Raw genomic sequence first — 54,109 nt, forward strand, 5'->3', positions numbered from 1 at the left:
CGCTGCCGAAATAGCCGGACAGATCGGTGTTCGTGTAATCCTGGTGCCCGTGCTTCAGCCCCATCGTGTGGCCGATCTCGTGCAACATGGTGGCGAACCCCCATGTCCCCTTGAAGGCGAGATCATAATAGGGCTGGTTGTTGCGGCCGAACCAGATGTCGCCGGCGAGGCCCTTCGTATCGGACGGGAAATTGCCGTAGGCGGATGCGTCGTCCTGGTCGGCAGTCTGCGAGATGCGGATGTTGGCGTGGACGGTATCCGTGTCGGTGATTTCGGTGAACGTCAGTCCAGTCGCCGCCGAGAGTTGGGCGAAGGCCGCACGCGCTGCCGCCTGCTGCTGCGCGCCAAGGTCGACATGGTAGAGGCTGACGCCGTTGGTGTCATAGCCGCTGCCGCTATAGTTCGAGCCCGATGTCGGAAAACTATAGGTGAGGTTCGTGGTGCTCCACTTCGAGCCGATCAGGGCCGCATCGATGTTGCGGATGCCCGTGAAGAAGTGGCTTCCATCCGGATTGGTGCCGAGCGTCAGCAATTCCCCGTTGATCGGAGAATTCGCACCGGCGCTGGGGAGGGTGGTCTTCGTGTCGGCGCCGCCTTTAGTGGCGCCCTCGCCCACTTCCAGTTCACCGACCACGGTGGGGATGTCCAACGGCTGATCCATGCCTGAACCAATACCGTTGTTGGATATGTCGGAGCCGAAATCCGAATTGAGCATAATGTTCCCCTCGATTGCGCCCACGAAAGACTCACGCCATGCACATTTGTGTCTATGTCGGGAAAAGTCCGTGATTCTCTTTGATGTCATATGTATTTACGGTGTGTTCATCATGGTCAAGGGCAAAGCGTGTTCGGTCGGCCCCGAGGTTTCCAGGATCGGGAAACGGCGCTGGAACGCTGCCGGATAGCGCCGTGACGCAGGCTGCTGGAGAGGCTGGACCGGCCCGGGCAGGAGCCGCTGCAGACCCGGGTGGAGACCCTGCGGAGTATGATCGGCTCGACCAGGCTCACCCGGCCAACTCGTGACACGAGATCGCGGTTCGCGTATCACGGGCTGTGCTCATGATCCCTCGGAGGGCGCGATGCTCCGCATTCTGCTATCGATCTCTTCGGTGCCGATCTCGTCGATGCTTATCGCCTGCACGCCCTCGCCCCAGAAAGCCGCCATGCCCAGTCCTGACCATTTTTCAGGGGCCACCGTCCCAGGTTCGAGCGGCCGAGGCATCGGGAACCCGGAGCCAGCCATTATGGAGCCGACCGCGGAGCCGGAGGCCATAGCAAAGAAATCCGCTCCCGGTCCGCTGGCGGACTCGCCCGCGGAGGCCCGGGGGCGTCAGATTCTTTCCACGGCCTTTGTCCGGGTGGGCCCGGACGGGCATCTGACGCTGGAGTTGCGCAATGGGAAGGCGCTGGTTCTGCGCAACGTGGTCATGCGGCCCAGCGACTATTGCGGCGTGCAAGTCGCCGGCGACCCGGCGCGCGCCAAATATTGCGGCGGATACGCCGAGGTCGCGGCAGCTCGGCCCGGCGGCGCGCAGGCGGTCTCGGACACCGTGGAGCCGGCTCCTGGGCTCCCGGAGGCGAAGTAGCGCGGGGGCGAGTTCTGCGGGAGAGACGAGTGCATCGCGGCCGGTGTCACGCACCCAGAAAAACCACACGACACAGCATGATGCAGCGCCGCATTCGGCCGCCAGTCTACGACGGGGCGCAAAGCGATAACTTTTAAACGGCTAGCTTTTCGCGTCTTTTCCAAGGAATTTCCGTAGCTGGTCGGCACTCGGGGCTAAGCGTTCAAAATGCATTGCTCGCGACAACCCTTCATCGCTCAGCGTGTAGACCGCGGTGTGAACGGTCCGACCGCCAAACCCCTGAGAGAAGGTTCTACCGCCATAGACACTCTTCTCGCCGGCGATGACCCAAAGTGCGAAGTTTGTGCCCGATGTTGTATATTTTTGAGAGCTATTTACCGTCGTAGTGAGAATGCTGCTGCACAAGTCAGGCCTAGGTACAGTCAGGATGTCCACTTCGCCTTCGATCGCCGCCCTGCGTGTTCGCGGCCGACGCCGTCGCCGTCGCATGCAAGAAAGTAGGAGAATACGATGACTCGGCGTGGTCTGGGGATTTGGCTGGCTCTAATTCTAATTTACATAATTTGTCTCATTTTGTTGGGGCTAAAGCTTAGCAATTGGGGAAAGACAGCGGACCTGAGCCAGTACAGGGTCTTCAAGGACCTCGTTCCGTTGCTCTTGGCCGTTCCCGCTGCTTGGCTTGGCGCACTTTTCCAGAAGCGGACGAGCTTTCTGACCGGCGCTCGAACTCTCTACGAGAGCGCCATTAAAACCATTCATGAAGTAATAGAGTACACGTATCTCAACCCTCCTCAATTATCTGACTACGTAGCCATCACAAAAAAGATAGATATTACGATGGATTTACTTCGAGGTACTTTCAAAGACGTTCATGAAGGTACGCGGTACTATTACCCGTTCGACACCCTAGGCGAAATTCGACACAGCTTGGGTGAGCTCGGGTACGGCGCGAAATTCGAAGGTGAAGAGTCTGCTGCAACTGCCCGAACCTGGTATCGTGAGCAATGGACCAATAAATTGAGACCGGTCATTTTGAATGAACTTGATATACACTTACCCTCCTTACAGGATTCATCGTTATTGGAGGGACGACGACAAACTGTCATAGTCGCCGCGCGGTCAATTAAATCATTCGAAAGGCACAGATTTTTCTCCCCCGAGGTTGAGAGGATTATTGAAGAGAATTCAAATCTGCTCTCCAAACAGCGAGCGTTGCTGTATCTTAGGCGGCTCAGGCGGAAAATCGGGCGGAATCGTTGGCAAGAGCTTCCCCCGCCTGATCGGTCGGGACCAGAGCGGCCTATCAGCTAAGTCGTCTGCTTCTGTACAACAATGGGCTACCGACCCCGTACCCAGCGCGCTACTTCCCGGATAAGCGTCCGCTTTTCAACAGGCGTCGACCTTAGCACATGCCGAAGCGGCTTAGTGCATCTCCTTGTCGAGCCATGTGTGGCTCCGCGCTCACGCGCCCGAGCCTCTACTCTCCGCCTTTGGTGATGATCGCTAACGCTGGCTAAAGGGCCAGCCCCTGGCGCGCTTCGAGACTTCCGCCCAGCTTCATCTGCTTGGTAAAATGGTCGGGGAGACAGGATTCGAACCTGCGACATCCTGCTCCCAAAGCAGGCGCGCTACCGGACTGCGCCACTCCCCGACGCGCGCCTCCCCTAGGGGCTGGTTCTCGCGGGCGCAAGTTCTGTGAGTCTTGCCCTGTGTCGAGGCCGTCGCGGCAGGTGCGGCAAGCCATGGGACAAGGGTGGCCCAACCCGGAAGGCGAATCAGGGGGTTAGCGAACGCGCAGGCGCCATGCTATCCGTAGCGCATGATCATCGCCGCGATTCTCCTCGTCGTTTCATCGCCATTTCCAGCGCAGGAAAGCTCTGATTATCAAACGGCTTATAAAACGGCTTACGAAAAGGCTTTTCGGGAGAGTTTCCGAACCAACGCGATTCAGTCCTGTATATCCACGGCAAAGGGTGCGGCCGCCGCGGGTTTTGACGTTACGCCCGTTTGCACCTGTGCTGCGGACCAGCTTCTCGCGACCAAATCCGTTCAGCAATTGAGCGGAAAGCTTCCCGACGAGGAATTGCGATCGGTCACTATGGCGTGCGTCAAGACCAACCCGCCGCTGCAACTGAAGTAAAAGCGCCGAGCGCGATCACCGCCGCTCGAACACTGTCCTCACGCTATAAGGGATGGGCGCGAACGGGTGTTCGATGCGGATCTGGGCCGACTTCGTCTTGCCGTCATAGGACAGAATCGTGAAGCGCGCGCCGAAACTCTCGATAGTCCGCGGCATCTCGCTGCCTCTGAACAGCGTCTGGCCGTTGCTGAACTTCAGCGGCTTGCCCTCCTCGACGATCTGGAAGCTGGTGCTGATATTGCCCATGATGCCGCCGGGCCCGTCAAAGACCATGCGGGCCTCGCTTTCGCCGGGCATCCGCGCGATCCCCAATTTGCGGAAAGGCGTCGGCGTGATGGCGACTGAGGTGATCTCGTTCCGGTTGGAGGTGTCGGCAACGAACGCCCTGTCCATCGTGCCGTCGGCATGCGAATCGATCAGGCAGGACTGGACCTGAACGTGCCTGAGTTTGGCAATCGCCTCGAAATCCATGCCGATCTCGCTGAGCTCAGACAAGCCGACGACGCGCTTCTTGCCGGTCAGTCTGGGGGCGGTGCAATAGAGCGCATCATGCTCACCGATCAGCGCCGTCGCTGCGCCGGACACTTTGGACTCGATGAGCTGATCGTCCTTGCCAACCGTGACCGGCTGCCCGAGGAACGTGAAGGAGACATCCGCGTCGAGCGACGCTGCATGCGAGCGGCCGAGCGGCTGGCGATAAAACACCTCGCCTTTCCTGGCGGTCACCACCGTGCCCGGCGCCACGGAGCCGCCATCGGCCATGATCACGTTGGTGGATTGGTCGACCAGGATGTTGAGATTGGCCATCAGCGGCAACATCAGGGGAATGAGGAGAAGTGCGCGCAGGCGCCTGTTCCGGTTGCTGGCCATCACCCGTCTCCCCCGATTAATCCCGCCATGTCGGATTGATAGCCGACCTCTGGTCAATTGCCAGTCGCGATACGCCCCGGCCTCGGCTTTCGCGCGCCGGGCTTGGCTGACTTCAACCGCTTCTCCTCCCTGCTATGGTCCGGGCGGATCCGCTGCCGCGCGCACGGATCCTGCTCTTTCCCATTGTCGAGACATTCGAAAGACGCTGCCGACAGCCGGTCGCGGGGGCGGCCGCGCGCCCCCGCCGGCCTGTCGGAATCGGCCGGTGAAGAGGGCTTGCCTATATCTTTTACGATTCTCAAAACTCTATACTTGATATTATTAGTGCAGATATGACATGCTTCGGAGCAGAACAAACCTTTCACGATGAGTTGATGGACCACGCGCTCGATATATTCGGTCTCTATTTTGCGACGAAGGGCGAGCTTGGAATTTTCAACGCACGTCGGTTCGCATAAATGCCATGCCGCTTATGCCATTACCCAGGCGGGGTTGCCGACGAGGGGTTATTAGCCTCGAAAGATTCATCGGCCCGAATGAATATTACAAGAATATTGTAACGCCTGCATCGGGTTAATGCGACCTGCAAAGGCCATGGGGAGGCCGATGCACCCCGCTACCCGATCAGGAACCACGCCGCCCCAAGCGCCAGTCCGAACGCAACCAGGGTCGCAGCAAGGATCACAAGAAGCGGCCGCGGCCCCGCCTCGAGCAGTTGCGAGAGCGGCGAGCGGATCGCCGTGGCCGTCACCGCGGCGGCGAGCAGGCCGGATGCCAGCTTCTCGGCTCCGCCTGCCACCCCCGCCGGGATCACCCCGAAGCTGTTGATCCCGGCCAGCACGAAAAAGCCCACCACGAACCAGGGCACGCCCGGCCCCTTGGCCTGAGCCCCCTCCCCGCGCAGGAACATCGCCACCACCGCGAGCACCGGCGCGAGCAGGGCGACGCGGGTTAGCTTGACGATCGCGGCGATCTGGCCGGCGCCCTCCGAATAGGAATAGCCCGCACCCAGCGCCTGGGCGACGTCGTGGATCGCGGCGCCCATCAGGAAGCCGGCCTTGAGGTCGCTCAGATGGAGGGCATGGGCGATGAGTGGATAGACCATCATCGCCATCGCGCTCATCGCGGAGATGCCGACCAACACCAAAGTGAGCTGCGCCTGGCTCGCGCGCTTCTCGCCAAGCGTGGTGGCGAGCGCCATCGCCGCGGAGGCGCCGCAGATCGCCACCGCCCCGCCCGCCAATACTCCGAACGCGGTGTCGAAGCCGAGCCGGCGCGCGGCGAGAATACCGGCGCCGATCGCCACCGCGACGATCGCCAGCACGCAGAAAAAGGCCATCGGCCCGAGTGCGACAATCTGGCCGACGGTGATCCGCACTCCGACCAGCACGATCCCCCAGCGCAGCAGCGAGCGTGAGGCGAAGGCGAGGCCCGGCGTCAGCCGCACATCGGCGCTGAGGAAGTTGAGCGCGAGGCCGATCAGCAGCGCCATCAGGGTTAGCGGCACACCGTAATGATCCGACAGGAAGCCGGCGGCGAGCGTGCCCGCTGCGACGATCGCCAGGCCCGGCCAATAGCCGCGCCAGCTCGCCTTGGGGGAGGGCTCGATATCGCCATAGAGGTCGGCGGCCATCGGCAGCGGGAGTTTGGTGGGTCGGGTCGCCATGCCCGCCTTTTATCCGGTTGCGACGAAAGGGCCAGAGACGCAGCCTCCGGGGGTGTTGCGGCCCGCGCGACATTGCGCGAAAACGCGGCATGGCTGATGGACCGACTCTGATCGAACGCCGCCGCGCACTCTCGCTGATCGCGGCGGGCGGCGCCGGGCTGGTGACATCGCCGCTCTGGGCCCAATCTCTGGTCGACCTGCATCTGCCCGGCGGCCCGGGCACCCGGCCGATGACCACCGCCTTTCCGGGCAAGGGGCCGATGATCCTGCAGCGCAGCCGCGCGCCTTTGCTCGAAACGCCGATGGCGGCGATGGACGGCCATGTCTTTACGCCGAACGACCGCTTCTTCGTGCGCTGGCACTATGCCGACATCCCGCTCGAGGTGGACGTGCAAAGCTTCCGCCTCAACATTCTGGGCGCGGTGAAGCAGCCCTTGGCCTTGTCGCTCGCCGAACTGCTCAAGATGCCGCGCTTCGAGATAGCCGCGATCAACCAGTGTTCGGGCAATTCGCGAGGGCTTTTCGAACCGCGTGTGCCAGGCGCGCAATGGGGCAATGGCGCGATCGGCAATGCGAAATGGACGGGCGTTCGGCTGAAGGACGTGCTCGACCGCGCCGGGGTTGCGGCAAACGCGGTGCAGGTGCGGTTCTCCGGGCTCGATACACCGCCGCCGGATGCGCCGCTCTTCGCCAAGTCGCTCGATCTCGCCCATGCGATGGACGGCGAAGTGATGATCGCCTTCCAGATGAACGGCGCGCAACTGCCGATGCTCCACGGCTTTCCGCTCAGGCTGGTCGTGCCCGGCTGGTACTCGACCTATTGGGTGAAGGCGCTCGACCGGATCGAGCTGCTCGACAAGCCCGATACCGGCTATTGGATGGAAAAGGCCTATCGCATACCGGACACGCCCCGGGCGAACGTGGCGCCCGATGCGAAGGGCTATCCGACGGTGCCGATCAACCGGATGGGCCCACGCTCCTTCATCACCAACATCGCCGATGGCGCGCGGGTGGCGGCGAATGCGCCGCTGAAGCTGCGCGGGCTGGCGATGGGCGGGGCATCAGGCGTCGCCCGTGTCGATCTGTCGCGGGATGGCGGCCAGACCTGGCTGGCGGCGGCGACTGGGCCCGATCAGGGCAAGTACGGCTTCCGATCCTGGGACGCGGTGATCCCTGCCCTGCCGCCCGGCGATTACAAGCTCGCGGTGCGCTGCACCAGCGACAGCGGTGAGGTGCAGGTCTTCGAGCCCATCTGGAACCCCGGAGGCTTTATGCGCAACAGCATCGAGACGATCACGGTGCGGGCGGCATGAAGGGCTTCCACCACGCTCCGGCGATGCTTGCGGTCGCTGCCTTTGCGCTGGGCGCCGCCGCGATCGCTGCGAAACGCGGGCCTGCCCCCAAATCGGTTTCAGGAGGCGGCGTCACCCTCACCTCCTCGACGCTCAGCCTGCCCGAGGAAAAGGCGGCGTTCCCTGAAGGCCCGGCGGGCGAGCTGATCACCAATAATTGCAGCGCCTGCCATTCGGCCGAGATGATCCTCAACCAGCCATTGCTAGGCCCGGACAAATGGAAGGCCGCAATCGACAAGATGCGCGGCACCTACCATGCGCAAATCGCGCCCGAGGATGATGCCGCACTGGTGGCCGCTCTGACCGGGCTCCAAGCGCCCCGCCGCTGAGCAGCGAGGCTCAGGACAATTCGCTGACCATATAATTCCGCCTGGTATCGCGCGGTACGACGCCGGCGCCGGTAAGTGCGATCAAGGCCTGATCGAGACGCAGTCCGACCTCGGCGAGCTCCAGCTCGTCCGCCATTGCAAGCGCCTTGCCCACCAGCTCAGCGAGGTCGTTTCTCGAAACATTGGCCATCGGCGTCCCTTCTCTAATCCTCCGTATAACGCCGCAACGCATGAACGCGGCATTAGTCCTTCCAAAATGGCTCAATCTTCTCGATACTCGCCGCGGATATGGATGCGGATCTCCACAAGCGGCTCTCGACGCGACACCGGGAATGCCTGCGGCTCTATCACCAGCGCTATCGTCTAAAGCCGATGGCGCGCATGTTGGGTATCTCGGAAAACACCGTAGGCGGCTATCTTACAGAGGCAGTTCACCTGCTCAACGCCGCCGGTCGCATCGATGCGGCCGAGATGCTGGCCCAGTATGAGACGACCCACCCGGAATCGAGGGGTCGGTTTTCGGTGGGCGACGATCAGTCCATTTCCGCTCCAATCCCGGAGGTGCACCGGGGGGAGCATGCAGTCTCAGCCGCACCAGGCTGGACGACATTCTTCCCGACGCGATCCAATCGGGGAGGGCCCAATGATTTATCTTGGCGGCAGCGGCTGACAGCCATTTTTTCGGGGCTGCTGCTCCTGATCCTGGCGATCTGGATCAGCGTCGCCCTTTATTCTTTCAGCGCCGAGCAGATGGGCAAACTCATCAAATAGCTCCTCCACCAGGCGCCGATTCCTTCCGACCATCATTTCCAGCAGGACCGCCCGGCGATTGCGTCAGGCGGAAAGGAGTTCCCATGTCCAAGACAGATTTCACTGCCGCGATCGAGGCGCGGCTCCCGCTTCGTGCGATGGAAGACGAAATCGACGCCGCCATCGCCGGCAGCGCGAAACTGACCATCGCGATGATCGAGGCGCGCAAGGCGGCGGGCTTGCCGATCCGCGACGGACACGCCCTGATCTACAAGAATATGGAGATCGGCATGGCACTTGCGGATGCCCGTGCCCAGGCGGTCAAGCTCCATGCCGGATGCGCTGCGTTCGGGCGGCGGCTCGACTTGCCGATGCTGTTCGGCGACCAATGGGATTGCGGTATGCTCGCCACGGCGAAGCCCGGCCCCAATCTTTCACTGGTGGGCGAACGACGGTCGGTTTCGGGCGGGGCTTGACGCGGGGCCGCGGTCGGTGATCCGGTCGCGGCATGCCGCTTCACATCATGCTCTTCTATGCCCTGCTTCTCGCCAATTGCGGCTACGCGCTCGTGTCCGGGGGAAAGCCCGAACGGCTGGCGGCGGCGATGCTTCTCGCCGCCACCATTCTTTCGAAGCTCCTCGCGCTCGAAGTGCTCGGCCATTTCCGCGGCTTCGAATTCGACGTTTTCTGGGTCGATGTCGCGCTGCTGCTCGGGCTCACCGCCCTGGCGCTCAACACGGACAGGTATTGGCCGATATGGATGACGGCACTTCATGCCTACACGGTGGTGGCTCATCTGGGCGAGCTGGCAAATCCCGGGACCGTGTTCCCGGTCTACATGATCAACAGCGCGCTGGTGAGCTATCCGATCGTGACAATGCTGGGGATCGCGACCTGGCGCCACCGCGCCCGGCTGCGGCTTGGCATCATCGAAAGCTGACGCCAGTCATCGAGCGGCTGTCACGCGAGATCGGCAATCTCGCCGCGCTGATCACCGGCCCGGGCGCTTATGCCGACCAGGCGGCACATATCTCTCGTGCCCGCGCACTGCGTGCCCGGGCCTTCGGAGCGGCAGCGGAGCTGTTCGGCGATCCGGCCTGGGACATATTGCTCGACCTCTACACGGCGCATGTACGGGGCCAGCTGATCTCGATCAGCAGCGCGACCATTGCCGCGGCCGTGCCGCCCACCACGGCCTTGCGCTATATCGAGGCGCTGCAGCGCCACGGCCTGGTGGAGCGGCGACCCGACCCGGACGACCGGCGGCGCTGGTATCTGATCCCGACCGAGGCAGCGATCACCGCAATGGAAGCATGGTTCGCCGATATCTGATCAGAAGATGCCGAGGACCTTCGGCCGCGCCTTTTTCACTGCAGCCATATCGCGCGCCTCGCACCGGCCGATGATCGCCAGCGCGTCGAGCGTTCGTCCATTGGCCTTGTCGAGCTGGCCGGTCTGGGCATCGCCGAAAGCGATCCAGTCGGCGACGGTGTTGCCGCCCGGCAGATCGGTGCCGGCGACTGGCGCTCGCCAGCTATCGGGGATTAGTGTGCTGCAGGCATTTGGGGTCGTGACGATAGGCGGCGCGCCGACACAAGCCGTGCAAAGCAGCATCGCGCAGAGCGGGATCGACAGGCGCATCCGCGCCCGGAGCAGTCCGTATCGCATGGTCGTTTTCCCTGGTCACGGTGTCAGTGGCGGCATCCGCTTCCATGCGGTTGCCGATGGTGTTGGCGGCATCCCGGCCGCTGGCGAGCGCGGCGCCGGCCTGGCCGGTCGCGAGCCTTGTTTCGACTTTGGCCGTTCGCACCGCTTGCCATTCATGCCAGCCGAACAGTGCGAGCAGGATCAACGCCGCTGCCGCGACAAGGCTCAGCTTTGCGAGGTTCTTTTCAATCCACCCCATATCCCGCCTCCCGTTCCATACAGAGGATCAGGGCGAACGCGGCCAGGACCAGCCAGACGGTGTCGATCACGACCTGTTTCAGCCTGATCATGGCGCCGGCTCCTGCGGTGCCGCAGCCCGGGCGACCGCGGTGTCCTTCATCGCTATGGCCCCGCCACCGCCAGCCATCAGCAGGCCCATGCCCGTGCCGAACTCGATGATGCTGAAGGCGTGATCGATGACGAGATGCGCGCCGGCAAAGCCGATGCCGGATACAACGGACAAAGCCCATAGCATCCGCGACAGCTCGAGATGCTGGTTCGTCGGGCCTTTCAGGAAATTGAGAGTCATGGCCGCCCCCGATACAGAGTGGCTTCAGCCGCGCGGCGACGGGTAAGGCCGACCATTGGTTTGCCCCCTGCCCGGTTCCACCTCGCGAATTCGATGGCTGCACCCGCCTTGTCGCCGGCCTTGTGGGACGACAACAGGGTGGACTTGCCGAGATTGCCAAGCCCGAGGTTGAACGCGAACGAAACAAGCGCATCGAACTCGTTCTGCGCGGTCGGCGCGGTGCCAATCAGCGCGGACACGCCTTCATCGAAACGCTTAAGATCCGCATCGAGCGCTGCGTCGATCCGGGCATCGTCCCATGCCAGGCCCTTGTGCACTTCGGGCCCGGTATGGCCGATACCGATCGTCCAGGGCGCGCCGCCCGTCGCCGGATCAGGATAGGCCTGATGACGGCGGCCTTCGAAGGTGGATATCAGATCGCGTGCTGCGTCACTATGGATCATGGGTGAACCTTTCCGGTCAGCACGGCCCAAGCCGACACGGAGACGCCGACGAGCCAGCCAAGCACCGGACTTTTGAGCAGCGCTTGCAGGACGTTGCTGGCGCCCTGGCGGCGGTTGTGCTCGGCCTCGAGCGCAGAGACGCGCGTGGCCAGGGCATCGATCTTGATGCCTGTGGTGTTGGTCGAGTGAATGAGCTCACGCATCTGCCCGCGGATTTCACCAAGGAGCAGCACGATGCCGGTGTCGATATTCTCGATCGCAGGCGGTTCGGATTTGCGCTGAGGCATCAGGATTCACCTGCGTAAATGTAGCTCCGCTCGACGCCCGCCGCGCCCCCGATCAGCAAGGGAGTCAGCAATGGGGTCACGAAGCTCGTGGCCTTGTTGTAGCTATATTTGTCGACAACCAGGATATTGCCCGCCGTGCCGGTGCCGGGGAAAATATAGAGGTCGTTGCGCGCCAGCGGAATTGCACCGACCGTCAGCGTTGCCGACACATAGTCGAGCACTCCGCGATAGATCGATCGCATCGGCGTCGCGAAGTTATCGCGCGAGGCGTAGAGCTGGATGAGAATATTCGGAGGTGCGAGAATCCAGTCTTCACCATCCCAAACCGCGCAGTTCTGCAGACTGCCGGTGACGCCGGCCTGCCGATTGTCGGTCCAGTTGATGCCGTCTGTCGATTTGAGGGCCCGGCCGCCCAATCCGAACACCACGAACAGTCCGTTGCCATAAGCGGGGTAGTAGAGCGAATTCGGGGAACCGGCGCTCGCCGGGACCGAGCCGTTCGACCAGGTCACCCCATCGTCGTTCGAGTAGATCGGCGTCAGATTGTCGATGGCGACAAGCACCGTGCCGCTCCAGGCGATCCGGCTGACATTGAAGGCTTTGCCGGTCGCGCGCGCGGTCCACGTCCCCGTAACCGTCGCGGCCGTGGCTATCGTGCCGCCATATTGGATGAGATAGTGCGTCGACGCCTTCATGATGAAGTTGATCGTGGTGCCGCCGCTCGGACTCGCCTGCGAGGCCCAGGTCACGCCATCTGTCGAGGTATACAAAATGCCCGCCGCACCGACCGCGACCCATTGCGCGCCATCCCAGATGCCATGGTTGAAATTACCCGCCTGGCGCAGCGTCCATGTCGCCTTCGGATCAGTCGCCGAATAAATGCCCGTTGTAGCAAAGGCCATATAAAGCGCATTGCCGAACTCGATTGCGTTGACCGTTCCAGTGCCGGCCGTGGCGATCGTCGACGATCCGATATTGGGCTGGGCGCCGATCGCACCGAACAGGGCGGGATAGCTGGCCTGGGGATATGTGCCGCCGTCACACGGCAGCCAGCGCCCACTCGGTTTGCTTGCGAACATCTGCACCGCGCCGGTCCGCGCGTCGGGCGTCGTGTGTCCGAACAGCATGGCCTGATATTGCGGCGAATTGTAAACCCGCCGGGCGATCAGGTCGCCGCCCATCCGATTGAGATGGATGTTGTCGCTGGGCATGCGCAGCCCGGGCGGAATCTTGTTCGCGGCGATATAGGTCAGATCCGTGGCATCGGGCGACCAGCCATAGGTCGCGAGCAGATAAGCCAGTTCAGGCGCGGTCGGCGCGAAATTGGGATCATAGACCCGGCCCGGCCACATTGCCTGCATCTGGGCGGAATAGGGGTTCACGGCCCCTGCGCTGAGCGCCTGCAGCGCCGGCATGATGAGGCAATTCTGCATGCCTACGCGGGCGACGATTGGAGCCATCCCGCTGATGGTCTGGGCCGACGAGTTGAACCACCCCCAGATGATGTGGAAATCGTTGGTTGCCTGAAGGCCCTGGACGCACATCATTTTGGAGCCGGGCGGGACCGGCGTTGGCGCGGGTGCGGCGGAAATGGGTGTGAGGGTCAGCGCGGTGGGATTTTGCGAGCCATCGAATGTCGCTGACGATACCCGGACTTTGCGACCCTCGACCAGCCAGATGCTGTCGAGATCCGGGTTGCTGGCTGTGAACACCATTACAGGCGCGACGTCGTAGGCCATTACCGCGACTGGCGTAAGATCAGCGGGAATTGCATTGCCGCTTACCGTGATGACCGGGTTGATCGCGGCCATCTGCGCACCGCCGGTGTTGGCGACATTCCCGGCAAAGGCGTGATTGAGAATTTTGACGGCATCGCCCGAGCGGCCTTGCAACAGCACAGGCCAGTTGTCTGTTATCGGCAGAGCGTAATTGTGTGAGGTGCTGTCGCCCCAGACATGGACACGGTGCCGCGCGGGCACGTCGGAGATCGCAAGATACGCCGAGCTGTCGGCATAGTCTTTCACCAGCGCCGGCACTTTGAGCATGGCGGGCAGCACCTTGCCCGGCCAGAGCTGAATGTTCGAGATTACCGCCGTCAGCGACGTGGTGTTGGTGGTGAAGATACGGAATCCGGCAAAGGGGTAGCCCGCCGACTGAACGTCGAACACGACCTGATACAGCGTTTCACCGATTTGCTCGAACGCGGGTGTCGTGAGGGGGGCGCCTGAGTGTCCAGCGCTATAAATTGTACTGAGCGAATTGATCACGTTGCCAAGTGGCATATTGCTCTCGAACGAGACGACACCATAACCGCCATCGGCGATCGCAAGCGGAGAAAGAAGGTCAATGCCTCCACTTCCACCGGGTGGAATCGTGAACAGTCCGCTCGAGTAGGTCGAGCCACCAGAAAGACTAGTCGGTGAAACGGTGTACGAGACTGGCAGCACCGCATCTATTTTCGAACGCTGAAATCCTTCAGCCGTGAGAAGCTTCGCATCGCTGCGGGCCCGTGCCGGCCGAAGCGAAGCAAATCCTGGCATTTTCATAATAGTTGAACCAGCGCTTGCTGCAACTATCTGGACGCCATCGCAGGTTGCATCGATGATAAAGCTGATCGAATATTCACCGTAACTGTTGAGTGTCATCGTATCTGTATGCAGATTGACGAAACCAGCCTTGCGATAAACCACCGGCGCTGTGATCAATGCAGAGCCGGATACACGCTCGAAGACAAAAGTCACGACCAACCCCGCAGCCCGGACGGCCAAAAACGCGGGAGTCGGAAGAAAAGAAAAACTTGCCTGAGTTCCGCTAAGGGTAACGGTGTTGTTGGCGTTGGTGGTCGCACCACCGACTACGCAGCCTTGAATCAGGGCACAATGTTCATCCGCGTGTACCGGATCCAGACTTGCGAGAGCGTTTGTCGCGGAAGCCGCCGCCGCTGTCGCCGCTGCAGCACTCAAGCTCGCATCGAGCGCCGCAGTATTTGCGATCCGCTTCCAGCCATGCGGCGTACCGGTGACGTAACGAAATGCGCCGGCGTTGGCGACCGTGCCGCCGACGACCGGGTCGGTGTGCGTCCCCCCATCGGCATCAATCACCACCGCGCCGTCGTCGGCTGCGCCGGTGGCGACCGAAAGCGCGGCCCAGCTCTCGAAAACCCGACCAACTCCAGTGCTTGCGATCGCTTCCGTCCGGATGCGAGCCGTATCCGCCAAAATCGCCTGCGCAGCGGCGCCAGCGGCGGCGGCCTCCGCCCGCGCCGCTGCATCTTCGGCGGATGCATTGTCATTTGCGATCCAGCGGAGTTGGCCATCCGCTATGGCCAGGATCCTGCCATCGCCATCTATCAAAGACGGCAGGTCCGGTGCCAACTCCCCGGGCGGAGCCTTCAACGCCCGATCCGCCATGTCCCTCGTCACGAGATCGCGGATCGTGGCCCGCCGGTTGATCAGGTTGACCGTAGCGAGATTATAGGACCCCTCATTCTCGAAACTGCTTGTCTGGAGATAGTCGGGGTTTGACCGAAGCAGGATCTGCGTGTGCAGCGTCGGTGGAGTCAGGAAAGTAACTGTGCCCCCGGCATCGTCGAACGTGACCCGGTATAAATCGGGCGAAACCGGGAGACCGTCCATCTCGACCGCAGCCTCGCTCTCTGTCGCGATCGAGAAGGTAAACGGGAACGCGGTTTGCGCGCCGTCTGCGTCATAAGGACCGCTGTAAACATTCGAACTGATACCTGCCACGCGCACCTCCTGATAATGGAGGGGAGATACGGCAGCGCGGACACTTGTTGAATCAACGACGCCTTTGGAGCGGCACCATCACGGTGGGATATCCGCTCGACAACGCGAGTTCGAGCGCAATGGCAACGCCGCGCGAGACTCGTAGCCAAACCGTCTAGCCAACCGCACCGGGGCTTGCGTTCAATCGAACCGACCCTAGGCTACTGAAATGGCGAATCCTTCCCTGCCCTTCTCATTGCCCGCGGCCACGCCGCCCGGTCTGCTCAACCGCCTGAAATTCTTTCGTTGATGCTGCAGGCGCGAGCTAGGAAACTCTAACAAGCGCTGGATGGCGTGACGTGGCGGGAGGATTTAATGGGGGCATTGCGGTTACTACTGGCCCTCTCCGTTGTGCTTTCCCACGCTGGCGGAATTTTCGGATTTCAACTCGCCGGCGGAGCCTTCGCAGTCCTGATATTCTTCATGGTCTCCGGTTTTTTGATGCAGCTGGTGTTGACCATTCGTTATGATCCGATCAAGGATCTCATGCTTTTCTACGGCAATCGTATCCTACGCATCTTCCCGCTCTATTGGGCTACCTTGGCGACCGCCCTAGCTTTATCCTTCTGGTTGTCCTTCCATGGCGTTGGCTATTTCGCGTTGATTGGCTCGCATCTGGAGTCTCTCGGACCTTGCGACGCATTCATTCTTGTTTTTACGCAGCTCGCACTCATCGGCAGCGACGTTTTGCTGTTTTTAAACATCACGCCCCACGGGATCGGTTGGTCGAGCGGCGCGTCGGATGCGCCGGCCATGCTGCTGATGGTCAACCCACCCGCATGGTCGCTCGGCATTGAGCTCCTCTTTTACGCGCTCGCGCCGTTTCTGGCGCGTAGGAAAGTGGGTTGGACGGTAGCGCTGTTTGCCCTTAGCGCCGCCGCGAGAATGACTCTGATTGGCTCCCACAGCCTCACAGGCCTGACAGCGGACCGCTTCTTCCCGACCGCTTTGCCCTTTTTCCTGGCGGGCATGCTCGCCTGCCGATGGCGGACCGTGATCACACGGCACCCCACGTCGTCCCGAATTGCGGGTGGAGGCACGATCCTCTGCGTACTCTCCATCGGCGCGGTGTCCGTGGCCGGCATCCGCGCCGGCATACCGGGTCAACTCTTCGGGCTGGTCTTTGCCGGAGTGGCGTTTGTCGGCATCCCAGCACTCTTCGCCTTCTCCAATTCGCCGCTGCTGCCCGTTTGGGTGAGGCGCTTGGACGCCGAAATGGGGGCGCTCTCCTACCCGACCTACATAGTCCACTGGCAGGTCATCACAGCCTTCGACGCTTTCCTGCCCGAAACGGCGATGCGATCGGGCTTGATCGTTGCGACTGTTCTCTGTTGCGCGGCCATCCTGACACGATGGGTCGAAAAACCGATCGACCGCTATCGCGACCGTAGGCGAAAGCGACAGCCCGCGCGGGTGGAAATATCCGAAACCCGCAGCAGTCCGGCGAACACAGGTGCCAGAGTCGCGATACCGAAAAGGCAGTCGACCGGAGCCTCGGCCGCGGCGAGAGGAGCAGGTGCCTCGAAACAGCGATTTCCGTGGACGACCAGAAGGTAGATCGAAGGGGAGAAGGGCAGCGCCAGGAGAGCGAGCCAGAATATGCTCATCATGTGACGCAACGCAGTCGATTTCGGTTTTATGAACAGCCTCAATCGGCCCGATCTTGGGTACCGAATAGGCACTATACGAATAACGACCCACCGGATGTGTCATTCTATTGTAGAGACTGCGGATTTCCAGTGCACAGTTTCGGATACCGGCGCGACCGGCCGCGAGGGCGATCCGGGCCTGCGCCTGTGCAGTTCTTCATGCGCCAGCTGCTTGCGATCACCCTTCCAGTCCTGGGCCTGGATCCACGAAGACGTGAACGCATGATCTTCCGGCGTCGGCGGGGTGCGCGGCGACGTCGCGGCGCCGAGCAATGTCATATTGGCCGTGAATCGAGCGGTGAGCGCCAATGGCGCGCGAACACTGCCTGGTCGCGGCCGGGCTATCCCGTCGCCGCCCGCATCAGAACATGACGATCAGGTGCGGCAGTAGCATGAATTTGAGGTAGCCGGCCGCATGGATCAGCAGCGCCGACCACGACTTCCTTTTCTCGCCCCCCGCCACCCAGGCGAAGAGGCTCATCAGGAGGATGAGCCCCGTCAGCACCAGGTAACCAAACAATTCCAGGCTTACCCACTGGAATCTCCCCTCGAGCAGGGGAAACACAAGCCAAGCGAGGCCGAAAATCGACACCACCAATATCACGATCTGATAGGAGGTAAGGAAGCAATCCCCGAACTTGCTTGGCTCGTTCCACCTCATCTCATAGTCTCCGACAACATGGTCGCACGCTTCCGCGGTCGCCGCCGCCGATCCTGTTTTGTTCCGATCATGTCAACGGAAAATTTCAGACCGGGCCGTCCTGCCCGGGCCGTACACCCAGCTCGCAAAGATTCACGGCAAATCGAGGCCGCATGGCAGAAAGAGCGGTTTGCTTCATCTCATCTGAGACCTAATCTGACCAGCAATTTCGCAGCGCTCAGGAGAAACGCGAGTGCGGCCCAACCTGTTTGAGCAAACCTCATTCCGCCTCTCCCGACATTCGCACGCCATGGTTTAGGATATGATGATCACCTTTTGTTCGCATCGCGTCAATGCCGCCGCTATTCAGCGGCCGATCGAGGTCTGAAGAGGTATGCCCGGATCACCGCTAACGCGATGCCGATGATCAGAGAGGTTAGCAAAATGCCGGGCCATGGATTGTCGTCCGGCCCGTCATCATGCGCGAGCCCGCCGAATACGGCGAAAAACGGCGCGAAGACGGTGATACCGAGAAGGCATTTGACCGGAGACCCAGCAATAGCCAGGGCAGCGGGCGCTTCGAAACAGCGATTTCCACGGATGATCAGAAAGTAGATCGAGGGAGAGAAGGGCAGCGTCAGGAGAGTGATCCAGACTATGCTCATCAAGTGACGTAACGCAGTCGATTTCGGTTTTCTGGACTGCATCGATCGTCCTAATCTTGGGTCCCGGATGGCACTATACGAATAACGACCAATCGGATGTGTCATTTTATTGTAGAAACTGCGGATTTTCAGTGCACAGTTTCGGATACCAGCGCGACCGGCCGCGAGGGCGATCCGGGCCAGGCGGTGCTTCGCCACGCGGTGGCCGTGCTCAGCTCAGTGCTCAAGCACCTTATAGAACATCCCCTCTGCGGTCTCGACATTGCCCAGGATGATGCACTCACGATCGCCACCACATATATGCCGGTGGTCGACGTTCGCGACATTGTCGTAAAAATGGGTATCGTTATGCCAGTCATAGGTCGCATCAGGAGCGCCGCAGAACTGATCGTCACAGGGTATAATCACGTCAGCCTCGGATATCAGTCTTTGGGTCGATTCCAGCTTCTGAAAATTGACTAGGACAAGATCCGAATCACTGACGGTGCCTCGAGCGCGATTATACTTCTCGACAGAGCATAACCCTCCGTCACAGACCTTATATTTTCCATCGCGCATTATATCGATGGTAAGCCCAAGATCGGACTTCCATTTTCCATAGGGCGAAAAGCTGTTCTCCCAGTCGCGCTGCGGCGGCGAAGCTGTGCACCCTGGCAGCGTGAGAAAAATCAGAAGAGGAAGTACACGCATCTCACGCTGCTTTCATGGGAACAAGGTTAGCGGTGGCCGGTTCGTTCCGCATGAATGATCATGCTTTGTTCTTTACGCGTCAAGAGAAAACAGCGTTCCCCCATCCACACTCTCTACACCAATGCAGTACACCAAGCCTCCGAGGAAAGGAGAAGAGGCGGGACGCGCGCCTCCCGCTGCTTTCATCGGTCAAATTTACGCGGGATCGGCACCCTCCACACAAATGTCTGATAGGTATTCGAGAACCTGCCATGCTCCAGGTTTGCAACCTGCCCGTGGCGTAGTTTGTTTTCACCCGAAAACGAACCCAGAGTCATCGCATTCCTGCCGGTGAAATAGACATTATGGCCCCTCACTTCGGCAGTAACACCATAAGTGAACGTCCCGATTGTGTCGCCGACATTGATGCCGTCCGCCATCCCGTTAATGCCGTCCATGGTTCCATAGGGAGGTATATGCTGCACCGGAATCGACGCACCCGGCCTTATCTTTCCGCCGCCCGCACTGGCCAGCTGCGCAATACCGAGATCCGAGATATTCCGATAATAATCACCGGTGTCGCCGAAGAGAAGTTCGTTACTCTCGGCTGAATCCGGTCCGAAAATTTCGGGATGGTCGCGCGTTGTCTTACTGGTTCCGTCTCGCCAATCCATAAGCAGCCTCGCGGCCAATGGTGTCGTGAACGGATCATTGATCGCCGCGGTAACAGTAACCATCGCCGTGGCTTTGGCGGCGAGTGACGCCCCGGCATGCTGCAGATCCTTCAGGCGGCGGCGGAGCTCGTCAACGGCCATGCCTCCGACATTCCTGGCGATCTTCTCAGGCGAGATTTCGGGGACCGGCAAATGCCAGCCTTCGCCGATTCCGCGCCACGGAATGCCCTGCGGAAGGGCCTGAGCGGCACCGATCTTCAACAGTTGCGGCTGAGGAGGCTCGCCAAAATCGGCGGTGAGCATTCCGCGTTGCGCAGGCGGCACCCCACCCTGCCGAACCGATCCAGCATCCCTTCCAGCCGCATCCTCGTTCTCGCCCGCTGGGTCGATCGACCGCTGCACATAGGCTTCGTACAGCTGGTTCTGGATCTGGTCCGGCGTCCAGTCCCTTCGCAACATCTCTCGCACAGTGCCTTTGATCGCGTCGGTTCCCCTCAACGTCTCGGGAATGGTCGCCACATTGGCCAGATGCTCCACCTGCGCCTCGTCCGGCGATGGCGGAACCGCGCCCGCGCCGGGCGTCGCACCATCATCCAGCCCGTTGCGGCGGATCTCGTCCCAAAGATTGCGCTGGGTGACGGTGGCTGGCGCAGGCGGATAGCTGGCCATCCCCTTTTGCGTGTCCTCGAGCGAGGTATATTCCCCGGGCGTCATCCGGTCCTGCTCCAGGCGTAGATCCACTTTCGCGAACCCTTCGGGATCCGTCGCAGCCATCCGGTTGAGCTTCGTCGCGGCATCGCCGTGCGGCGCGACCGTCACCGGATGCACATTGCGATCGGCGCGGAGCGTCAGTGCGGCAAGCGCATCGTCCGGGAGATCGCGGCGAACCGCCGGCGGCAGTTGGTTGACCGAGATGAATCCCGGGCCAAGCGTGTGCGCAAGCGAAAGCCCGGTTTCCTTGGCTGCACTCTGTGCCGCGGTACGCTGCCGGTTGGCGAGACCAACACGCCTGTGCAGTTCCTCATGGGCCATCTGCTTGCGATCGTCCTTCCAGTCCTGGGCCTGGATCCACGAAGACGTGAACGCATGATCTTCCGGCGTCGGCGGGGTGCGCGGCGACGTCGCGGCGCCGAGCAATGTCATATTGGCCGTCACCGCCGTGCGCGCATCCTCGGGCAGCGCGCCGAACCAGGCGTCCCCATGGTTAGCGACCAGCGCATCCACGCCCGCCTGACCCCGCAGCGATGCCGCCCATGCTTTCGCCGCGTCGCCGCGATAATGGCGCATCAGCGCGGAAAGCTCGGCGGCACGAGCGGCATTGGCCCCACGACCCGGAGCGTCGCTGCCGGCTGCATTGTCCTTTTCGCCCGCCGGCCCAGGCGCGGGAATTGCAGCACGCGCCCCTCCCCCATCCGCCTGCCGGGCGGACTCGACGGTGAGCATCCGCCCGGTCACCGCCGCGATATCGCCAGACGGCGTCACGGGCGCGGTCGGCGATCGGAGCGCATCGCGCATATCGACATCAGCAACCGCCTGCGCCTCGCCAAGCACAGGAGCGAGCGTTCGCGCCACCTCGTCGCGGTGTGACGGGGTCATCTCGCCGGCCTTGTCGCGCAGATATTGATGCGCGGCGAGCGCGTCATGGGCCGTCAGCCCGTCGGCGACGTCGCGGTGGATCGACGACAGAAAATGCGCCGCCTCATGATTGACCGAGGCCGGGTCCCTGCCCTGCAACAGCGCCTGTGTCCGCATCGCCTCGATGCCGGTGTCGACATGCCTTTGGAACTGCTTCGGATCGGCGGCATTCTCGACCGCATCGCCCCTGGCATTGCCCTGAACACCAAGGCTTTGTTTTTGCTGGTCCGCGACATTCTGCGCCGCGACATGGTCTTCCATCTTCGCCACATCGGCAATGAGGCGCTCTGGAACCGATTGATCGAAGATCCCACGCTGGCGTTTGCCCCTCAGCCCGTCGCGCAACCCGTCGACCGTATCGCGCAACGCGTCTGTCGCTGGCTTCAGCGCAGAGGCCGCATCGGCGCCCTGCCGCGCATAAAAGCCGGCACGGATCGTGCGGGATTGTTCCGCATATGTGTTCCATGCTTTTTTGACCGCGGCATCGTCCTCGATCGCCTGCGCATGCTGCGCAACGGCGACCTTCTGGCCGGTCTGGCCGAGCGATTGCATCCCCGCGCCGAGCGCGTCGAGGCCCGACCCTGAAAAATCCCCGGGGACAAGCTTTTCACCAGTGACGCCGGCAATGCCGACCCGGTTCTGTTCGGTAGGAACGACGGGCATGTCAGCGCACCGCCTGGGGATTCGACGCGAAATTGGTAGCCATGGGCACCCTCCTGCTTTGGAGGAAACCCTAGGCGGGTCTGTACTAGTCTTGAATCAGATCGCCGGATCGGCCGGCATTCACCGCTGCATCCGGCCGCTACCGCGCGGCTTTCGACTTTGCGGCATGGCCGCGACGCACCGGCTCAGCGCGGTACATGCCGAAGATCGTGCCCGTGGAGCACACCGCCGGCCAGCCATCGTCTTTCGCGGCGCGTTTTTCATTCTCGGCATTCTCGGACAGCCTGACGCTGGCCGGGCTCGTGACACTCAGGTCGAACGACACCGGCTGAGCCTCGTCATAGAGAGTCATTCTCGAAGGGCTCGCTGATGCCAGCGTTCCGCTGGCGATGATGCCGGCGCAATCCCACGCTCCGGAGCCACCAGGACCGACATAAAAGGTCGTGATCGCCACCACGACCGAACCGTCACCGGCCGGCAGGATGGCAATGTCGCCTGACGCGCCACGCGCCTGCAGCGACAGTGCGCCGGTTCGTAGCCGCATTCCCGCCAGCGGTGCCGTGTTTTCGCCGAGCGCGAAATTCAGCCTGGCGAGCTGCGACGAAAGCTCAGAGGCGCGGCACGCATTGTCGGCGCAGGCGGTCAGGCGCCGATTCCAGCTGTCTACCGCAACCGAAAACGGATTTTTGCTGATATCGCTGTGGGAAAAATCCTCGTTGAACAGAAAGGACTTTCGCGCCTTTTGATATCGGGCATGGACCAGCCGCTGCAGCGCTGCGACGGACCGGTCGGAAATGCCGCGCGACTGGCTTTGGGGGTGCGACACAGTGGAGGCGCCCTGGGTGCGGCCGCCGATGGCGGCCGAACCGCCACCAATGATCGCCGCGATGAAGCACGGGAACATGAAAAACCGCACCATATGCCCAGCCTCCCCAAAACTAACGCCGCGATTTATCGCCCCGACTTAGCCGTTTCCACTCAATTCCCCGAAAGGAAGGCAGTGAAAGCGTCCATTTCCTCCTTGGGATAGCGGTACTTCGGGAGATCCAGCAACGTCTTTTTGTCGCCCGGCTTCTTGGTACCCTTGGCAACCGAAATCACATAGTCGGATCGCTTCGAATAAAGCTGATGCAGAAGTTTTTCGTTATAGTCGGGAGCGCCAATTCCAGGCGAGGCGTTGGCGGCAAGGACTGCGTTCGTCAGCGGGATCCTGGCCCTTCCGTGCTGGACCGCCATTGAAAAGACCGCCGCGCGGATCGAATTCGGCATCGTGTCGAGATCAACGCCGGTCGCGTTCTTGACCGCATCGACGGCAGCGACATATTTCGTCCGGTAGATGTAGCTGAACTGCGCATCGCGGAACAAACTCGGGTCCTGTGCCGCGATGTCCTTCCATTTCTTGTCGAACGCCGGGGTCTTGGGCTTGAGACCGGCGAAATCGCGTGCCCAAAGATTCTCATCGCTGGTCAGAAAGCCCTGCAGCGTCTTCTTGTTGTAGGAAAGCTGATAGGCTCCATAGGACACGCCACCAGGATCGTTCTTGCCGGAAGATATGGCTTCCGGCCCCGCTCCCCCGGATTCATATTTTGACGAGAGGTACCCGATCCGGTCGGGATCCTGCGTGGTCAATACCTGCATGATGCGCTGGTAATGCGGAGACCGTGGCGACGGCGCTTCGATCAGTTCCTTCAATGCGTCGCCGAATTTCCCATGTTGCCCTTTTGGCCCGCCCGCGCTCGGACCTGCCGGCCCGACTACGAGCGGCGTGACAGAAGGTGGGGCGGCAAAAGGTGGCGCAAGCGGTGGCGGCGCGGCGGGCGCTCCGGATCCCGGCATCGGGATTGGGGCGGCAGCATTGATTCCGGGGGCAATCAGGCTTCCCGGGGCGGGTGACTGCGTCGCCGGATTCGGCGGTTTCTGCGCCAAAGCACCAGCCTGCGGCTGGGACTGCGGCTTCAACCCCTCCACCACCATTGCATGATGGACGGCGAACGCGATCTGATCGAGCGTCGCCGGTCGCTTGCCCTCGGTCTGAACCGCAAGATCGGTCTGAGCTCGCGTGAAGACCCGCATTGCCGGGTTGCCGCCCGGCGCTGGTGCGGTGACCACCGGTGAAACATAGGCGGCCGTGTTTCCTGGCCGGAGCTCGGCGACCTCATCGCCGACGTCGCTCAACGGTGGTGCAGGCTGGGCGGCGATGCCCTGATCGTCGCCGGGTTGCCCGTCGTTACCAGCGGTCTGATCCGCCGCAAGATCCTGTTCCATTGGCATCGGTTTATCCACGTGGTTTTACAGGCGTTTTTCCAGCCATGTCCGAGGCCTGCGACGCGCCGCTCAGTGCCGTGCCAAGACCCTTGAAGATGCCGTCCATCAGCGCACCGCGCCCTTTGGCGCGATCCCCCGCGGCCTGGGCTCGGTAGTTGAAGGCATTGATTTCGAAGCCCTTGGTCTGCTCGTTCCCCGCCTTGTAGAGCTGGGTTAGATCCTCGGCTCCGATCATGGCGGTGTCGCGCTGCACATCGACCGCGCTGCCGAAATTGAGATCCACCCCGTTCGCCGCCATTGCCGCGGTCTGCGCGCCCTTGGTCTGCGAAATCTCGCGATAGCGGCGCTGCGCCTGGAGGTTGGTATTCTGAATCGAATCCTGTGCCTGGTTCTCGGCCAGCTTCGAATTCTGGTCGGCGACCTGCGCCTGGTAGTCGAGCACCTGTTTCTGCCCGATGCCGGACAACACGGCGCCACCGGCCGAAACCACGGTGGAAGCGATCATCAGCGGCACGGCAAGGGCGGGGACACACATCAGCAACGCTCCTGGGTGAAGGTGAGGAATTCGGTATTGGCGAAGAACATCCTGTCCTCCCCTGTGTGAAAGCCCATCCGCTGCAGGAAACGGATTGCGCGGGCGTTATCGGCTGACACTAGATTGCTGAGAGCCGGAGTTGAATCGAGCATCGCCGCCACAAAGCGCGGCCCCCAGCGCAGCATTGCTCGCGGATGGTCGTAGATCGCTTCGGTGCCGAGCATCCAGGGCGTGCCCTCGCCGGCCAGCGCATTCGTCACTACCAGGCCGAACATCGCCTCGGGCCAGCCGTCGACAAGCGCGGTCAGGCAAAACGTCGAAGCGATCAGCCCCTCCCGCAGCGCCTGTTTCGGGCTTTGTCCAAGCGCGCGACACTCGACGATGTCGGCCTCACGCATGCGGTTCGCTATCCGCCCGACATGCGCCGGCGACGCGGCGACAATACGGATGTCCGCGCCCGGTTTATTCTGTCGCGGCGGGATCAAGGTAAATGCCAGTGATCGTCATCGGCAGGGGGTCGGTCGATTGAACCACCACCCGCGCGCCGCCATTGATATCGGGCCGCAGCCATGTCTCGAGCAGGCCGGTCTGGAGCCGGTTCGGCTGGCCGAGGATCTCGGTCGTGCGCGCCCGCAGCGTCTCGAGCTTCGCGACGGTCGGCCCGGCCTTCAGCCCGCGCGTCTCGACCACGCGGATCACCGCTTTGGCCTGGGTCTGCGGCTTGGCGATCGTCCAGCCCGCCTGCCCCTGCCAGGCAAGCGGCAGCGTCTCGATCGTCGCTGCATAAGGCAGCCCAGCCGTCACGATCGAGGCGGGTTCGGGCAGGTCCACCACACCGTTCGCCACCACCAGGCCAGATACGACATTGCCGTCCGCCAGCGCCGAGATCGTCTTGCCCTCGAGGTGATCGAGCCCGCGCAACCGCCTCGCCGGCGCATCAAAGGCATAGGAGACGGCGCTGTCGAGGAAACAACTATTCTCGACTCCATCCCAACGCGCCGCCGCCATGCGCTCGATCAGCAATTTCCCGTTGCGCCGCACGGTCAGGTAAAGGCGGTCCTCGCCATTCTCGGAAATGACGCACACGCTTTCGACCAGCCCGTCCGTCTCGCACTGCGTCCAGCCCCAGACCTGCTGCTCCTGTTCCCAGGTGAAGCACAGCAACGCCCCGTCGTTCCGCGCCGCCCAGATGATCGACCGCGGCTCCTGCGCATACGCCCAGGACACTATGTCAAACCCCCGGAACAGGTGCGGCGAAAAGATCGTCACATCGTTCGAGTTGATCGAATCCGTCTGGAATTCATACCCCAGCGTGCGCACGCCATTGCCGATCGCGGTCTGGTAGAAACACACACTGTCGATCACGAGCGGAGAGAGCCGCGAGGAACCGCGCCCATTCTGCCGCCGCGTCACGAAATCGGTCGCGCTGATATAGCCCGCCTGCCCGCCCCCGATCTTGAAGATCGCGTCCGAGGTCAGCGCAAGGAGATCGTTCATCGAGACGAGCTGGTTGACTGCGTTCACCCGTCCCGCGACCAGCGCGAAGCTGAGCGAATCCGACGCCTTGAGCGGTCTCGAGATATCCATATTCTCGAAGCTGCCCGATCGCGAACCATAGATGGCGTTCGGATGATTGGCCGTACGCGCCCAGAGCAATCGCTGCTCGAAAAAGGTCACCGTCGACGGATAATTCCCCATGTCGCGCGCGACGATCGTACCGCTAGCAACAGTCTGGGCTGCTGATACGCGATAGGTCCCGGTGCCCCCGGCCGTGCCGCTGAGCTGGCCGGTGATCATTGTGCCGGTCGTGACGCCCGGGCCCGACAACGTCTTGTTCGCGGCGAGCTCGCCGCTCGTGATGGCGGTGACGGTGAGCACCGTCCCCGTGATGCTGCCGGTGATGTCGGCTTCGAAGTCGTCGAACGGATTGCTCCCGACCGGCGGCCCGTCGGAATAGTCAGGCCCGATATTGTCATCGATAAAGTAGGTCGACGCGGTGTTGCCGATATAGCCATATTCCTGCGTGTTATCAGCTTTGTAGACCCGGTAACGGGTGGCACCAGTAACCGCTGACCAGTTCACCCTGTTGGTGTTGCGCTTCAAGGTCAGGTCGTTGGTCTGGGTGGCGTGCGTGGAAGCGCGGCTCTCCTGCCCGGAAACGTCATCGACAGCCGTCACGACATAGCTCGCCGGCTGCGGGAAAAAAGCATTGCCGGCTGGCGTGCCGGTGGCGTCGACGTTCTGCGGCGAGGCAATATCCACGCTCGAAATCACCGGAGCCGCAAGCGCGGGCGTGAAGCCGACACTGGAGAAGGTCCAGTTCGTATGCCCGCCGCGCACCAGCTTGGCCGGCGCATGGTTGATATGGGCGATGTACATCGTATCCGCCGATTGCTCGAAATCGAGTTCGGCCAGTTCGCTCGCATTATAGGGCGACCCCACGCGATAGAGGCGGGCGACACTCATAGCTCGGGCCCGTCAGCGCGCTTGTTGTGCGACAATATGCCGGCCGAGACATAGGTGCGCGCGCCAGCAACCGCGATCTTCGCGACCCAGGCCGAACCGTCAGGCTCGCCGATCGCATCCATCCGCACCCAGGCGCCATCGATCCAGAACAGATGTTCCGCCGTCGCGCGGGGATATCCTTCGGCGCGGAGCACCGGTTGCCAGGCCAGCTCGATCGCCTGGACGGGATAGTCGCCCCATTCGAGACTGTGCTCATGCCGGGTCCGCACAAGCATGCCGACCTTCAGGAGCCGCGCCTCGATCTCGCTGCCATCGGCGAGCAGGACGAGCGTGTCGTCAGCAACGCACCAGCCGCCGCCATAACCGCCGCCCCCTGTGGGCGGTGGCGGCGGGGGCGGTGGCGGTGGCGGCACCGGTGGCGCGGTCGGCGGTGCCGGCGGCAGCGCGGTGCGGGTGATTCCGCCAGTATCGCCGGTGAAGGCAGTGAAGCCGGTCGAGTTGATGTCGACGGTGAAGCTCACATCCGCGACGACGCTCAGCACCCTGCCGATCTTGCCGTTGAGTTCGGTCGTGCCGAGGATGCCGCTGAAATAGACCTGATCGCCGATATGATAGTCATGATAGGCAGCGGCGATCATGGTCGTGCTGCCCAGCGTGATCGCGGTGGCCGTGATCTTGTCCTCGATCACCATGCCGCCCAGCGCCGCCGGCCGCATATAGCCCTGGCCAAGCTCTAGCGCATATGTCTGCTCGAGGCTGAACTGAAACGGCATCAGCCGCACGGATTGGTTGCCGCGCGCCGAAAAGCTGTTGCTGGAAACGGTTTGCGCCGGGGTGACACTATAGGTGCCGCCGGCGCCCGCCGTGCCGCTCAACTGCGCAATGATCGTCGTGCCGGCGGCAACGCCAGGGCCTGACAGAAGCTGCCCAGCGACCAGCGCGCCGCTGGCGACTGCGCTGACCGTCATCACACCGCCCGCAATGCTCGCCGTCACCTGTGCCACGCTGTTCCCGGCATAGGCCTCGGCGACGAAGCGCGTACCGGGCCGCTTGGTCACCCCGCCATATTTGAGCAATGTGACGTTGCGCGCGCGGCGCAACGCTGTCTGATAGGCCGCCACATCGACGCGTCCGATCAGCTCCTCGGCGATCTCGCCCTTGGAGAAATTGGCTGAACCAGTGCGGAACGCCATCAGCACACCTGCCCGGTGAGGCCGCCGCTGCGCGCCGCCATCACTTCATCGCTGAAGGGAAGGTCACGCCGGGGCTCGCGATTCTCGTCGTCGGCCATGGCCCGCATCGCGGCGAGCTCGGCCTGCTGGAGCAATTGCCCCTTCATTTCGCGGCTGTCGCGGATCGGCACCGCCAGTCTCGCCGCAAGCGCATAAGCAAGCGCATCGGCGAAAAGCGCCGGCATCACCGCCTCCGGTACATCAGACGCGGAATATTCCAGGAGAGCGCCCGGGATCTGGGTATACAGCAGGCCAGCCTCGACGATGAACGCCTGCCCCCACTCGACAGGCCAGCACGCCACCACGCCTTCCACGGGCGGAACAAGCCGCTTCGGCGTCGCGCAATCGACGGGCAGCGCATAGGCATGAAGCCACTCGCTCGCCCGGGGATTGACGCTCAGCTCGGCGAGCGACGCGATCCTGGTCGCAAAGCTCCAGTCGTGCCGTTCGAGCAGCAGCTTCAGGCATTGCGGATAATAGCGCGCGCAATGCTGCGCCTCGATCGAGTCTTCGGCGATGTCCGCGATCGCGGACGCCCGAAGCTCGCCGAGCGCGAGATTGCAGATGGTGATGCTGACAGCCACTGGACGTTCCTATGCGTAGGTCAGGTTCAGGCATTCGATGTCGCCCGCCGCGATCGCGGTCGTGTCGGCATCGGCGGCAGCACCCGTGATCGCAAAGGCAATGCCGGCCGCGAAATATTGGCCGGTCGTCCCCAGGTCGATCGCGAAGGGCGCACTCGCCGCGAGCACGAAGGTCAGCACCGGCGTATCGGTGCCGACGGTCGGCGCGCTCGCCTTGTTGTAGAGCTTGAGATAGCGCTTCGAGGCGACCGTGTTATTGCCCGAGACCTTGAACAGATCCCCCGCTGACGCCTTCACGCTGGTCGCGTTGGTGGTCGCCGCCGAGGAGAGCAATCGCACCGCCGCGTTCGGCTTTTTCTGCCGGTCCCAGCTGGTGCCGTTGAACAGATAGGGCGCCATCGCGAGCAGCGTGTTCGTCGCCGTGCCCTGGCTGGCCATCTGGCCGAAACCGACGCTGCTGTTGATGAAGCCATCGGCAGCGGTCGCGCTGTTGAACGTCGCCAGCGCACGCAGATTGCGGCTGATATCGACCCCGAGCGTGCCAAACTGGCCGGTGGTCAGCGGCGTGATCGCGCCGCTGGTGTAAAGCCCCGTGCCGAGCGACGGCAATGCGTTGGTCTCGGATGTGGGAATACCGGGAATATAAGCCATGATTGCGCCCTCCCCGGCGCCCGAATGTCAGAATGCCAATGTCGAAAAATGGCCGGGGCGCGCGGGCCCCGGCATCAGGTCAGCGCTGTGCCTTGGCGGCGGCCGCTTCCGCCTTTGCCCGCGCCAGCTTTATTTCGGCCTCGGTCGCGGGCTGCCACTCGCGGCCCTTGGGCTCGGCGGTGAAGAACGCCTCGCCAGGCTCGTACAGCGCGCCGCCGGTATAAACCTCGTGCGGCGCAGTGAACGCCAGCGTCGGGTTCGTCACGACTTGCGCGTCCTTGACGGGCGCGCTGGGTGCGCCGGCTGCGATGGGGGGTGCGGGATCAGCCATTGGTCTGGTTCCCCGCGGTTACGCCGGCGGTGATCTTGCCAAGCGTCGGGGCGGTGCCGGCGACCGTATATTTCAGCCGCATATAGCGCTCATTGGTGCCGATCGGCACGCTCTCGGGCAACAGATTCCGGGCGCCGGTCGCGAGATCCGCCAGCACATAGGTCGGCGAGGTGAACACCGTCGCGGGCGTCGAAAAGCCTGTATTGTCGTCAGTCTCGATCGAGATGATGAGCGAGGTGAGATTGTTGAAGCTCTCCACCACGGTGCACTTCAGCGGCACGTCCGCACCGCGGCCGATGTCGCGCACGATCGCGCTCGCCGCCCCGTAAATGGTGCCCGGCGCGCCGAGATCGATGATATTGGTGGAAGCCGCCGTGGCCGTGATGGACTGGGCGCTCGAGAAGAGCGTCGTTGCGTCGATGATCATGTCATGAATCCTTTCTGGAATATGGGAGGACCGGCCCTTCCCTCCGTCGCTCCGGCAGGTCCGGAGCGACGGCGAAAGGCGCAGGTCGTCAGCTCACCAATGACTCACCGTTGATGAGCGCGTCGGTCTCGCGGATGGGCATGCCGCGATAGGACATGACCTCCTTGCCCTCGAGCTCCATCGGCCGGATCATCAGTGCGGCATTGTTGGTGCCATTGGTGCCCAGCCCGTCGAGCGCCTCGATCATGTCGCGGTTCATGTAGATGACGGTGCGGCCCTGCGCCGCGACATCGCCGTTCATCTTGGCGGTGCGCCGGTTCTGCAGCTTGTAGCTGGCCTTGCGCATGAACTTGTAGAGATCGACATTGCCGAGCTGCACATTCGACACGTCGATGTTCGCGATCCGCGCGTTGAAGCGCCAGTCGCGGACCGCCACGCCGATATGCTGCCGGAACAGCTCCTCCTTGACGTAATAGACATTGCCATTGCCGTCGACGGTGCGCTGCTCGCCCTTGTCCTCGCGGGTCACGCCGGCCTGGGTGCCTTTGGGGTGGATCAGCGTGGTATAGGCATCGCCGTGGGTGACGAACCAGATCGAGGTATTGTCGGACTGGAAGCCGCCGGCATCGACGATCTGGTTGCCGGCACCGCCGCCGCCGAGCTTGTTGTAGCGCGCAGAAAGGCCCTTGAACTTCTCGGGCGTGGTCAGGGTGTCATGGTAGAAAAAGCCGCGCTGCACCTCCTGCGCCATCGCCTCGAGATAGCCGCGCCCTTCGGACAGCCGCACCGCCGCCGGGTTGGGCGAGATATCGAGCAGCCGCGTATCGACCGTCGAGAGACCCTCGACAAAGCCGGTCGTATCGTCGACCTGCTGGGTCGAGCTCTTCGACTGCGGGATACCCTGATAGAGCATGCCCCAGGTCACGGTCGGCAGCCCGGTGCGAATGGTGTGGCGGTGGAAGGTGCCCATATTGGCCTCAGCCGTCACCGCATCCTCCATCAGCGGATTGAGCTGACGCAGCACCTCGATCACCTCGCCGATCTGCGCGTTGGTGCCGCCGGTGCCCTTGTACAGGTCGATGAGGCTGAGAAACGTATTGCCGATGGTAGCCATAATGTAATGTCCTTTCCCCGCAGCATTTCCGTTCCGGGAAATGCCGGTAAAATGAGAGATTGCAGAGTGTTGCCGTTCCTAAGCCGTCAGGCTTTGGGTGCGTCGTTGGGGTAAAGCGTCTCCGCCGTATCCCGCCGTGAGTGGAAGGTGCCGGAGCCGCGAACAAAGTCGCCGTCCTCGCCGATCGCCCGGCCCACCTTGGCCCAGGCGCGGATCATCTCCGGATGGTTGCCCAGCCCGCTCTCGTCGAGCAGCACCCGGAATGGCGATCCCTTGGGGAAGCCCAGATTGTCGAGCGCGAACGCGCCCTTCGCCAGCGTCTGCCTCCAGTTGGCACCGCCGATCTCCTGATCGGCCATCGCGGTGTCGAGCCACGCCTTGCGATCGGCATGCACCTGGCTGAGGATCTGCGCATTGAGCTTGTCCGAAAGCCCCGCCGCGAACTTGGCGGCGACCGGCATCAGCTTGTTGGCCTGCTCGTTCGAAAGGCCGAGCTCCTTGAACACCGGCGTCGCCACGGCGAGTGCCTGCGGGTCGATGGAAAAGCCGCCGGGCGCTTCGAGCTCATAGGCGTCCGGAACCTCGTGGCCGCCCTCACCCTCGAACTCTTCACCGTCCTGCTCGACCAGGTCGCCCTGGTCCTCGCCGCTGTCGAAAGCTGCAGCATTGACCTCGGCCGCACCCTCGGGCGCGTCTGGCTCAATACTCGTCTCGAAGCTCTGCATGGATGTCGTCTCGTCGATCAATTTCTGTCTCCTTGTGCGTTGACTGCACCTGTTCGCGCAGAGTTTGAATCAACGTCTGGGCGGGAATCCCCGAGGCCGATGGCAGGGGCTGGACCTCATCCATGCTGCGCAGCATTTCGAGCGCGAGGCTCCGCCGCCCCTCGAGAAAAAGGCCGCGCCCATCGGCCGAAGTGGCTGTAGTTTCGAACACCCCGCCGGCCTGAATGAGCGCGAAGAGGAAGCGCCGGAACGCCGCGGATTCGAGCAAAGTGAGCTTGTCCGAACGGTCGATCATCTTTCCCTCTCCCAGCGGGAGAGGGAGGGAGGAGCGAAGCGACGGAAGGGTGAGGGTGACGAGGGGTTGGTCAGCGGCCTAGACGCCCTCACCCTTCCCACGCCTACGGCGTGGGCCCCTTCCCTCTCCCGCTGGGAGAGGGAGATTTCATGAGCGCCGCTCACAGCCCCCGCCAAAACCAACCCGTCACCCCGGACTTGTTCCGGGGTCCACTGTGCCGCACGAGCCGCAGATTGTGATGATTGCGGACGGGTGGACCCCGGAACAAATCCGGGGTGACGAAGGAAATGCGCGCCGCTCATTGCCCGGCCCCGCCAGGAACCAGCCCAGCCAGCCCCCCGCCATTCGCCGCAGCCTCGCTCAGCAATCGTGCCGCATCAGCCCCCTGCCGCGCCGGCCCGGCCATCGCCGCGAGCTTCGCCCCCTGCGCCTCCTGAGCCCGTTGCTGCCGCGACGCGTCCGCCTCATCCACAGAGCGGATGATCCGCGGCGGCGCCCCGGCACGATCGGCATAATCATCCACGATCGCATCGACATCGAGCCGATCCCCGGCCTCGGGAAACTGCCCCGCGAGATTGCCGATGAACGACACTGTCCGCTCGATCTGGCCGAGCCCGACCATCCTTTGCATCTGCGCAAGGATGCTCACGAAATCGACCTTGATCGGCTGGCCCTGCAAATGCTCGGGCGCCGGCGGCAGCATCTTCTTGCGCGCCATGATGCCGAACGCCCGGTCGATCGCGACCTCGAGCTTTTCGCTGTTCACCCGCTCGATCACCGGCCCCAGCTGGGTCAGCTTCTCCTCGTTGCGGCTCGCGATCTCCTCGACATTGCGCGGCTGAACGCCCTGCATATTGGTGATCGCCATGAACAGATCGGCATAGGTCAGCCGGTCGACCGCGTCGGCGCAGCGCTGCACATCCTCGGAGATCGCGCTGATCGCGGCGGGATCGATCCGGTACGGCACGATCACGCCCGCCGCATCGACCTGGCTCGCCGTCACGATATTCCCCGCCCGCCCGGTCAGCTTGACCGAGGCCGGTACGATCTTCTCGGGCCTAAGCAGGAATTCGGTCGCCAGCGACTTGCGCTTGGTCTGCAGCTGCAACTCGCGCAGGTCAGCCAGACAGTCGAAGCCCGGCGAGGTCCCATAGGTATCGCCGCCGATCGTGTCCCAGCGCGGCGCCCAGAAGGGCTGTTCCTCATAACCCTGGACGCGCAGCACCCGCTCGCAATCGCCGTCATTCTCATCCCAATAGACTGAGCGCCAGGCTTTGCCCGAGGCGGTCTTCAGCCCCTCGACGCGGTCCTTGTTCGGCTCGATCGCGTGCATGACGTTGACCTGCTGGTCATAACGTCCGCTCGCATGCGCATTCCGAACGAAGTCGCTGACGCCGTCGAGCCCGAACGACTGCACCACCTGGTGCACCGTCATCGGGCAACGGCGATAGAGCGTATCCGGCACGCTCGCATCGGAGAGCGCCAGCCAATATTCGCCGGCGGTCATTGCATGGCAGACGGCGCCCGCCTGCCAATGCTCGACCATCACGCACGCTTCGGTCCCGAACATGCCCATCTCGGCATATCCGGATTTCATCGCACCGTAGAAATTGGTGCCCGCGAGAAAGGCGTAGATCCGCCGTTCCACCTCGGCCAGCCAGTTGCGCACCGCTGCATCACCGCCCAGATCCGCATTGAACGGCGCCAGCCGGAACCAGGGTCGCGACGGCGAGGAAAGCCCGCTCGTCATGCCCCCGGTCAGCGTTCGAAAGCTCAATATGCCGTGGCTGTTATAAACCGAATTGTTGGTCCGTTTGAAATTGCGGTTCTGCTCGCTGTTGAGGAAGCGCGAATGCGATGGCTGCGCAAATTGCGCGATCTCCCGCCATTCGGCCTCATAAGGCTGGCGAACCGCCTTGAGCGCGCCGAGCCGGCGATTGCACCGCTCCTTGATGGTGAGCGACATATCAGCCCCCCAATGCGCTGGTGGTGGCCGGACCCGACCCAAGGCCGAGTGCGCCGCGATACGCCGTCGCCATCATCGCGCGGCGCCGTCGGATCTCGTCGTCGATACGCGGAGCGGTTGCGCCATTGTCCGGCAGCTTGAGCGCCTGCCGTTCAGGGATGGAGGTTGCCTTGGGCATTTTGGGTGTACACATACATGCCGCTTAAGCCCGCCGCGCTTGTGGTTGAATCAAACTGGCGCTTCGGCTGATCGACCTTGCCACCCCGGCGCTTTCATCACACGATGCGAGCAATCTGGGGGGAAACGGCATGACTGAAGACTTCGGAACGCCGGTGCCCCCATGGGACAAGGAGGACGAGCCGCCCGCGCCGCCTCACATGCCCACCACGCCCTTCGCCGCGATCATTGGCGGTATGATTTTGCTGTTCGCCCTCGGCTTCTTCATGCCGAAGATGGCCAGGTTCCCAACCGAGCTGGGCTCAGTCGAGACCTTGACCATCGCCGTGACCATTGTCCTCTGGTTAGTCGGTTTCGTCCTGATCTTCCGTCGCGCCACCACCGGCTGGATCGCCGGCTCATTCTTCCTGATACTGCTGGCAGCAATGCTCGGCACCAATGCCGGTGTTGTGAGGGCGAAGCGTGAGAAGCAGGCGGACAACCTCGCCTTTGCCAGCATAGAAAGGCGGCCCGATGGCTCGTTTGGCGTGCCCGACGGCGTCGAACCCGGCCCGATGACGCAAAATGCTCTCGCACACGCCAACGCGGTCGTCGCGATCGCGCGAGCCCGCGACGACAAGCTTGCCGCTCTCGGCATGGACCGACTAACCAATGCTGACGAGGTCACGCGCGATCCTGCGCTGCTTCGCGATTGCGATCGTTTCCCTCGCGCAAAGGCGATCGTCGACGACGCGACCATGAAGCTGACCGCCGCACGTGCAAAATTCCGGATTCCAATTCCCGGAAATGGCCTGGACGACGAGGAGCGACTGGCTTTGCAAACGCAGGAGACTGCCCGCGACGCGAGGGCGGCGGCGAAGCTCAAGGCCCAGACAGCGGGCAATCGCGAGCAGCTCGATGTTTCAGGCGAAATCTGTCGCATCCTCGCGACAACGCGGTGGCAGAATGTGGACGGCGCGTATCGTTTCGCCAACCGCGCCGACATGCTCCGTTTTGACGATTATCAGTCGCGACTGGCGGATCTGGAGGCCTCGGCGGAGCAGTCGATACAGGACAGCATGCAACAAATGGAGGACACCAAGCGCGGAGTGCGCGAGAGCACGTCGGAATGATTGCGCAAAGGCGCGGATATGAAAGACTATGCCATCATCTTCGGCGCGGCGGTCTGGGAGGACGGGCGGCTGAGCGCCACACTCCATCGGCGCGTCCAGGGCGCGCTGGCCTGGGCGGAGGACCATCCTGACGGCCTGCTCGTTCCCACCGGCGGCATCGGCCCCTCCGGCCTGACCGAAGCTGAAGCAATGCGGCGCGATCTCCTGATCGCCGGCATCGCACCGGGGCGCATCATCCCCGAAACGCAGGGCCATGATACGCTGGCATCGGTCAAATTATGCGACGCGATCCTGCGCCAGCGCGGCGATTGCCGCAGCGTCGCCATCTGCACCAGCCCCTTCCACCAGCCGCGCTGCGCCCTGCTCTTCCGCCTGCTCGGCTACCGCGTCGAGCGGCCGCCCATGCCCTCAGATCGCGGCCGCGTGCTCAAGCGAAAATACGCCCGATATGTCCTGAAGGAGATCTTCGCGACGCCCTATGACGCGCTGCTCCTGCTCGCGCGGCCGCGGCCCTGATGTAACGCCCGTCCGGACTGTTCGAACGGCTGGCGAGCGCCTGCGGAAAAGCCTTCATTGTCATCCCTTTGAAACGAAAGAGTCACGGGAACGGCATTGTCCTGATGCACTGGGGCGCGTCGCAGCGACCGCTGCATCGAGGGGAACACCGTGATCAGATTCACTTCCAGCATGCTCGCGCTCGCGGGCGCGCTTCTCTACGCCAACGCGGCATGCGCACAGACGGCCGAACTCAACAGCGCCGACACCCCGGCCGGCGGCAGCGACACCGCGTCGGAAGCAACCTCGGATATCGTCGTCACCGCCAAGCAGACCCGTTCGGCCACCGCGCTTTCGCAAGCAGAGATCCAGAAGATCCTGCCCGGCGTCTCGCCGCTAAAGGCGATCGAGACGCTGCCCGGCGTACTGTACATCACCGCCGATCCTTGGGGTTACAACGAGCAGAACGCCCAGATCTTCATCCACGGTTTCGCCGGCAACCAGCTCGGCTACACCATGGACGGCGTTCCGCTCGGCGATCAGAGCTATGGCAATTACAACGGCCTCTCGCCGCAGCGCGCGATCATTTCGGAGAATGTCAGCCGCGTCATCGTCGCGGCAGGCGCCGGTGACCTCGCCACGGCATCGAACAGCAATCTCGGCGGCACCGTCGAGACTTATTCATCGGATCCGCTCGATCATTTCGGCATTCAGGCAAGCCAGACCTTCGGCAGCTTCGATACGTCGCGCACCTTCGTGCGCATCGACAGCGGCAATTTCGGCGGCACGAACTCGGCCTATATCTCGGCGGCGCGCCAGCACGCCCGCGCCTGGGATTTCAACGGTGTCCAGGGCGGCTATCAGGCCAATGCGAAGTTCGTCCATGACGATTCCATCGGCAAGCTCACCCTCTATTTCGACTATAACGATTTCACCCAGCCGAACGAAGACGCGACGGTCAAATTCAAACCGTCCGCCGGTGGCACCGCCACTGCGGTGCAGCTCTACACGCCCTATACAAAGCCGTTCTTCTACCCGGATTTCAATGACTATCGGACCAATTACCTGAGCGCGCTCGGCAATTCGCCAGCCGCGCAGGGAAGCAATTACCGCAACTATTATTCCGATGCGCAGCGCACCGATTATCTCGGCTATGCCCGGTACGATCTGCATATCTCGAAGAACGTCAACTTCTCGACCACCGGCTATGCCCATCACAATGACGGCGTCGGCGTCGTGGCCGGCCCGCTTGGCCAGTCGATCACGACTGCCCAGCCCTATCTCGATCCCAATTATGCCAGCCTGCCGACCAATTGCCGGTTCGGCGCCAACGCCAACGGCATCCGCCCCACTGCCTGCACCGGACTAACCGACGCACAGGCGGCCGCATCAGGCGCAGCCCTCGTCGCGGCCACCGGCGGCTCGGGCCTGATTACCCGCACCACTGAATATCGCATCGATCGCTTCGGCGTGATCTCGGCACTCACCGCCGATCTGGGGAATCACAAGATCGAGCTCGGCGGCTGGTTCGAACATAACAGCACGACTCAGTGGCGCCGCTGGTATGCGGTCTCTGCCGGCAATCCGGCAACCAGCACGCCCTATATCCGTCCGCTCGCCGCCGCCCAGCCGCTTTTCACCCAATATCAGGGCGAGGCGCGGATCAACGAGCTCCAGCTTCATCTCCAGGATAGCTGGCAGGTGACCGACAAGCTGCTCGTCCAGGCCGGCTTCAAGACCAGCGCCCAATGGGCAGAAGGCCATTTTCCGGTCCAGCCTGTGGCGGGGTCGCTGTCAGGCCTCACCGGCGGCCTGCCCCAGGGCAGGATCAACACTTTGCGCTGGTTCCTCCCGGCGTTCGGCGCGACCTATGATTTCAACGGCCACGAACAGCTCTATTTCAACGTGCAGGAGAATCTGCGGCAGTATCCGGCCTATCTCGCCGGCGGTGGCGGTCCCTGGTTCACCGGCAGCCAGGCGGCCTTCAATGCCTTTGCCGATCAGGGCAAGCCCGAGAGCAGCTGGACCTATGAAGCCGGCCTGCGCACCCACCGCAGTTTTGCGAGCGGGATCGGTTTCGAAGCCCAGCTCAATTACTATCACGTCGTCTTCAACAACCGCCTGCTGGCAATCTCGACCAATCCGGGCGGCATCGCCGGCGGCGGCATCACCGGTGGCACCTCGATCCTCGTCAATGTCGGGAGCGTCCAGACGAACGGCGTCGATGCCGCCTTCACCTTCCGCGTCGGCCGTGGCTTCTCGCTCTACAACGCCACCTCGTACAATCTGTCCAAATATCAGAGCGACTACACCGCCGCCGCGACTGGCATCGGCGCTGCCACCGGAACCTGCATCGGCGGCTATCTCGTCGTCAGCGGCGTCGTGCCGACCTGCGGAAAGCAGCTGCCCGGCACCGCGAAACTGATGAACAAGACGGTGGTGACGCTGTCGCAGGGCCCGTTCGAGGCGCAGCTCATCGGCGACTTTGTCGGCGAGCGCTACGCGACCTTCACCAACGACGTGAAGGTGCCGTCCTATTTCCTGACCTCGCTTCGCATCGCCGCGCGGATCCCGGACAACATCCTGCCCCTGCGCAAGGCCGAGATTGCGCTCAATGTCACCAACCTGACTGACGAAAAGGGCACATCGACCCTGTCGATCGGCTCGGCGACCAACAGCTACTCAGCCTACCCGATCGCACCGCGCCAATGGTTCCTGACGCTGTCAGCCGCCTATTGACGCGATTGCCGCTTCGGACGCGGGTGGGGTCTCGTTCCTCGGGATCCCACCCGCATCTGTACATAGTTCTGTACATATCGGAAAATGTCACAACCCGCATGACATTTCCAACCGAAGCGCTGCGGCCTCGAAGCTGAGCTGCATGAGACAAGAGTTGATTCAACCAGTGTCCGGATCGGGGCACAGTGCAAACCGGACGGAGCGTAAAATCTCCGGCTCAGCTCTTTCACATGTCGGTCGAAACCTGACGTTTCTCCCGTCCCTGTTCCTTCCCTGTTATGGGCGCGGCGCTCCCTGTTATCTCCAACAGCCTCCCTGTTATTGAATTAACAGGGAGGGCGCCTTACAAGATACTGAATAAGAACGTTAAATTTGCCGCAAAAATCCAACAAAAGGGCTAAAATCGGCCTAAAAAATAAAATCTTCCCTGTTCCTTCCCTGTTAATCGCCAATAACAGGGAGAAACTGCGGCTGGAGTGAATCGCTGCGGGTTTGTCGGAGGCTCCCGAATTCGAGAGACTGGAGCAATGAGCAAGCGACGATCGTTCAGCGGCAGACCGGCTGCGTGCGGTTATCAGCCGGCCAGTCCGCGGCGCTCGATCTCGCCCCACAGCGCCTTCGCGTCCTTGTCCATGCCGTTGCTCTGCTCCAGCGCGTCGAGCAACGCATCGTCTGAAATCGCAAAGCTCGATCGCTCGATCAGCTCCTGCGCATCGCGGATCCGGCGGCGCAGATCGTCGCGGAAGCTCTTGCTCTCGTTGCGGCGCATCAGCCCGCCGTTCCGCACCTTGATCGTGAGCGCACCGCTCTCGATCATGGCGTCGATACCGAGGTCGTCGTTCAGGCGTTGGCGGAGATGCGCCATACACAGCGCAAGCATCCGGGTCGAAGTGTCATCAGGCATTGGCGCGCCTTAAGCATCCCGCGCCGGTCGGTTCAACCCGCAAACGCCCGGCATATGCGATGAGACGCCCCACCATCCGGCCCGAGCGCCGGCGCGTAATCGCCGGCGGCCATGGTTCCGGATTTTGGCGCCCAGGTCGCCAGATCCCACCATATCGGTTCTAAAATCGCCACCGGCCTTCACCTCCACCCTTGCCGACAGCCCGCCAAACCATCACGATACCGCAACACCGGAGACGCGCGCGATGAAGCTGGGTTCGGGAGTGTTAGCCGCTGCCGTCGGACTGGCAGTTACCCTGTCAGGCTGCAGCCAGTCGCCAAATCAGAGCGGCGGCGGCACCAATACGTCAGCGGAGATCGAGGTCGAGGCCCCGGAACCAATACCTACAGCATCGCCGACACCGAGCCCTACCGCCACGCCCACTCCGGTCATCTCAACGCCCGCCACGCCGACGCCTGTCACAGCAAGGCCCGTCGCTCCTACTGCCATCGCTCCAGGGGTGCGTCCCACCACCACGCTGGCCATACCCCACGGAACCACGGCAATCGTCCCGCGGTCGTCCCACACCTCGGCAGAGGCCGGCGTCGCCGCCGATCCGGCACCGCCTCCTCCTCCCCCTCCTCCGGCAGCAACCCCCGCGCCCGCTCCGGGCGAAAGCTGGTGCGAGGCGGCCAACGACAATGTCAGCCCGACCGAATGCGCGCGGCTGACCGGCTTCGTACAGCACCTCACGATCGGCGAGGGCGGAATCAATGCGCCGCAGACGATGTATGTCGGCGATACCGACCAGCTAACGTTCGCGATCACCGACAAACCGGCTAAGAACCCAGTGGGCGACGTGCTCGGCGAGACGCCGACTGAGACGATGCCGGTCAAGGTCACGCGGCGGATGGCGGCCGAGCTCACCGGGGTCGGTTTCGAGATCAAGCCGGCGGGCAACCAGGCGCGCGATCTGTCCGCGACCGGCGGCGCCTTCTGGTCCTGGACCATCACCGCCCAGCCTGGCGCGAGCCACAAGCTCGATCTCTCGGTCTATGTGAACAGCGCCCGCGCGAATGACCCGCCCGAGCTTCACCTCGTCCGCGTGCTGCACCGGAACATCAAGGTGAAGGTCCATATCGGCGACCGGGTCGACAAGGGCATCAAGCGGGCGACCGATCAATCCACCGGCCTGACCACGCTGATGAAGGCGCTGCTCGGCCTGGTGGTCGCCGCCGGCGCCCTGTGGGCGGCGATCAGGACTTTCGGCAAGAAGTCGAAGCCCGAGGAGCCACCCGCCAATACGCCGCACTGACCCTTCGCGCCCTCAGCCGTCCCTCAACCGCCGTTCGGCTTCGCCCATATAATCGCGCACCACCGGCGCCGCGTTGCGCTTCTTCGTCAGCTGGAGCTGATAGACGAGATGCCCGTCATGCCGGAACGCGGCGATCGCGCCGGCCAGGTAGAAGCGCCACATCCGCCAGAAGCGCGCATCATAGATTGATTCAATCTCCGCCTGCGCCGCGGTAACCCGGTCATACCAATGCTCCAGCGTCCAGGCATAATGCAGCCGCAACGATTCAAGGTCGGTCAGCCAGAGATATTCCCGCTCGATCGCAGGCATCATCTCGCTGAGCGCGGGCACATAGCCGCCCGGAAAGATGTACTTGGCCAGCCACGCATCAGTCGGCGCAGGTCCATCTGCACGACCGATCGTGTGGAGCAGCATGATACCGTCCGGCGCCAGCAGATCGCGGCACTTCCCGAAGAACGCCCGGAAGTGCGGCGGCCCGACCGCCTCGAACATCCCCACCGATACGATCCGGTCGAACTGCCCCTGCACATCGCGGTAATCGAGCAGCTCGAAGCGCACCCGGTCAGCCACCCCCGCAGCCTCGGCCCGAGCCCGCGCGACCTTGAGCTGCTCCTCGGAGAGGGTGATGCCCAGCACGTCCACATCCGCCACGCGGTTCAGATACAGCGCCATCCCGCCCCAGCCGCAGCCGATATCGAGCACCCGCTGCCCCGGCGCCAGCGCCAGCTTCGCCGCGATATGCGCCTTCTTGTCGTGCTGCGCCTGGTCGAGGCTGTTGCCCGGGTCGGTGAAATAGCCGCAGCTATATTGCCGGTCGGCATCGAGGAAGAGATCGTAGAGCGCGCCCGACAGATCATAATGATGCGCGACATTGCGCTTCGAGCGGCGCTTCCAGTTCCAGCTGTCGAGCGGCGTCGCCAGCCGCCCCGGCCGCCATTTCCGGGAGCGGACCGGATTATCGACGTCCCAGCGGATATTGTACCCGATCAGATCAGCCAGATCCCGGATATCGCCATCCTCGATCGTCAGCCGCCCATCCATATAGGCCTCGCCGAAACCGAGCGCCGGGTTGAACAGGATACGCCACGGCGTCGTGGAACCGGTAAGGCGGATCGTCAGGGGCTTTACGCCCGGCGTCGGTACGCCATAGCTTTTGCTCCGCCCGTCCCCGTCGACCACCGTAAGCGGCCCCGACAGGATCAGCTTGGGGAAGATCAGGTCGAGCGGAGACATGGGTTCATGTGCCTGCGCTCATCGGCGAAACAGCCTGGATCATCCTGCCGAGCCTCTCGTTACACATCGCTGTGTCGGTCAGATCGGTGAGGACTGCAATGCGCAAGACAATCGAACAATCGCGGCGATTGCGCTAAGCCGTCACCATGGCTCCGCGCTCAACGCCCAACATCTTCACAGCTCATGCCCGGCAGGCCATCGTCGGCCGTGTGCGCGCGGTCTTCAACGATCGTGCCCGCGGAGAGAAGCCCGTAGTGCGCCGCACCGATGGCCTGTTCGGCCCGCAATCGGTCACCTGGCGCGTGCACGGCGACGTGACGACGATGATGGTCGGCGGCGTCGCGGCGCTGCTGCTGCAGATGCTCCACCCGGCCGTGCTTGCCGGCGTATGGGATCATTCGAACTTCCGCGAGGATATGCTCGGCCGCCTGCGCCGCACGGCGCGCTTCATCGCGCTGACCAGCTATGGCGGCCGCGACGAAGCCGAGGCAGCAATCGCCCGCGTCCGCAATATCCACCACAATGTCAGCGGCACCCTGCCTGACGGCACGCCCTACACGGCCGACGATCCCGCCCTGCTCGCCTGGGTCCACGTCACTGAGGCAAGCTGCTTCCTCCAGGCGTGGATCCGCTATGGCGAGCCCGGCATGTCGGCGGCAGATCAGGACCGCTATTATGCTGAGGTCGGGGCCATTGCCGAAGCGCTCGGCGCCGATCCTGTACCGCGCAGCCGTGCCGAAGCCGCTTCGCTGATCGCGACGATGCGCCCCACGCTGGCAGTGGACGAGCGCACCCGCGAGGTCGCGCACCTCCTCCTCACCCAGCGCGCACCGAAACTCTCCGCCGCTCCGATCCAGGCAATCACCTTCCAGGCCGCGATCGACCTGCTCCCGGCCTGGGCCCGCCAGATGCATGGTCTGTCGAGCTCAACCCTCACCCGCCCGATCGTCCATGCCGGCACCTTCGGCCTCGCGCGGACGCTGCGCTGGGCGTTCGGGGTGTAAGTCTCCCTTGCACCACCCCTGCACTGAAAAAGCACATGATCCCAACGTGCCTGGCGAACAAAAACCGCTAGATTCGCCTCGCTATCCATCCGGGGAGTCGATGCCAATGACACGGAAATCCATCAACGGAATCAGCGGATATGCTCCCGTCCTGATGTCCTTGGCTGCATTCGGGCTGGTGTTGTTCGCGGTGAACACCGGTTGGGAACGCCACCTCGGCGACGAGGGTGCGGCCGCGCATATCTTCCAGTTGCTGATCTGTCTGGAACTGCCGGTAGCGGCAGTTTTTCTATGGACGGCGGACTGGAAACAGGCGCGTCCTGTCCTCGCGCTGGTCGCGGCACAAGCTGCGGCTCTCGTGCTCGCGCTTGGTTCCGTTAAGGTCTTCGGCCTGTAATCAGCGTCCCTGATGCTCCTATGGGGGGCGTTTACGTCTCGAACCGCGCGCTCAGCATCGACTGGTCGAAGGGTCGTTCCGTCAAAAATTCCGCGTCCCATTCGCTGCGCTCGGTCGCGAAGAAATCGCCGCCATAAACATGGATCGCCCCGGTCAGCTTCGGGATCGGGTTGGACACTGAATGGATGATGTCTCTGCCGAGAGGCACGACATCCCCGGTCGAAAGCGACCGCGCGCCCGCCGCCTCGACCCGCCCCTCGGGATCGTCCTTGATCCGCCGCCAGAAGATATTGTCCTCGCGCCCGCCATAGATGCCGATCACCGCCCACATCTCGTGGTTGTGCGGCATGATCGTCATCCCCGGCTTCCAGACGACGTTGATGATGGTGAGATCGGGCGACCGGAACAGCGGCACCAGTCCGCTCGCGGCCGGCTCGCCCACGCCGGCGAGCACCGCCGCCGGATCAGCGAACGCGCGCTCGACAACCTCGAGCACCGCCCGGTGTGTGGCGTCGGCCTGCACCGCCGCTCGGCAATCTTCGATAAAGCGATCTGAATCGAACATCGCTCCATTTACCACGGGCCTTTTCCCGCGCGAACCCCTTGACCCTGACATGATGTCACACCCCATATAGCCTCGCGTCGGAGGCACGCATGACTGAAACGCACACTCACACGACCTGCCACGCAGGCCACACCCACACCATGAGTCCGTCCCATGCCGTCGCGCCGGGAACGATCTGGGTATGTCCGATGCACCCGCAGATCCGCCGCGATGGCCCGGGCCATTGCCCGATCTGCGGCATGGCGCTCGAACCCGAAGCGCCGTCGCTCGACGATGCGCCCAATCCCGAGCTGGTCGATTTTACCCGCCGCTTCTGGGTCGCGGCGGTCCTCAGCGTGCCCTTGCTGGCCATCTCGATGCTCGCCGAAATGCTCGGCCTCGAGTTCTTTCCGCCCGCCCTTTCGCCCTGGGCCCAGCTCGCACTGACTGCGCCGATCGTCCTTTGGGCTGGCTGGCCCTTTTTTCAACGCGGCTGGACGTCGATTCTCACCCGCCATCTCAACATGTTCACGCTCATCGCAATCGGCGTCGGCGCGGCGTTCCTCTACAGTGTGGTGGCAACCGTCGCGCCCGGCCTCTTCCCCATGTCCTTCCGGATGCACGGGCTGGTACCGGTCTATTACGAGGCGGCCGGCGTGGTGGTCACGCTCGTCCTGCTCGGCCAGCTCCTTGAACTGCGCGCCCGCGCCGCGACCGGTCGGGCCATCCGAGCGCTGATGAACCTCACGCCCAAGACGGCGCACCGCCTGTCCGCCGACAGCGGCGAACTGGAGGTTCCGCTCTCGGAGGTGATCACCGGCGATCGCCTGCGCGTCCGCCCCGGCGAGGCGATCCCGGTCGATGGCGTGGTGATCGAAGGCCGCTCGCCAGTCGACGAGGCGATGCTCACCGGCGAGCCCGCGCCCGTCATCAAGGCACCGGGCGACGCCGTCACCGGCGGCACCGTCAACGCGACCGGCAGCCTGGTGATCGAAGCGCGCGCGGTCGGCGCGGATACAGTGCTCGCCCGCATCGTTCGCATGGTCGCGGACGCGCAGCGCAGTCGCGCGCCGATCCAGGCAGTGGCGGACAGGATTTCAGGCTGGTTCGTGCCCCTGATCATCGCAGTCGCCATCGTCACCTTCATCGTCTGGATCCTCGCCGGGCCGGACCCGCGCTTCGGCCATGCCCTGCTCAATGCGATCGCGGTGCTGATCATCGCCTGCCCCTGCGCGCTCGGCCTCGCCACGCCGATGTCGATCATGGTCGGCACCGGGCGCGGCGCCAGGGCCGGCGTTCTGATCAAGAATGCCGAGGCGCTCCAGGCGTTCGACGGCGTCGATACGCTCGTCATCGACAAGACCGGCACCCTCACGCTCGGTCACCCGAAACTGATCGCTGTCGAGGCGCTGCCCGGGCTCTCCGAGGACGAAGTGGTCGCACTGGCGGCAGCGGTCGAGGCCCGCTCGGAGCACCCGCTGGCTCAGGCCGTGGTGGCAGGCGCCGCCGAGCGCAAGCTGAAGCTCGCCGACGCAACCGACTTCGCCTCCGAAACCGGAAGCGGCGTCTCCGCCACTGTCGATGGCCGCAAGGTCGCGATCGGCAATGCGGCGATGATGCGAGCATCCGGCGCCGACCCCAGCCCGCTCGATGCCAGCGCCGGAGCGCGTCGCGGCACCGGCGCAGGCGTTATGCTGGTCGCGATCGACGGCAAGCTCGCCGGCCTGCTCGCGGTCGCCGATCCAATCCGCGACACCGCACGCGACGCGATCGCCGCATTGCGCGCGGACGGCCTTCGCATCGTCATGCTCACCGGCGACAACGCCGCAACCGCGCAGGCGGTCGCCACGATGGTCGGCGGCATCGACGAGGTCCGCGCCGATCTCAAACCCGAGGACAAGGCCCGCATCGTCAACGAGCTGAAGGCGGCGGGAGCAAGGGTCGCGATGGCCGGCGACGGTGTCAACGACGCGCCCGCCCTGGCAGCCGCCGACGTCGGTATCGCAATGGGCACCGGGACTGATGTCGCCATGCAGAGCGCCGGCATGACGCTGACCAAGGGCGATCTCTCGGCGATCGTCCGCGCCCGTAAACTGGCCCGGGCGACGATGCGCAACATCCGCCAGAACCTGTTCTTCTCGTTCATCTTCAACGGCATTGGCGTGCCTGTGGCGGCCGGCCTGCTGTATCCGTTGCTTGGCATCACCCTGTCGCCGATGATCGCAGGCGCGGCGATGGCGCTGTCGAGCTTCACTGTCGTAACGAACGCCCTCAGATTGAACGGAGTGAAGCTGTGAACATCGGCCAGGCCTCAGCGGCGAGCGGCGTTTCGCAGCGCATGATCCGCCACTACGAGAAGATCGGGCTGATCCCAGCGCCGCCGCGCCGCACGAGCGGCTACCGCGACTATGACGAGGCGGACGTCCACCGCCTGCGCTTCGTCGCCAATGCGCGCGATCTCGGCTTCCCGGTGGCCGAGATCAGCGAGTTGCTCGGGCTCTGGGCCGATGCCGGCCGCTCGAGCGCCGAAGTCCGTGCGCTCGCCATCGCCCGCGCCGCCGAACTGGGTCGCAAGGCCGCCGCGCTCGAGGCGATGCGCGCCACCCTCGAGGATCTCGCCGCGCGCTGCCACGGCGATGACCGCCCTGATTGCCCGATCATCGAACGACTCGCGCGCTGACGCGTTGTAGCGTGATGCAGGTCTCCCGGATCATCAAGGCGCCTCGCGCGAAGCTCTACGCGGCGTGTCTCGATCCCGACATGCTCGCGAGATGGCGCGCACCCGACAGGATGAGCGGCGTGGTGCACAGCTTCGACGCCCGTGTCGGCGGCAGCTACCGTATGTCGCTGACGTACAAGGCCTCGAAGCGCGGCTCGGACGGCAAGACAAGCAGCGACACCGACAGCTTCACGGGTCGCTTCGTCGATCTGGTACCCGACGAGAAGATCGTCGAGAGTATAGTCTTCGAGTCCGGTGATCCGGCCTATGCCGGGACGATGACCCTGACCACCAGCTTAGAAGATGTGCCCGGCGGCACTAACGTCACGATGAAGTTCGATGGCCTGCCGCCTGGCATCCGCCCCGAGGACAACGAGACGGGAACGCGACAGTCGCTGGCCAAGCTGGCGGCGCTGGTTGAATGACCTGGAGGAGAAGTATCCGCTCTGTGCGTTGAACATACCTTCACGTCAGCAATCAGCTGACCCTGGTTCCTCTGGCAGCTCGGTTCGGCCGAGGCTAAGCTCCGACAATGCCGATCGAACGCCTCGATCACGTACAGCTCGCCATGCCGCCCGGCGGAGAGGATGCCGCTCGCGCCTTTTACGGGCGGGCGCTTGGCATCGAAGAGGTAATCAAGCCCCCTCATCTCGCGGCGCGTGGCGGGTGCTGGTTCGAGCGCGGCCCGTTGAAGATCCATCTCGGCGTGGAGGCGGATTTCCATCCTGCCCATAAGGCGCATCCGGCGTTCATCGTCACCGAGTTGGCTGCGTTAGTCGCCACCCTGAAATCACATGGTTATGCTGTGGTCGAGGACCAGCCGCTTGAAGGCTATGACCGCGTCTATGTCGATGATCCCTTCGGCAACCGCATCGAACTGATGGAGCCCCTGCGCGTTTCGCCCTGACCCTTTGCCACCAAGGATAATGCCAATGTCCCGTATCGCTCTCACCATCGCCGCGGCCGCTTCCATGGCAACCGCCTCGCCTGCCGTTGCAAAGGGCTGCCTCAAGGGCGCGGCGGTCGGCGCGGTCGCTGGTCATTATGTCGGCAAGGGCCATGCCGTCATCGGCGCGGCGGCCGGCTGCTGGATCGGCCATCACCGCGCCGCCAAGGCGGCGAAAGCCCGGCGGGCGCAGGAACGCGCGCGCCACCAATAAACGGCGGCATGCAGGAGCTTCTTGCGGAATTCGATACTTCGGATATATTCGAAATATCGAATCGAAGGAGCATCCTGTGAAACGCCTCCACCTTCACGTCAGCGTGCCTGATATCGATCAGGCCGTCGCCTTTTACAGCACCCTGTTCGATGCGCCTCCCACGGTCACCAAGCCAGACTATGCGAAATGGATGCTCGAAGATCCGCGGGTAAATCTCGCCATTTCTTCGCGAGCTCGGGCGATCGGCGTCGATCATGTCGGCATTCAGGTGGACAGCAATGCCGAGCTCGTCGAACTCGCTTCGCGCCTGAAGGCCGCGGGTGCCGAAACCATGGACCAGGAAGCGACGACCTGCTGCTATGCGAAATCCGACAAGAGCTGGGTGACGGATCCGGCCGGCGTCCGCTGGGAGAGCTTCTACACCCATGGCGAGGCGACGGCCTATGGCGAGGACGAGATCCTGTCCGAAGCCACAGCTCAACCCTCAAGCGCGTGCTGCGCCCCCGCGCCCGCCGCCAAGGCCTGCTGCTGATGCAATTGCCCCTGGCCGTCGATGCGCTCTCGGCGCTCGCGCATGGCAGCCGTCTCGCTGTGTTCCGCCTGCTGGTGCGGGCAGGCCCGGAGGGCGTGGCAGCCGGCGAGATCGCGCGGGAGATCGGCGCGCTGCCCAACACCCTCTCCTCGCATCTGACGATCCTCGGCCATGCGGGGTTGATCCATTCCCGTCGCGAGGGCCGTTCGATCCTCTATTCAGCCGATTATGAGCGGATGCGCGAGCTGCTCGGTTTCCTGATGGAAGATTGCTGCGCTGGCCGGCCGGAAATCTGCGCGCCCTTCGCCACTGGTTGCGCGCCGGCTCGCGAAGCCACCAGCGCATGAGCATCACACTGCCGCGCCGGCTGGCGGCGGAACTCCTCGGCACCGCCTTGCTGCTCGCGATCGTGATCGGCTCGGGCATCATGGGCGAGCGACTGGCGGGCGGTAATGTCGCGATCGCTCTGCTCGGCAACACGATCTCAACCGGCGCGGGTCTGTTCGTCCTCATCCATATGTTTGGGCCCATCTCCGGCGCGCATTTCAACCCGGCGGTTACGCTCGCGGTATTGATCGGCCGCGGCACCGACGCACGCACCGCGCTCGCCTATGTCGCAGCGCAGATCACCGGCGCGGTGCTCGGCGTATGGGCAGCGCATGCCATGTTCGCCGAGCCGTTGCTCCAGGTCTCGACAAAGCTGCGGGACGGCCCCGCTCTGGCGTTCTCCGAGTTCGTCGCGACATTCGGTCTGATCGGAACGATCCTCGCCACTCAGCGTTCGCGGCCCGATGCGACCCCGGCGGCAGTCGGGCTCTACATCGTCTCGGCCTATTGGTTCACTGCCTCGACGTCGTTCGCGAACCCAGCCGTCACGATCGCCCGCAGCTTGTCGGACACATTCGCGGGCATTGCCCCCGTCTCAGCCCCACTCTTCATCGCCGCGCAGCTCGCTGGCACTGTCGCCGCGCTCGCCTTGTTCGGCTGGCTGCTGAAGGAGGAACCAGCATGAGTTTTCCCGTCACCATCTACCACAACCCCGATTGCGGCACCTCGCGCAACACCCTCGCGATGATCGAAGCGGCGGGATATGTCCCAAGCGTGATCGACTATCGCAGCACCGGCTGGACGCGCCCGCTACTGGACGATCTGCTGACGGCGATGCACGCCCGCCCCCGCGATCTTCTGCGCCAAAAGGGCACGCCGGCCGGCGAGCTCGGCCTGCTCGATGAGGCGACATCCGACGAGGCGATCCTGGAAGCCATGGTCACCCACCCGATCCTGGTGAACCGCCCCATCGTGGTGACGCCCAGAGGCACGAAACTGTGCCGCCCGTCAGAGGCAGTGCTTGAACTGCTCGATCATGTGCCGGCCAGCTTTACCAAGGAAGATGGCGAGGTCGTCCAGACGGCGAAATAGGCTCGATATTGCTGGAACGGGTTTACGGCGTTGGTCGATAGACCCGCACCTCCGCACCCGATCCACCTGTGGCACGCACAGCAAGATAGAGCCGGTCCCGCTCGGGCACGAACAAGGCTGTGCGCGCGCCGGGCCTGGTCGCCGCTATTCCAAGCGAGCGATAGCCTCCCGCCGCCAATGCCGCGAACACCTCGATCGCCCCTGATCCGCAGCTCACCATGATCTGGTAGCGGCGCGTATCGAAGAAGACGTCATCTGCATCCCCGCAGGTGGGCAGGTCGGAGCCGATCGCCCCGCTGTCGACGTCGAGCGTCACCAGCCGCGCCGGCCAGCGATAGACGATCGCCGCCGTCTTCGTCTCCGCATCGATCGCCATCGGAAAGTTCAGCCGATGCGTGGCGCGCCAGCTTGCCGTCACGACGCCAGTGGCGAGATTGCCCGCGATGATGCGCCGCTTGTCGGGCACATTGACCAGCACCTGGTCGCCCAGCAGCCTGAACCCCTCGGGATGCCCCGGCAATGCCACCCGCGACACGATTGCCCGCGTCGCCGGATCGATCACCTCCAGCGCGCCCGATCCATAACCAACCACCAGCCGTCCACGCGGATCGACCCGCAGATTGTCGGCATCGTCGCCAAATGCCAGCATGCCGGCGGCTGCGAGATCGGCGCCGCGATAGAAGCGCACGGTGCCGTCCCCGCCACTCGCCACCGCGAGCTCGCCGCGATCGGCGAGCCACGCGACGCCTTGCGGCTCCTTCAGCCCCGATATGCGGTGGACGACGGCTCCAGTCTTCAAATCAATCGCATCGACACTGCCATTGCCGACTTCAGCGACGAACAGCCGCTCCCCGGCAGGGTCGATCGCGAGATGGTCGATCCGGCCCGAGACATCCGGCAGCGCGATCGTCCGCTCGAGCACCAGCGGCGCGGCCGGCGTGGGCGCGCCGCCACAGGAGCCGACGGCACCGAGCAGCAACAGGATCGGCCATGCGCGGCTGGGCGGTGTCCGGCCACTCACAACCGGTCGCTGGCTACCGTTTGGGCGAGGCGCTCGCTCGCCGGATCCCAGTTGATGGTGGCCATGAAGGCATCGACATAAGCCCCTGCCTTGACACCATAATCTATCGCATGGGTATGCTCGTGGCGATTGGTCGTGGGTCATTGTGTGAGGCCCTCGGGACGGTCCCCGTCGTTCGACTTTCAGATTCAGCTCGCCACTTTCACATGCCGCAGCGCATCCGCAAGGGCTCTCGCCAGCTTGCCGGCATCGTCATTGGCCCAGAAGTGCATGAAGAAGAGTCTTGGCTCGTCGTCCAGCATGTGGTTGTGCAGCGCCGTCACTTCGATTCCATTGGCGCGAAGACTCCGCAGGACCGGATTGACCTCATCCGCCGTAAGGACGAGATCGCCGGCGATCGCCGCCTTTCCGCCGCCCGTTGGCTGAAAGTTGATGGCGATCGCGGACCCCATGGCTTCGGGAAGGGTCATGCCGTCGGCGCTCGGGACGACCGCACGGGGAATGCTGAAGGCGTAGACGCCGCTGTTGACCTTGCCCTTGTGTCCGAGCGCCTGGTCGAGCGCAGCCGTATCGAGTTCGAGGGCAGGCGCGGGTGCCGGGGGTACCGCAGTTGCGGCCGGCGCGCTCGGAAACGGCGTGTGGCTCAAGGCAAGAGCGGCGTGCAACGTTGCAGCGAGTTTCGCGCCATCGCCCATGCCGCCGACATGCATGTACATGGTGTGCGGCGCGGCGCGGAGCAGGTGATTATGGAGCGCCGTGACGGACACTCCACCTTCCAGAAGACGCTTCATGACGGGGTTGACCTCATCGTCGGTCAGGACGAGGTCTCCCATGACCATCACGTCGGTCCCCTGGCGCATGAATGCGACCCATGATCCCAGCGCGAGCGTGGGTTTCACGGCGACACCATCCAGGACGACCTTCAGGTCTGTCCGCGGGAATCCAACGCGATAGACGCCGCCCGGCATCTCGGTTCCGGGCTTGCCCAGCGCGGCCGCGATCGCATCTTCCCAAGGTTCGCTCGCATGCGCCGCTCCCGCGATCTGCAACAGTGCGGCAACGGCAAGCAGAGACGGCAAGATGCGCATGGGTCTACTCCTTCATTCAATCGGGTTCAGCTCAAAATGCCCGCCACGTAGAGGCCAATGCCCGCTGCCGAGGCTCCCCCAAGCGTCGTGAATATGCCGACCTTCAAGCGGAGCATGGCGACGATCGCAGCGATCGAGATGGCGAACGCCCAAAGATCGATGCTGCCGGAAACGGGCATGTCAAAGTGAATAGGCCCCCATTTCAGAGGATGCACTACGCGAAATATCGTATGGATCGCGAACCAGATGGCCAGGTTGAGCACGACGCCGACGACGGCAGCGGTGATCGCCGACAGCGCGCCCGAAAGAGCCTTGTTGCCGCGCATCCGCTCGATGAACGGGGCGCCGAGGAAGATCCACAGGAAGCAGGGGATGAACGTCACCCAGGTGGCGAGCAGGCCACCCAAAGTTCCTGCGAGCAGCGGCGAGAGCATGCCGGGATGGCGATAAGCACCCATGAAGCCGACGAACTGCAGCACCATGATCAGCGGCCCGGGCGTGGTCTCGGCCATACCGAGCCCGTCGAGCATCTCCTTGGCCGACAGCCAGTGATAGGTCTCGACCGCCTGCTGCGCGACATAGGCAAGCACCGCGTAGGCGCCGCCGAACGTCACCACCGCCATGGTCGAGAAGAAGGTCGCGATCTGGGTAAAGACATTGGTGCCGCCGAGAAGCAGCAACAGTGCCGCGACCGGCGCAAGCCACAGCACGAGCCAGACAATCGCCTGGCGCAACGACTGCCCGATCGTCGGGCTGGCATGGGCCGGAAGCTCCTCGCCCAGTAAGGTGTCCGCGTCCTCAACGATCGTGCCTTTTGCCGCTCCGTGCCCGCCGCCGACCTGGAACGCCGCGATGCCGGCGCGGCCACCGAAATAGCCGACCAGTCCGGCGCCGAGCACGATCACCGGGAACGGAACCCCCAGGAAGAAGATGAGTATGAACGCGATCGCGGCGATGGCCCGCATGACATTGTTCTTGAGCGATCGGCTGCCGATCCGCACGACCGCTTGCAGCACCACCGCGAGTACCGCGCATTTGAGGCCGAAGAACAACGCGGAGACGATCCCGACCCGCCCATACAGCGCATAGACCCAGCTCAGCGCCATGATCGACACGACGCCGGGCAACACGAACAACCCGCCGGCGACGATCCCGCCCCTCGTCCTGTGCATCAACCAGCCGATATAGGTCGCCAGCTGCTGCGCCTCCGGGCCGGGCAGCAGCATGCAGTAGTTAAGGGCATGCAGGAACCGGTGCTCCCCGACCCAGCGCTTCTCGTCGACCAGGATGCGGTGCATCACAGCGATCTGCCCAGCCGGCCCGCCGAACGAGAGCGCGGCGATCCTGAGCCACACCCAGAACGCCTCGCCCAGCGTCACCTCCGCCGGTCGCTCCCGCAAGACCGAGTCGACGGTAATGTCTGCGGCGCTCACCTGGCTTTTCCCTTGGCCGGCGTATGCGAGACCCAGTCATGCGTCTCGCCGGTCGCATCGCGGCACCAGCGATAGAGCGCGTCATACACCGCCATCCCCGCCTCGAGCTGCGCGAGATCGTCAGCGAACATTCGTGACAGGCCGAGCGACACCGCCAGCAGCCCCGCCGCCTCCGGCGCGAGCTCGGGATGGGCGGTGTCGGCGCCGC

61 protein-coding genes, 1 tRNA gene and 1 pseudogene (2 of these 63 cut by a window edge) are annotated in these 54,109 nt (G+C 63.4%); 24 read left to right on the plus strand and 39 right to left on the minus strand.

Going from position 1 to position 54,109, the window contains the following annotated elements:
- Positions 1-661 carry the start of a M10 family metallopeptidase C-terminal domain-containing protein gene (locus tag AC1DVS_RS18020; protein ID WP_478025296.1) on the minus strand. Its footprint begins 4,835 nt before the window's first position, so only the first 661 of its 5,496 coding nucleotides appear in the window; the start codon lies at positions 659-661; its stop codon lies beyond the left edge, outside the window.
- 418 nt (positions 662-1,079) lie between these two features.
- Here AC1DVS_RS18020 and AC1DVS_RS18025 point away from each other — a divergent pair, with 418 nt between their 5' ends.
- The gene (locus AC1DVS_RS18025; RefSeq protein WP_478025297.1) at positions 1,080-1,586 is read left to right on the plus strand and encodes a hypothetical protein; all 507 of its coding nucleotides are present in this window, start codon (positions 1,080-1,082) and stop codon (positions 1,584-1,586) included.
- 1,574 nt (positions 1,587-3,160) lie between these two features.
- Here AC1DVS_RS18025 and AC1DVS_RS18030 read toward each other — a convergent pair.
- A tRNA-Pro gene (locus tag AC1DVS_RS18030) sits at positions 3,161-3,237 on the minus strand.
- A gap of 168 nt (positions 3,238-3,405) precedes the next feature.
- On the opposite strand from AC1DVS_RS18030, the gene AC1DVS_RS18035 reads away from it, so the two are divergent.
- Positions 3,406-3,726 carry a hypothetical protein gene (locus tag AC1DVS_RS18035; RefSeq protein WP_478025298.1) on the plus strand — a complete coding sequence of 107 codons (321 nt, stop codon included), beginning with the start codon at positions 3,406-3,408 and terminating at the stop codon, positions 3,724-3,726.
- A 15-nt stretch (positions 3,727-3,741) separates the two neighbouring features.
- Here AC1DVS_RS18035 and AC1DVS_RS18040 read toward each other — a convergent pair whose 3' ends face one another.
- A complete protein-coding gene (locus AC1DVS_RS18040) occupies positions 3,742-4,596 on the minus strand; it encodes a hypothetical protein (protein ID WP_478025299.1) in 855 nt (284 codons plus the stop codon).
- A 616-nt stretch (positions 4,597-5,212) separates the two neighbouring features.
- A complete protein-coding gene (locus tag AC1DVS_RS18045; RefSeq protein ID WP_478025300.1) occupies positions 5,213-6,262 on the minus strand; it encodes a YeiH family protein in 1,050 nt (349 codons plus the stop codon).
- An 89-nt stretch (positions 6,263-6,351) separates the two neighbouring features.
- Between AC1DVS_RS18045 and AC1DVS_RS18050 the strand changes: the two genes are divergently transcribed.
- Entirely contained in the window at positions 6,352-7,575 is a 1,224-nt protein-coding gene (locus AC1DVS_RS18050; RefSeq protein WP_478025301.1) for a molybdopterin-dependent oxidoreductase, read from the plus strand.
- Entirely contained in the window at positions 7,572-7,943 is a 372-nt protein-coding gene (locus AC1DVS_RS18055; protein WP_478025302.1) for a cytochrome C nitrite reductase, read from the plus strand. Before AC1DVS_RS18050 ends, AC1DVS_RS18055 begins: the two co-directional genes overlap by 4 nt.
- A 10-nt stretch (positions 7,944-7,953) precedes the next feature.
- On the opposite strand, the gene AC1DVS_RS18060 is transcribed toward AC1DVS_RS18055, so the two are convergent.
- Positions 7,954-8,133: a hypothetical protein gene (locus AC1DVS_RS18060; protein WP_478025303.1), complete on the minus strand. Its 180-nt coding sequence runs from the start codon at positions 8,131-8,133 to the stop codon at positions 7,954-7,956.
- A 98-nt stretch (positions 8,134-8,231) separates the two neighbouring features.
- Here AC1DVS_RS18060 and AC1DVS_RS18065 point away from each other — a divergent pair, with 98 nt between their 5' ends.
- The 3 genes from AC1DVS_RS18065 (at position 8,232) to AC1DVS_RS18075 (ending at position 9,633) form a co-directional block, all read left to right on the plus strand.
- Positions 8,232-8,714 (plus strand): LuxR C-terminal-related transcriptional regulator, encoded by a 483-nt coding sequence (locus tag AC1DVS_RS18065; RefSeq protein WP_478025304.1) that lies wholly within the window; start codon positions 8,232-8,234, stop codon positions 8,712-8,714.
- An 83-nt stretch (positions 8,715-8,797) separates the two neighbouring features.
- On the plus strand, positions 8,798-9,169 hold the full coding sequence (locus AC1DVS_RS18070; RefSeq protein ID WP_478025305.1) for a hypothetical protein: 372 nt from the start codon (positions 8,798-8,800) through the stop codon (positions 9,167-9,169).
- 32 nt (positions 9,170-9,201) lie between these two features.
- The gene (locus AC1DVS_RS18075) at positions 9,202-9,633 is read left to right on the plus strand and encodes a hypothetical protein (RefSeq protein WP_478025306.1); all 432 of its coding nucleotides are present in this window, start codon (positions 9,202-9,204) and stop codon (positions 9,631-9,633) included.
- Between the two features lie 20 nt (positions 9,634-9,653).
- On the opposite strand, the gene AC1DVS_RS18080 is transcribed toward AC1DVS_RS18075, so the two are convergent.
- On the minus strand, positions 9,654-9,824 hold the full coding sequence (locus tag AC1DVS_RS18080) for a hypothetical protein (protein ID WP_478025307.1): 171 nt from the start codon (positions 9,822-9,824) through the stop codon (positions 9,654-9,656).
- A 48-nt stretch (positions 9,825-9,872) separates the two neighbouring features.
- Between AC1DVS_RS18080 and AC1DVS_RS18085 the strand changes: the two genes are divergently transcribed.
- The gene (locus AC1DVS_RS18085; RefSeq protein WP_478025308.1) at positions 9,873-10,025 is read left to right on the plus strand and encodes a winged helix DNA-binding protein; all 153 of its coding nucleotides are present in this window, start codon (positions 9,873-9,875) and stop codon (positions 10,023-10,025) included.
- Here the strand turns inward: AC1DVS_RS18085 and AC1DVS_RS18090 are convergent, their stop codons facing one another.
- The 5 genes from AC1DVS_RS18090 to AC1DVS_RS18110 form a co-directional block, all read right to left on the minus strand.
- The gene (locus AC1DVS_RS18090; protein ID WP_478025309.1) at positions 10,026-10,361 is read right to left on the minus strand and encodes a hypothetical protein; all 336 of its coding nucleotides are present in this window, start codon (positions 10,359-10,361) and stop codon (positions 10,026-10,028) included. It abuts the gene before it with no gap.
- 325 nt (positions 10,362-10,686) lie between these two features.
- Positions 10,687-10,929, minus strand: a complete 243-nt coding sequence (locus tag AC1DVS_RS18095; RefSeq protein ID WP_478025310.1) for a hypothetical protein — start codon at positions 10,927-10,929, stop codon at positions 10,687-10,689.
- On the minus strand, positions 10,926-11,372 hold the full coding sequence (locus AC1DVS_RS18100; RefSeq protein ID WP_478025311.1) for a lysozyme: 447 nt from the start codon (positions 11,370-11,372) through the stop codon (positions 10,926-10,928). The genes AC1DVS_RS18095 and AC1DVS_RS18100 overlap by 4 nt, the downstream gene beginning before the upstream one ends.
- Positions 11,369-11,659: a hypothetical protein gene (locus tag AC1DVS_RS18105; protein WP_478025312.1), complete on the minus strand. Its 291-nt coding sequence runs from the start codon at positions 11,657-11,659 to the stop codon at positions 11,369-11,371. Before AC1DVS_RS18105 ends, AC1DVS_RS18100 begins: the two co-directional genes overlap by 4 nt.
- Complete coding sequence (locus AC1DVS_RS18110; RefSeq protein ID WP_478025313.1) at positions 11,659-15,405, minus strand: tail fiber protein; 3,747 nt, start codon at positions 15,403-15,405, stop codon at positions 11,659-11,661. The genes AC1DVS_RS18105 and AC1DVS_RS18110 overlap by 1 nt, the downstream gene beginning before the upstream one ends.
- Before the next feature lie 354 nt (positions 15,406-15,759).
- On the opposite strand from AC1DVS_RS18110, the gene AC1DVS_RS18115 reads away from it, so the two are divergent.
- Positions 15,760-17,001 (plus strand): acyltransferase family protein, encoded by a 1,242-nt coding sequence (locus AC1DVS_RS18115; protein WP_478025314.1) that lies wholly within the window; start codon positions 15,760-15,762, stop codon positions 16,999-17,001.
- 453 nt (positions 17,002-17,454) lie between these two features.
- Here AC1DVS_RS18115 and AC1DVS_RS18120 read toward each other — a convergent pair whose 3' ends face one another.
- From AC1DVS_RS18120 to AC1DVS_RS18210, 19 genes are all read right to left on the minus strand, one after another.
- The gene (locus tag AC1DVS_RS18120) at positions 17,455-17,685 is read right to left on the minus strand and encodes a hypothetical protein (protein ID WP_478025315.1); all 231 of its coding nucleotides are present in this window, start codon (positions 17,683-17,685) and stop codon (positions 17,455-17,457) included.
- Positions 17,686-18,095: 410 nt separating this feature from the next.
- Positions 18,096-18,596: a hypothetical protein gene (locus AC1DVS_RS18125; protein WP_478025316.1), complete on the minus strand. Its 501-nt coding sequence runs from the start codon at positions 18,594-18,596 to the stop codon at positions 18,096-18,098.
- An 18-nt stretch (positions 18,597-18,614) separates the two neighbouring features.
- Complete coding sequence (locus AC1DVS_RS18130; RefSeq protein WP_478025317.1) at positions 18,615-18,806, minus strand: hypothetical protein; 192 nt, start codon at positions 18,804-18,806, stop codon at positions 18,615-18,617.
- A 464-nt stretch (positions 18,807-19,270) separates the two neighbouring features.
- Positions 19,271-22,039 carry a hypothetical protein gene (locus AC1DVS_RS18135; protein ID WP_478025318.1) on the minus strand — a complete coding sequence of 923 codons (2,769 nt, stop codon included), beginning with the start codon at positions 22,037-22,039 and terminating at the stop codon, positions 19,271-19,273.
- A gap of 139 nt (positions 22,040-22,178) precedes the next feature.
- Entirely contained in the window at positions 22,179-22,958 is a 780-nt protein-coding gene (locus tag AC1DVS_RS18140) for a hypothetical protein (RefSeq protein WP_478025319.1), read from the minus strand.
- Between the two features lie 59 nt (positions 22,959-23,017).
- Positions 23,018-24,310, minus strand: coding sequence for a VgrG-related protein (locus tag AC1DVS_RS18145; protein WP_478025320.1), 1,293 nt, complete (start codon positions 24,308-24,310; stop codon positions 23,018-23,020).
- A gap of 4 nt (positions 24,311-24,314) precedes the next feature.
- Positions 24,315-24,839, minus strand: a complete 525-nt coding sequence (locus tag AC1DVS_RS18150; protein ID WP_478025321.1) for a hypothetical protein — start codon at positions 24,837-24,839, stop codon at positions 24,315-24,317.
- Positions 24,839-25,237 (minus strand): hypothetical protein, encoded by a 399-nt coding sequence (locus tag AC1DVS_RS18155; protein ID WP_478025322.1) that lies wholly within the window; start codon positions 25,235-25,237, stop codon positions 24,839-24,841. Before AC1DVS_RS18155 ends, AC1DVS_RS18150 begins: the two co-directional genes overlap by 1 nt.
- A 64-nt stretch (positions 25,238-25,301) precedes the next feature.
- The gene (locus AC1DVS_RS18160) at positions 25,302-27,305 is read right to left on the minus strand and encodes a phage tail protein (RefSeq protein WP_478025323.1); all 2,004 of its coding nucleotides are present in this window, start codon (positions 27,303-27,305) and stop codon (positions 25,302-25,304) included.
- Positions 27,302-28,498: a hypothetical protein gene (locus AC1DVS_RS18165; protein WP_478025324.1), complete on the minus strand. Its 1,197-nt coding sequence runs from the start codon at positions 28,496-28,498 to the stop codon at positions 27,302-27,304. The genes AC1DVS_RS18160 and AC1DVS_RS18165 overlap by 4 nt, the downstream gene beginning before the upstream one ends.
- Entirely contained in the window at positions 28,498-29,121 is a 624-nt protein-coding gene (locus tag AC1DVS_RS18170) for a phage connector family protein (RefSeq protein ID WP_478025325.1), read from the minus strand. The genes AC1DVS_RS18165 and AC1DVS_RS18170 overlap by 1 nt, the downstream gene beginning before the upstream one ends.
- A gap of 9 nt (positions 29,122-29,130) precedes the next feature.
- Positions 29,131-29,772: a hypothetical protein gene (locus AC1DVS_RS18175; protein ID WP_478025326.1), complete on the minus strand. Its 642-nt coding sequence runs from the start codon at positions 29,770-29,772 to the stop codon at positions 29,131-29,133.
- Between the two features lie 79 nt (positions 29,773-29,851).
- On the minus strand, positions 29,852-30,103 hold the full coding sequence (locus tag AC1DVS_RS18180; protein WP_478025327.1) for a hypothetical protein: 252 nt from the start codon (positions 30,101-30,103) through the stop codon (positions 29,852-29,854).
- Positions 30,096-30,530, minus strand: coding sequence for a Bbp16 family capsid cement protein (locus tag AC1DVS_RS18185; RefSeq protein WP_478025328.1), 435 nt, complete (start codon positions 30,528-30,530; stop codon positions 30,096-30,098). The genes AC1DVS_RS18180 and AC1DVS_RS18185 overlap by 8 nt, the downstream gene beginning before the upstream one ends.
- Before the next feature lie 88 nt (positions 30,531-30,618).
- Entirely contained in the window at positions 30,619-31,644 is a 1,026-nt protein-coding gene (locus AC1DVS_RS18190; RefSeq protein WP_478025329.1) for a major capsid protein, read from the minus strand.
- Between the two features lie 86 nt (positions 31,645-31,730).
- Entirely contained in the window at positions 31,731-32,390 is a 660-nt protein-coding gene (locus tag AC1DVS_RS18195; protein WP_478025330.1) for a hypothetical protein, read from the minus strand.
- Entirely contained in the window at positions 32,344-32,664 is a 321-nt protein-coding gene (locus tag AC1DVS_RS18200; protein WP_478025331.1) for a Bbp19 family protein, read from the minus strand. Before AC1DVS_RS18200 ends, AC1DVS_RS18195 begins: the two co-directional genes overlap by 47 nt.
- A gap of 298 nt (positions 32,665-32,962) precedes the next feature.
- A complete protein-coding gene (locus AC1DVS_RS18205; RefSeq protein ID WP_478025332.1) occupies positions 32,963-34,630 on the minus strand; it encodes a portal protein in 1,668 nt (555 codons plus the stop codon).
- Between the two features lies 1 nt (position 34,631).
- A complete protein-coding gene (locus tag AC1DVS_RS18210; protein WP_478025333.1) occupies positions 34,632-34,823 on the minus strand; it encodes a hypothetical protein in 192 nt (63 codons plus the stop codon).
- Between the two features lie 226 nt (positions 34,824-35,049).
- On the opposite strand from AC1DVS_RS18210, the gene AC1DVS_RS18215 reads away from it, so the two are divergent.
- From AC1DVS_RS18215 to AC1DVS_RS18225, 3 genes are all read left to right on the plus strand, one after another.
- Positions 35,050-35,919 carry a hypothetical protein gene (locus AC1DVS_RS18215; protein ID WP_478025334.1) on the plus strand — a complete coding sequence of 290 codons (870 nt, stop codon included), beginning with the start codon at positions 35,050-35,052 and terminating at the stop codon, positions 35,917-35,919.
- Between the two features lie 18 nt (positions 35,920-35,937).
- On the plus strand, positions 35,938-36,435 hold the full coding sequence (locus tag AC1DVS_RS18220) for a YdcF family protein (RefSeq protein ID WP_478025335.1): 498 nt from the start codon (positions 35,938-35,940) through the stop codon (positions 36,433-36,435).
- Between the two features lie 171 nt (positions 36,436-36,606).
- On the plus strand, positions 36,607-39,153 hold the full coding sequence (locus AC1DVS_RS18225; protein ID WP_478025432.1) for a TonB-dependent receptor: 2,547 nt from the start codon (positions 36,607-36,609) through the stop codon (positions 39,151-39,153).
- A gap of 574 nt (positions 39,154-39,727) precedes the next feature.
- Here the strand turns inward: AC1DVS_RS18225 and AC1DVS_RS18230 are convergent.
- Positions 39,728-40,057: a hypothetical protein gene (locus AC1DVS_RS18230; RefSeq protein WP_478025336.1), complete on the minus strand. Its 330-nt coding sequence runs from the start codon at positions 40,055-40,057 to the stop codon at positions 39,728-39,730.
- Positions 40,058-40,378: 321 nt separating this feature from the next.
- On the minus strand, positions 40,379-40,546 hold the full coding sequence (locus AC1DVS_RS18235) for a hypothetical protein (RefSeq protein WP_478025337.1): 168 nt from the start codon (positions 40,544-40,546) through the stop codon (positions 40,379-40,381).
- A 10-nt stretch (positions 40,547-40,556) separates the two neighbouring features.
- Here AC1DVS_RS18235 and AC1DVS_RS18240 point away from each other — a divergent pair, with 10 nt between their 5' ends.
- Complete coding sequence (locus AC1DVS_RS18240) at positions 40,557-41,351, plus strand: hypothetical protein (protein WP_478025338.1); 795 nt, start codon at positions 40,557-40,559, stop codon at positions 41,349-41,351.
- A 12-nt stretch (positions 41,352-41,363) separates the two neighbouring features.
- Here AC1DVS_RS18240 and AC1DVS_RS18245 read toward each other — a convergent pair whose 3' ends face one another.
- Entirely contained in the window at positions 41,364-42,584 is a 1,221-nt protein-coding gene (locus AC1DVS_RS18245) for a class I SAM-dependent methyltransferase (RefSeq protein WP_478025339.1), read from the minus strand.
- A gap of 146 nt (positions 42,585-42,730) precedes the next feature.
- Between AC1DVS_RS18245 and AC1DVS_RS18250 the strand changes: the two genes are divergently transcribed.
- Together AC1DVS_RS18250 and AC1DVS_RS18255 are read left to right on the plus strand one after the other, a co-directional pair.
- The gene (locus AC1DVS_RS18250) at positions 42,731-43,588 is read left to right on the plus strand and encodes an oxygenase MpaB family protein (RefSeq protein ID WP_478025340.1); all 858 of its coding nucleotides are present in this window, start codon (positions 42,731-42,733) and stop codon (positions 43,586-43,588) included.
- A 106-nt stretch (positions 43,589-43,694) separates the two neighbouring features.
- Positions 43,695-43,985, plus strand: a complete 291-nt coding sequence (locus AC1DVS_RS18255; protein ID WP_478025341.1) for a hypothetical protein — start codon at positions 43,695-43,697, stop codon at positions 43,983-43,985.
- 31 nt (positions 43,986-44,016) lie between these two features.
- Here AC1DVS_RS18255 and AC1DVS_RS18260 read toward each other — a convergent pair whose 3' ends face one another.
- Positions 44,017-44,550 carry a cysteine dioxygenase family protein gene (locus AC1DVS_RS18260; RefSeq protein ID WP_478025342.1) on the minus strand — a complete coding sequence of 178 codons (534 nt, stop codon included), beginning with the start codon at positions 44,548-44,550 and terminating at the stop codon, positions 44,017-44,019.
- A 140-nt stretch (positions 44,551-44,690) separates the two neighbouring features.
- Here AC1DVS_RS18260 and AC1DVS_RS18265 point away from each other — a divergent pair, with 140 nt between their 5' ends.
- The 9 genes from AC1DVS_RS18265 to arsC all read left to right on the plus strand — a co-directional run bounded on the left by AC1DVS_RS18265 (position 44,691) and on the right by arsC (position 50,359).
- Positions 44,691-46,826: a copper-transporting P-type ATPase gene (locus AC1DVS_RS18265; protein ID WP_478025433.1), complete on the plus strand. Its 2,136-nt coding sequence runs from the start codon at positions 44,691-44,693 to the stop codon at positions 46,824-46,826.
- On the plus strand, positions 46,823-47,209 hold the full coding sequence (cueR, locus tag AC1DVS_RS18270; protein WP_478025343.1) for a Cu(I)-responsive transcriptional regulator: 387 nt from the start codon (positions 46,823-46,825) through the stop codon (positions 47,207-47,209). The genes AC1DVS_RS18265 and cueR overlap by 4 nt, the downstream gene beginning before the upstream one ends.
- 14 nt (positions 47,210-47,223) lie before the next feature.
- Positions 47,224-47,673 (plus strand): SRPBCC family protein, encoded by a 450-nt coding sequence (locus tag AC1DVS_RS18275; RefSeq protein ID WP_478025434.1) that lies wholly within the window; start codon positions 47,224-47,226, stop codon positions 47,671-47,673.
- 107 nt (positions 47,674-47,780) lie between these two features.
- On the plus strand, positions 47,781-48,155 hold the full coding sequence (locus AC1DVS_RS18280) for a VOC family protein (RefSeq protein WP_478025344.1): 375 nt from the start codon (positions 47,781-47,783) through the stop codon (positions 48,153-48,155).
- 25 nt (positions 48,156-48,180) lie between these two features.
- The gene (locus AC1DVS_RS18285; protein WP_478025345.1) at positions 48,181-48,408 is read left to right on the plus strand and encodes a hypothetical protein; all 228 of its coding nucleotides are present in this window, start codon (positions 48,181-48,183) and stop codon (positions 48,406-48,408) included.
- A 76-nt stretch (positions 48,409-48,484) separates the two neighbouring features.
- On the plus strand, positions 48,485-48,940 hold the full coding sequence (locus AC1DVS_RS18290) for an ArsI/CadI family heavy metal resistance metalloenzyme (protein ID WP_478025346.1): 456 nt from the start codon (positions 48,485-48,487) through the stop codon (positions 48,938-48,940).
- The gene (locus AC1DVS_RS18295) at positions 48,940-49,287 is read left to right on the plus strand and encodes an ArsR/SmtB family transcription factor (RefSeq protein WP_478025347.1); all 348 of its coding nucleotides are present in this window, start codon (positions 48,940-48,942) and stop codon (positions 49,285-49,287) included. Before AC1DVS_RS18290 ends, AC1DVS_RS18295 begins: the two co-directional genes overlap by 1 nt.
- Positions 49,284-49,952: an aquaporin gene (locus AC1DVS_RS18300; protein WP_478025348.1), complete on the plus strand. Its 669-nt coding sequence runs from the start codon at positions 49,284-49,286 to the stop codon at positions 49,950-49,952. The genes AC1DVS_RS18295 and AC1DVS_RS18300 overlap by 4 nt, the downstream gene beginning before the upstream one ends.
- Complete coding sequence (gene arsC, locus AC1DVS_RS18305) at positions 49,949-50,359, plus strand: arsenate reductase (glutaredoxin) (protein WP_478025349.1); 411 nt, start codon at positions 49,949-49,951, stop codon at positions 50,357-50,359. The genes AC1DVS_RS18300 and arsC overlap by 4 nt, the downstream gene beginning before the upstream one ends.
- A gap of 22 nt (positions 50,360-50,381) precedes the next feature.
- Here arsC and AC1DVS_RS18310 read toward each other — a convergent pair whose 3' ends face one another.
- From AC1DVS_RS18310 to AC1DVS_RS18330, 5 genes and pseudogenes are all read right to left on the minus strand, one after another.
- Positions 50,382-51,380, minus strand: a complete 999-nt coding sequence (locus AC1DVS_RS18310) for a YncE family protein (RefSeq protein ID WP_478025350.1) — start codon at positions 51,378-51,380, stop codon at positions 50,382-50,384.
- Positions 51,377-51,496 (minus strand): annotated as a pseudogene (locus AC1DVS_RS18315) (hypothetical protein); the annotation flags it as partial. The pseudogene AC1DVS_RS18315 and the gene AC1DVS_RS18310, both read right to left, overlap by 4 nt.
- A gap of 72 nt (positions 51,497-51,568) precedes the next feature.
- Positions 51,569-52,468: a DUF1259 domain-containing protein gene (locus tag AC1DVS_RS18320; protein ID WP_478025351.1), complete on the minus strand. Its 900-nt coding sequence runs from the start codon at positions 52,466-52,468 to the stop codon at positions 51,569-51,571.
- Positions 52,469-52,494: 26 nt separating this feature from the next.
- Entirely contained in the window at positions 52,495-53,901 is a 1,407-nt protein-coding gene (gene chrA / locus AC1DVS_RS18325) for a chromate efflux transporter (protein WP_478025352.1), read from the minus strand.
- A protein-coding gene (locus AC1DVS_RS18330) for a chromate resistance protein ChrB domain-containing protein (RefSeq protein WP_478025353.1) crosses the window boundary here: on the minus strand, positions 53,898-54,109 show its final stretch. Its footprint extends 628 nt past the window's final position; the window shows 212 of its 840 coding nt (coding positions 629-840); its start codon lies beyond the right edge, outside the window; its stop codon occupies positions 53,898-53,900. Before AC1DVS_RS18330 ends, chrA begins: the two co-directional genes overlap by 4 nt.

The sequence above is a fragment of the Sphingomonas sp. P3_C5 genome (genome assembly GCF_056402635.1).

What these genes read in the sequence shown, in the direction of transcription:
- AC1DVS_RS18025 (WP_478025297.1), top strand. Translation starts at nt 1,080, where the DNA reads ATGCTCCGCATTCTGCTATCGATCTCTTCGGTGCCGATCTCGTCGATG.
- AC1DVS_RS18035 (WP_478025298.1), top strand. Translation starts at nt 3,406, where the DNA reads ATGATCATCGCCGCGATTCTCCTCGTCGTTTCATCGCCATTTCCAGCG.
- AC1DVS_RS18040 (WP_478025299.1), bottom strand. Translation starts at nt 4,596, where the DNA reads ATGGCCAGCAACCGGAACAGGCGCCTGCGCGCACTTCTCCTCATTCCC.
- AC1DVS_RS18045 (WP_478025300.1), bottom strand. Translation starts at nt 6,262, where the DNA reads ATGGCGACCCGACCCACCAAACTCCCGCTGCCGATGGCCGCCGACCTC.
- AC1DVS_RS18050 (WP_478025301.1), top strand. Translation starts at nt 6,352, where the DNA reads ATGGCTGATGGACCGACTCTGATCGAACGCCGCCGCGCACTCTCGCTG.
- AC1DVS_RS18055 (WP_478025302.1), top strand. Translation starts at nt 7,572, where the DNA reads ATGAAGGGCTTCCACCACGCTCCGGCGATGCTTGCGGTCGCTGCCTTT.
- AC1DVS_RS18060 (WP_478025303.1), bottom strand. Translation starts at nt 8,133, where the DNA reads ATGGCCAATGTTTCGAGAAACGACCTCGCTGAGCTGGTGGGCAAGGCG.
- AC1DVS_RS18065 (WP_478025304.1), top strand. Translation starts at nt 8,232, where the DNA reads ATGGATGCGGATCTCCACAAGCGGCTCTCGACGCGACACCGGGAATGC.
- AC1DVS_RS18070 (WP_478025305.1), top strand. Translation starts at nt 8,798, where the DNA reads ATGTCCAAGACAGATTTCACTGCCGCGATCGAGGCGCGGCTCCCGCTT.
- AC1DVS_RS18075 (WP_478025306.1), top strand. Translation starts at nt 9,202, where the DNA reads ATGCCGCTTCACATCATGCTCTTCTATGCCCTGCTTCTCGCCAATTGC.
- AC1DVS_RS18080 (WP_478025307.1), bottom strand. Translation starts at nt 9,824, where the DNA reads ATGCGCCGTGTAGAGGTCGAGCAATATGTCCCAGGCCGGATCGCCGAA.
- AC1DVS_RS18090 (WP_478025309.1), bottom strand. Translation starts at nt 10,361, where the DNA reads ATGCGATACGGACTGCTCCGGGCGCGGATGCGCCTGTCGATCCCGCTC.
- AC1DVS_RS18095 (WP_478025310.1), bottom strand. Translation starts at nt 10,929, where the DNA reads ATGACTCTCAATTTCCTGAAAGGCCCGACGAACCAGCATCTCGAGCTG.
- AC1DVS_RS18100 (WP_478025311.1), bottom strand. Translation starts at nt 11,372, where the DNA reads ATGATCCATAGTGACGCAGCACGCGATCTGATATCCACCTTCGAAGGC.
- AC1DVS_RS18105 (WP_478025312.1), bottom strand. Translation starts at nt 11,659, where the DNA reads ATGCCTCAGCGCAAATCCGAACCGCCTGCGATCGAGAATATCGACACC.
- AC1DVS_RS18115 (WP_478025314.1), top strand. Translation starts at nt 15,760, where the DNA reads ATGGGGGCATTGCGGTTACTACTGGCCCTCTCCGTTGTGCTTTCCCAC.
- AC1DVS_RS18135 (WP_478025318.1), bottom strand. Translation starts at nt 22,039, where the DNA reads ATGCCCGTCGTTCCTACCGAACAGAACCGGGTCGGCATTGCCGGCGTC.
- AC1DVS_RS18140 (WP_478025319.1), bottom strand. Translation starts at nt 22,958, where the DNA reads ATGGTGCGGTTTTTCATGTTCCCGTGCTTCATCGCGGCGATCATTGGT.
- AC1DVS_RS18145 (WP_478025320.1), bottom strand. Translation starts at nt 24,310, where the DNA reads ATGCCAATGGAACAGGATCTTGCGGCGGATCAGACCGCTGGTAACGAC.
- AC1DVS_RS18150 (WP_478025321.1), bottom strand. Translation starts at nt 24,839, where the DNA reads ATGTGTGTCCCCGCCCTTGCCGTGCCGCTGATGATCGCTTCCACCGTG.
- AC1DVS_RS18155 (WP_478025322.1), bottom strand. Translation starts at nt 25,237, where the DNA reads ATGCGTGAGGCCGACATCGTCGAGTGTCGCGCGCTTGGACAAAGCCCG.
- AC1DVS_RS18160 (WP_478025323.1), bottom strand. Translation starts at nt 27,305, where the DNA reads ATGAGTGTCGCCCGCCTCTATCGCGTGGGGTCGCCCTATAATGCGAGC.
- AC1DVS_RS18165 (WP_478025324.1), bottom strand. Translation starts at nt 28,498, where the DNA reads ATGGCGTTCCGCACTGGTTCAGCCAATTTCTCCAAGGGCGAGATCGCC.
- AC1DVS_RS18175 (WP_478025326.1), bottom strand. Translation starts at nt 29,772, where the DNA reads ATGGCTTATATTCCCGGTATTCCCACATCCGAGACCAACGCATTGCCG.
- AC1DVS_RS18180 (WP_478025327.1), bottom strand. Translation starts at nt 30,103, where the DNA reads ATGGCTGATCCCGCACCCCCCATCGCAGCCGGCGCACCCAGCGCGCCC.
- AC1DVS_RS18185 (WP_478025328.1), bottom strand. Translation starts at nt 30,530, where the DNA reads ATGATCATCGACGCAACGACGCTCTTCTCGAGCGCCCAGTCCATCACG.
- AC1DVS_RS18190 (WP_478025329.1), bottom strand. Translation starts at nt 31,644, where the DNA reads ATGGCTACCATCGGCAATACGTTTCTCAGCCTCATCGACCTGTACAAG.
- AC1DVS_RS18200 (WP_478025331.1), bottom strand. Translation starts at nt 32,664, where the DNA reads ATGATCGACCGTTCGGACAAGCTCACTTTGCTCGAATCCGCGGCGTTC.
- AC1DVS_RS18205 (WP_478025332.1), bottom strand. Translation starts at nt 34,630, where the DNA reads ATGTCGCTCACCATCAAGGAGCGGTGCAATCGCCGGCTCGGCGCGCTC.
- AC1DVS_RS18210 (WP_478025333.1), bottom strand. Translation starts at nt 34,823, where the DNA reads ATGTGTACACCCAAAATGCCCAAGGCAACCTCCATCCCTGAACGGCAG.
- AC1DVS_RS18220 (WP_478025335.1), top strand. Translation starts at nt 35,938, where the DNA reads ATGAAAGACTATGCCATCATCTTCGGCGCGGCGGTCTGGGAGGACGGG.
- AC1DVS_RS18225 (WP_478025432.1), top strand. Translation starts at nt 36,607, where the DNA reads ATGCTCGCGCTCGCGGGCGCGCTTCTCTACGCCAACGCGGCATGCGCA.
- AC1DVS_RS18230 (WP_478025336.1), bottom strand. Translation starts at nt 40,057, where the DNA reads ATGCCTGATGACACTTCGACCCGGATGCTTGCGCTGTGTATGGCGCAT.
- AC1DVS_RS18235 (WP_478025337.1), bottom strand. Translation starts at nt 40,546, where the DNA reads ATGGCAGTAGGAGCGACGGGCCTTGCTGTGACAGGCGTCGGCGTGGCG.
- AC1DVS_RS18245 (WP_478025339.1), bottom strand. Translation starts at nt 42,584, where the DNA reads ATGTCTCCGCTCGACCTGATCTTCCCCAAGCTGATCCTGTCGGGGCCG.
- AC1DVS_RS18250 (WP_478025340.1), top strand. Translation starts at nt 42,731, where the DNA reads ATGGCTCCGCGCTCAACGCCCAACATCTTCACAGCTCATGCCCGGCAG.
- AC1DVS_RS18255 (WP_478025341.1), top strand. Translation starts at nt 43,695, where the DNA reads ATGACACGGAAATCCATCAACGGAATCAGCGGATATGCTCCCGTCCTG.
- AC1DVS_RS18260 (WP_478025342.1), bottom strand. Translation starts at nt 44,550, where the DNA reads ATGTTCGATTCAGATCGCTTTATCGAAGATTGCCGAGCGGCGGTGCAG.
- AC1DVS_RS18265 (WP_478025433.1), top strand. Translation starts at nt 44,691, where the DNA reads ATGAGTCCGTCCCATGCCGTCGCGCCGGGAACGATCTGGGTATGTCCG.
- AC1DVS_RS18275 (WP_478025434.1), top strand. Translation starts at nt 47,224, where the DNA reads ATGCAGGTCTCCCGGATCATCAAGGCGCCTCGCGCGAAGCTCTACGCG.
- AC1DVS_RS18280 (WP_478025344.1), top strand. Translation starts at nt 47,781, where the DNA reads ATGCCGATCGAACGCCTCGATCACGTACAGCTCGCCATGCCGCCCGGC.
- AC1DVS_RS18285 (WP_478025345.1), top strand. Translation starts at nt 48,181, where the DNA reads ATGTCCCGTATCGCTCTCACCATCGCCGCGGCCGCTTCCATGGCAACC.
- AC1DVS_RS18295 (WP_478025347.1), top strand. Translation starts at nt 48,940, where the DNA reads ATGCAATTGCCCCTGGCCGTCGATGCGCTCTCGGCGCTCGCGCATGGC.
- AC1DVS_RS18300 (WP_478025348.1), top strand. Translation starts at nt 49,284, where the DNA reads ATGAGCATCACACTGCCGCGCCGGCTGGCGGCGGAACTCCTCGGCACC.
- arsC (WP_478025349.1), top strand. Translation starts at nt 49,949, where the DNA reads ATGAGTTTTCCCGTCACCATCTACCACAACCCCGATTGCGGCACCTCG.
- AC1DVS_RS18320 (WP_478025351.1), bottom strand. Translation starts at nt 52,468, where the DNA reads ATGCGCATCTTGCCGTCTCTGCTTGCCGTTGCCGCACTGTTGCAGATC.